Raw genomic sequence first — 55,210 nt, forward strand, 5'->3', positions numbered from 1 at the left:
GCAAACACATCCTGATGGTCATCACCGATAACCACGTGACCACATCGCTAAAAGAGACCGGCGAAATCATCACCGAGCACTACATCGACACGTCTCGCAATTACCAAAAACCATACTGGCGAAAAGGCCAACCTCCACTGGCCTAAACACAAAACCGGTGCCTCGGAAAAATAAAAACCAAGGCACCGGTTTGTCCACCATGTCGCGACTGAGTTGTCAACTATGTCGCGACTGAGGACAATGGCGACCCTGACGGGACTTGAACCCGCGACCTCCGCCGTGACAGGGCGGCGCGCTAACCAACTGCGCCACAGGGCCATATGCTTTTATATTTCAACCTCACGATTGAAGTACCCCCAACGGGATTCGAACCCGTGTTGCCGCCGTGAAAGGGCGGAGTCCTAGGCCTCTAGACGATGGGGGCCCGCTGCGTTAACAGCCCGACCATCATAAGCCGATGCGGAATAACATCACAAATCGCCAGCGCATCGTGAGTTTTCAAGGAGATCGCGGCCTAGATTCCGCAAAGTGTAGTAACAAAAAGCGCCACCGACCGGAGTCGTGTGGCGCTGAATGTGGGCCCTGCGGGGATCGAACCCGCGACCTGCGGATTAAAAGTCCGTAGCTCTACCAACTGAGCTAAAGGCCCGTGCGGAACAACTTAGCACAACTAAAGGGTGTGCAGAAATCGCTCATCTCCTCCGAAAAGAAGCACAGGAATGCTACCCCCATATATGGTCATACCCCCAGCAAGTTGCGGGTTTTCGGCCGCTGCTACTGTAAATATATGACCATAACCTTTATTGGTTGTTCACGTTGAAGGAGTCACAATGCCGCTAGATTTAGTCGATCTGTCAAGATGGCAGTTCGGCATTACGACGGTCTATCACTACCTATTTGTCCCACTGACCATGGGGCTCGCGCCGATGGTTGCAATTATGCAAAGCATTTGGCACAAGACTGGCGACGAGCGCTGGTACCGCGCGACCCGTTTCTTCGGAAACATTTTCCTCATCAACTTCGCGATGGGCGTTGTCACAGGCATCGTCCAGGAGTTCCAGTTCGGTTTGAACTGGTCTGAATACTCTTCGTTCGTTGGAGACGTGTTTGGCGCACCGCTCGCTTTCGAGGGTCTGACGGCGTTCTTCTTTGAATCCGTCTTCCTTGGCGTCTGGATTTTCGGTTGGGGCAGGTTGCCGAAGTGGGCACACCTTGCGTCGATCTGGATTGTTTCGATCGCCGTAAACATTTCGGCGTTCTGGATTATTACTGCAAACTCGTTTATGCAGCACCCGGTGGGCGCTGTATTCAACCCGGAGACGAACCGCGCTGAGCTCGCTTCCTTTAAGGCTCTGATCACGAACCCGACTGTGCTGTGGGCGTTCCCGCACGCGGTGTTCGGCGCTTGGATGCTCGCCGGCACATTGGTGTGTGGCGTCGCTGGTTGGTGGATGATCCGCGAGGCTCGCAAGGGCGACCCGAATGGCGACGCCGCGACGGTGTGGCGTTCCTGCACCCGCTTCGGCGCCTGGGTCATTTTGGCTGCGACAGTGCTGATCACGCTGACTGGTGATGAGCTGGCCAAGCTGATGTTTACGCAGCAGCCGATGAAGATGGCGTCGGCAGAGGCGCTGTGCCACACTGAGCTGGACCCGCACTTCTCTGTTCTCTCTATCTCGACGTACAACGACTGCGAGTCCGCAACGCAGCTGATCGGCCTGCCGTTTGTGTTGCCGTTCCTGGCGCAGGGCAAGCTGTCCGGCGTTGAGTTGAAGGGCGTGCTGGATCTGCAGCAGTACTACGAGTCGCTGTACGGTCCGGGCAACTACACCCCGAACCTGTTCGTGACGTACTGGTCCTTCCGCATGATGATCTTCTTCATCGTGGTTTCGGTTGTCATGGCGATTGTCGGCCTGTGGGTGACCCGCGGCAAGCGCGTTCCTACTGCTAAGTGGCTGGGTACCCTGTGCCTGGTGGCGCTGCCGGCGCCGTGGCTGTCGAATATCTCGGGCTGGATCTTCACTGAGATGGGCCGCCAGCCGTGGATCGTCCATCCGAACCCTGCGTTCCAGGGTGGGGATCACCCGGGGATGGAACAGAACATTCACATGCTGCTTGACTTCGGTGTCTCTGACCACCAGCCGTGGCAGGTGCTGCTCTCTATGGTGCTGTTCACGGTGCTCTACGGCATCGGTGCGGTGCTGTGGGTATGGCTCATTCAGCGTCAGGTCCGCAAGGGCATGGATCAGCCTGGGCTCCACGAGGGCGACTCAAAGCGCCTCAAGGACGTGCTCTACGGCCCAAACGCCGAGACCGAGTTGGAGCCGCTGAGCTTCAAGTCTGAGTCCGGCGCAACTACATCCGCTGCGGACAACAAGGAGCTGTAAATCATGGACTTGCAAGTGCTTTGGTTTGTGATCATCGGAGTCTTCTTCACCGGCTATTTCGTGTTGGAGGGCTTTGACTTCGGCGTTGGTATGTTGCTGCCGTTCATGAAGGGCGATGAGATTGAGAATGATCGTCGTCGCACGGCGGCAATCAGGACGATCGGCCCGATCTGGGACGGTAACGAGGTGTGGCTCATCACGGGTGGTGCTGCGATTTTCGCGGCGTTCCCTGAGTGGTACGCCACGCTGTTCTCTGGTTTCTACCTGCCACTTGTGCTCATTCTTATGGGCTTGATTGTCCGCGGCGTGAGCTTGGAATGGCGCGTCAAGGTGGACACGCTCAAGTGGCGCAGGCTTTGCGACGCCGGCACGGCGTTCGGCTCCTATCTGCCTACGCTGCTGTGGGGTGTTGGGTTCACGAACATCGTGATTGGTGTCCCGTTGAATGAGCAGGGCCGCCTGGACTCCTTCCATGATGGGTTCCTGGGGCTGCTGAACCCGCTCGGCCTGCTGGGCGGTGTGGCGTTCGTACTGCTGTTCATGCTGCACGGTGCAACCTTCCTCGGTTTTAAGTCGCATGACCCGCTGCGTGCTGAAATGCACGAGTTCGCGAAGAAGTTCGTGGCTGGCCCGGCGATCGTGGTCGGCGCGGCCTACCTGCTGTGGGTACAGCTGACCCTGGGCGCTGGCTGGACCTGGATCCCGCTAGTCCTGGCTGCAGTTGGCCTGATCGTCTCCGTGGTTGGCATTGTTGGCAACAAGGACGGCTTGGCGTTTTGGATGACGGCGTTCGCCATCATCTGCTGCGCGATTGTCCTGTTCGGCTCGCTGTTCCCGGACGTGATGCCGTCGACAAGCGACGTGTTCGCTGGTTGGGATATCCGTAACGCGTCCTCCTCGCCATACACCCTGAAGGTGATGACGTGGGCGGCTGTGTGCCTCACCCCGATCGTGCTGGCTGGTCAGATTTGGACCTACTGGGCGTTCCGGAAGAGGGTGTCGGTTTAGGCTATGGCCTCGCCGGTTGACCCCCGGCTACTTCGCCTCGTTCCGCCCGTGCGCCAACTCATTGTGCGCACGGGCGTTGCGCAAGCTGCAGACACGTTGCTGCTGGTGGCCCGGGGTATTTTGATTGGGGTTGTTGCTGCGTCGGCGGTGACGGAGCGCGCGGTTCCGCGTGCCTCGTTGCTGTTGGCGCTTGCTGGCGTTGTTGTGGCCCACGGCGTGTTGTCGTGGGTAGCGCAGCGCTGGTCCGCCGATGCGGTCGGCGGCGTTGTAGAGGACTTGCGGACGAAGGCGCTGCGGGCGTTGGCGAAGCAGGACCCGCGCGCGGTGGAGCAGGATTCGGCGACGTGGCGTCACGTGCTCACGCGCGGCATTACGGACTTCCGCCCTTATCTCACGGAGTTCCTCCCCGCCCTCTTTTCGACGGCCATCGGCACCCCAATCGTGGTCGCGGTGATCTTCTACTTCGACTGGCTCTCGGGCGTCTTTTGCCTGATCACGCTGCCGTTGATCCCCGCGTTTATGGTGCTGATCGGCAAGTTGACGGCGGATCATACGCAGCGCCGACTGGAGGTGACGGCTGGGCTGGGTGCTCAGTTGTCGGATCTGTTGGCCGGTGCCCCAACGTTGCGCGCGCTGCACGCCACGCAGCGCCCTGCACAGCAGATTCGCCAGACGGGGCGCAAGCACGCGGATTCCACCATGGGGGTGCTGCGCCTGGCGTTCCTGTCCTCGTTTGCGTTGGAGTTCATCGCAACGTTGTCGGTGGCGTTGGTCGCAGTGAGCATCGGTTTGCGGCTGGTGACAGGTTCCATCACGCTGCTGGCTGGGCTGACGGTGCTCATCATTGTCCCGGAGGTGTTCGCCCCGATCCGCAGGGTCGGCGCGAGTTACCACGCCGCGGCCGACGGTCTGAGTGCTGCCGAGCGTGTCCTCGAGCTTCTCGACGCCCCCTCCGCCACCACCGGCTCCTACATCTCGGACTCTGACGGTGTGCGGGTGCGCAACCTCAGCGTGCGCGGACGAGACGGAATCCGCCCGGATGGGCTCACCTTCGACGCCCCGCACGGCCAGATCACGGTGCTGACCGGCGCGAACGGCTCCGGTAAGTCAACCACACTGTTGGCGGTGTTGGGCCAGTTGCCGGATGAGATGGTGGGGGGCGAAGTGGGCGTCGAAAAGAAGGTGGCGTATCTGCCTGCGACCCCGGCGATGGAGCCTGGGACCGTGGGATCGAACGTGGCGCTGTTTGGCGCGCACGGGGACGCAGACCTGGTGGGCGTGTCTGAGGCGCACGCTGTCGGCCCATATGGAGACGGCATTTCCGCAGGCCAGCGGCAGCGTGTCGGCATTGCTCGCGCCTTCGCCGCGGATGCGGACGTGTACGTTCTGGACGAGCCGACTGCGCACCTATCACCCGAACTCGTCGAGGAGGTCATCCGAAGGATGCGTGAGCTGGCGCGGCGTGGCGCGGCGGTGCTGGTTGTTTCCCACGACCAGCGGGTTCTCGACGCCGCGGACCAGGTGGTACAGGTATGAGTGACTTGAAGTTTTTGCTGCGCATCGCACAGGTGCGCCCCCGTGACCTGATCAGCCCAATCATCGCCGGGGCGATTACGTTGCTGGCGGCGCTGAGCCTGACGGTGTTGTCTGGCTGGCTGATTACGCGCGCGTGGGAGATGCCGCCGGTGCTGGATCTCTCGGTGGCGGTGACTGCTGTGCGTGCGCTGGGTATTTCGCGGGCGGTGTTCCGCTACCTCGACAGGTTGGTGGCGCACAAGCTGGGCCTGCGGGCGCTGACGACGCTGCGTGCCACCATGTACGACGCCCAGGCTGCGACCGGCCGTGTGGGTCGTGGTGAGGGGCAGGCGCTGCTGGTGGCGGATACGGAGCGCGTGACGGATTTCATCGTGCGCACGCTCATCCCGCGCGGGGTGGCGATCGTGCTCACGGTGGTGGCGGTCGCCGGTGCGGCGTTGCTGCACCCACTGGCAGCGGTAGTGATGGTGGGCGGGTTCGCGCTTACCGGCCTGCTCATACCCTACTTAGCGACGCGCGCTTCGCGCAACACCTTCCTGGTCGAAGCCGAGAATGCTTTTACCCTGCAGCTCGATTCGGTGCTGCACGACAGGGTGGAGTACGCCGTCGCCGGCAAGGGCGACGCGCTGATCGAGCAGGCATCGGTGGCTTCGGCGCAGGCGAGCAGGGCATGGGCGCAGTCCACGCGCCCGGAGGCCACCGCAGCTGCGATCCAGGCGTGGGCCACGGGCATCTGTGCGCTGTTGATTACGTGGTTGGCCGTCGAGACATATACGGGCAACCCGGTGTGGTTGGGCATGCTGGTGATGCTGCCGCTGGCCGCGTTTGAGGCACACGGACCACTCGCGAGCGCCGCGGTGCACGCCGATCAGGCGAAGCGTAGCGCCCACCGCCTGCGCGAGGTCGCGGAACGCGCCGACGAGGTCACGAAGCGCAGCGCCGCTCCCCTGCCCCACCCCGCGGACGGGGTTGCGGTCAGGGCGGAGGCGCTTCGCACCGCCTACGGTGACCAGGAGTGGAACTTCGAGTTGGCCCCTGGGCAGCGGATGCTGGTGCGCGGGCCATCCGGCTGTGGCAAGACCACGATGCTGGAAACGCTCGCCGGCCTGCTGCCTGTGGCCGGCGGGAAAGCTGCTATCGCGGAAGGCGCTCGCCTGTTCGCGGAGGACGCCTGGGTATTCGCAACCACGGTGCGTGAAAACCTGCTGGTTGCCAATGGCGACGCCAGCGACGCCCGCATGGCGGAGGCGCTGGAGACGACCGGCTTCGAGTTCGCCCTGGACTTCATGCTCGATAACGGCGCGGACTCACTGTCCTCCGGGCAACGCCGCCGCCTCCTGCTCGCCCGCGCGCTGGTCAGCGACGCCCCCATCCTGCTGCTGGACGAACCAACCGAGCACCTCTCGATCGACGCCGCGGAGCACCTCCTCGACGTCCTGCTGCACAAGCCGCTGCCTGGCGCACTGCCGCAGCGCACCGTGATTGCGGTCGTACACGTCGACGGGCCCGTCGGCATCGAGGTTGCTGCCTCGCCGACGGGCCCGGACGCGGTGTCGTAGCTGGCGCTACTTCTTCATCGTGCCGGTTTCCATGATGCGGGTGTGGAAATCAAAGGCGTGATGCAGATCGTGTGGCGTCTGCTGGAACTTGCTCTTCGACGCCAGCTCCACGTACTCCTCGAGCAGTGGGCGGTAGTCGGGGTGAGCGATCGCGATCATCTTTGCAACGCGGTCGCGCGGAGCGAGGCCGCGCAGGTCAGCGACGCCGAACTCGGTGATGAAGACCATTGCGTCGTGCTCGGTGTGGTCAACGTGGGAGACCATCGGCACGATGGAGGAAATCGCTCCATCCTTGGCGGTCGCCGGAGAAATGAACGAGGAGATGTAAGCGTTTCGGGTGAAGTCGCCCGAGCCGCCCAGCGCGTTCATGATGCGGGAGCCATTGATGTGCGTGGAGTTGGCGTTGCCGTAGATGTCCGCCTCGATCATGCCGTTGGAGGCGATCAGGCCAGTGCGACGGATGACCTCTGGGTGGTTCGAGATCTGCTGCGGGCGCAGGATGATGGACTCGCGGTAGCGCTTGGCTTCCGCGTTCATCTTGTCCGCGTACTTGGGGGACAGGGAGAAGGACGTTGCAGATGCGACGGACATCTTGCCGGCGTCGATAAGGTCGACCATGCCGTCCTGGATGACTTCGGTGTATGCCTGGATGTTCTCGAACTTCGAGTCCATCAGGCCTGCCATCACGGCGTTCGGGACGTTGCCCACGCCGGACTGCATGACGTAGCCGTCGTAGGTGAGGCGGCCGTGGCGCACCTCGTGCTCGAGAAAGTCGAGGAAGTTGGCGGCGATGCGCTCGGAGGTCTCGTCCGGGGCCTTGAACGGCGCGTTGCGGTCCTCAGCATTGGTCTTGACGACGGCGACGACCTTCTCCGGGTCGATCTCGATGTAGGTGGTACCGATCCGGTCGCCGGCCTTCGTAATCGGGATCGGGATGCGGTTCGGCAGTGGTGGCACGAGCCAGATGTCGTGCATGCCCTCGAGGTCGAGCGACTGCCACTCGTTGACCTCGATGATGATCTTCTTCGCCGCGTTGAGGTACTCAACCGAGTTACCAACGGAGGAGGACGGCACGATGTTGCCATCCTCAGTGATACGGACGGCCTCGACGATCGCGACGTCCACGTCGCCGAAGAAGCCCTGCTCAACCATCATGCCGGAGTGGGACAGGTGGATATCCTGGAACTTCATCTCGCCGGCGTTAATCTTGTTACGCATCTGCGGGTCAGACTGGTACGGCATTCGGTAGCGCAGCGCATTTGCCTCTGCGAGCACGCCGTCGCACTCCGGGGCCGTGGAGGCGCCCGTGAACAGGTCGATTGCGTACTCCCGGCCAGCGTTGTGCTCGTCGGTCGCCTTGGCCGCGATCGCAGCCGGCATCGCCTTGGGGTAGCCGGCGCCGGTAAAACCAGAGATGCCAACCTTATCTCCGTGGTTCACGAACTGGGCAGCTTCCTCTGCAGTCATGACCTTGGCGCGCAGCTTGTCACTCGCGATACGCTCGCTCATTAAAAACCTCACTTCGTGTTGATGGTTCAGATATCACACCACCATAATTGTGACTTAGGTCTAACGGTGTGAATCTACGGAAACATCCAGAAAGGTCACCCTCACCGGATACCCCTGTCGGACAAAGCGGGCGTCGTCAAACAAAGTGGACCTCCGAATTGGACTGCGCAGGCAGTGGCGGGAACAATGGGGGCACTATGAATCCACATCTGAGCGTCGGGGGCCTGGCGCTGAGCTCCCCCGTCCTCCTCGCGCCGATGGCCGGCGTGACCAACATGCCGTTCCGCGTGCTGTGCCGCGAGATCGAGCAGGAGCTCACCGGCACCACTTCAGGCCTCTACGTCTGCGAGATGATCACCGCCCGCGCCATGGTCGAGCGCAACGAGAAGACGCTCAAGATGATCAGCTTCGCCGACGTGGAGCAGCCGCGCTCGATGCAGCTCTACACCGTGGACCCCGCCTACACCTATGAGGCGGTGCGCATGATCGTCGAGGAGGACATCGCCGACCATGTGGACATGAACTTCGGCTGCCCGGTGCCGAAGGTGACTCGGCGCGGCGGCGGCTCCGCTATTCCCTATAAGCGCAGGCTGTACGGCAATATCGTGGCTGCGGCCGTCCGCGCGGCGGAAGGTTCGGGGGTGCCGATTACGGTGAAGTTCCGCGTCGGGATTGACGACGACCACCACACGCACATGGACGCTGGCCGGATCGCCGCCGAGGAAGGTGCGGCAGCCGTGGCGCTGCACGCGCGCACTGCTGCGGAGCGATACTCCGGGGCGGCGCACTGGGACGAGATTGCTCGGCTGGTGGAGCACATGCGGGGCACGGGGCTGCCGGTTATCGGCAACGGGGACATCTTTGCTGCCAAGGATGCGACCGACATGATGGAGCAGACCGGCTGTCACGGTGTGGAGGTCGGCCGCGGGTGCTTGGGTAGGCCATGGCTGTTCGCGCAAATTGGTGCGCAACTGCGCGGGGAGCCGATCCCGCCGGAGCCAACGCTTGGGCACGTCAGTGGCATCATCGCCCGCCACGCGGAGCTGCTCGCGGAGCACGTCGGCGAGCGGCAGGCCTGCCGCGACATCCGCAAGCACACCGGCTGGTACCTGCGCGGATTCCCGGTTGGCGGCGAGTTCCGCAAGGACCTGGCTCGGGTGGAAACGCTTGACCAACTGGGTGCGCTGCTGGCGACCATTGCGGACTCCGAGGAGCTCGCCGAACACGCTGACGACGCCCGCGGCCGCCAGGGTTCCTCCTCCAAAGTGGCCCTGCCAGAGGGATGGCTCGACGACCCGGAAGACGCCACCGTGCCGGAGGGCGCCGAGATCGAAAACAACGGCGGCTAGGCCGCTAGGCCTCTCCCATTTACCTATTACTATGGCGAGCATGCGTACCGCCTACCGTGAACACCTTGAAGCCTTCAACCGCGATCTGCTGCAGATGTGCGATACCGTCCGCGAGGTCATGCAGTTGGCATCCACGGCGCTGCTGGAGCAGTCGCTTGAGGACGCCGAGCATGCCCTCAACGCGTCCGACCCGCTCAAGGAGCTCTCGCTGCGCTGCGAGGAGCGCAGCATGAGCTTGCTCGCCCTGGAGAACCCGGTGGCGGGGGATCTGCGCCAAGTATTGTCCTCGATCTACATCGTGGAGAACTTCTCGCGGATGGGGGCGATGGCGAAGCACATCGCGAAGCTGGCGCGGCTGCGCCACCCCTACCCCGTACTGCCGAACACGGAGCACGCACCGATCGCGGAGATGGCCGCGCGTGTAGACGAAATGGTCAACATCACGCATGACCTGCTGCTCGACCCGGACCCGGACGTCGCCGTGGAGCTCAACGCGATCGACGAAGGGGTCGACGACCTCCACGACTACCTCAACGCTATTACGACCTCCGACTCCTGGGAACACTCTGCGCGGGAGGCCGTCGACGTGGCCCTTGTCTCTCGCTACTACGAGCGCTACGCGGACCGCTGCGTCAACGTCGCCGGGCGCGTCGTCTTCCTGGTCACGGGTTTGAATCCGAAGGAGTACATGAAGCAGCGCGACGAGGACGCGTTCGACCGCCACTCGAAGCTGACAGCAATCGAGCGGCGGTTCCGGTCGAAGAAGTAGCGACTAGCCGAAGCGGCCAGCGATGTAGTCTTCGGTTTCCTGCCGCGACGGGTTTTCGAAGATCGTGGTGGTGTCGTCGAACTCGATGAGCTGGCCTGGCTTACCGGTCGCTTCCAGGGAGAAGAACGCCGTCTTGTCCGACACGCGCGCAGCCTGCTGCATATTGTGCGTGACGATCACGATGGTGTAGTTCTCCTTCAGCTCGTGGATGAGTTCCTCCACTGCCAAGGTCGAGATCGGGTCGAGGGCGGAGCAGGGCTCGTCCATAAGCAAGACCTCGGGGCGCACCGCGATGGCCCTCGCAATGCACAGGCGCTGCTGCTGACCACCTGAAAGGCCACCACCCGGCTTGTCCAGGCGGTCCTTGACCTCGTCCCACAGGTTCGCCGCGCGCAGGGAGCGCTCCGCGACGTCCTTGAGCTCCTTCTTGTTCTTCACCCCTGCCAAGCGCAGGCCCGCCACGACGTTGTCCTCGATGGACATCGTCGGGAACGGGTTGGCCTTCTGGAACACCATGCCGACGGTGCTTCGCACCGACACCGGGTCCACGTCCTTGCCGTAAATATTGTGGCCGTCCAGAATAATCTCGCCCTGCACGGAGGCGCCCGGGATCACCTCGTGCATGCGGTTGAGCGTGCGCAGCACGGTTGACTTGCCACAGCCCGAAGGGCCGATGAACGCAGTGACTGCCTGCGCGGGAATCTCCATGGTGACGTCCTGCACCGCGTGAAAATCACCGTAGTAAATGTTGACGTCACGCATCTGAAGCTTCGACATATTGCACGTAATCCTTATTTCTTCACTGAAAACTTCGCGGCAATCAACCGCGCGAGCGCGTTGAGCACAACAACAATGATGAGCAGTGTGAGGGCCGAGCCCCACAGCCTGTCGGCGGCCGCACCCGTACCGCCTGCCTTCCACATGTCCAGCATGAACAGCGGCAGCGAGGACTGCGGCTGACCAAACATGCCGGCCCAGTTCACGATCGGCGTGGATCCGACGAGGATCAGCACCGGCGCAGACTCGCCCATCACGCGGGCAATCGCCAGCATGATGCCGGTGGTGATGCCGGAGAAGGCCGTCGGCACCACAACGCGCACGATGGTCTTCCACTTCGGCACGCCCAGGGCGTAGGACGCCTCACGCAGATCCATCGGCACCACGCGCAGCATCTCCTCCGTATTGCGCACCACCACGGGCAGCATCAGCAGGATCAGCGACAGCGCGACCGCGAAACCGGAGCGCGCCTGCCCCAGCACCGTGATCCACAGCGCGTAGATGAACAGCGCGGCAACAATCGACGGCACACCTGACAGGATGTCCACCATGAACGTGGTCAGCTTGCCCAGCTTCCCGCCCTTGTCATACTCCACCAGGTAGATCGCTGTGGCCACGCCAATCGGGATCGCAATTATCGACGCCACCAACGTCTGCGCCAGCGTTCCTACAATCGCGTGCAGCGCACCGCCGCCCTCCTTGGTGGCGCGGATACCGACCATGTCGGTGGTCCACCAGGACACGTCGCTGATGGCGTCCCACCCGCGGCCGACCACCGTGACCAGCAGCCACAGCAGCGGCAGCATCGCCAGCACCATCGTGGCAGCCACGAGCGTGCCCATCACAGCGCTTTTGATCGTGCGCGACTTCGCCACGGGGGTAAATGGCGACATAGGCTTTGTTGTCATTTACTTCTCCTCACAATCGCGCGCGCTGCAGCGTTGACCGCGAACGTAATCACGAACAGGACCAAGCCCGCCGCGATGTAGGCGCCAGCGCTAATCGGGTTGTTGAACTCCGCCGATGCATTCGCAATAGCGGTTGCGAAGGTGGTGCCGCCGTCGAAGAGCGAGCCGCGGAACAGCGGTGCCGGGGAAACCACCATGTACAGCGCCATCGTCTCGCCCAGCGCGCGGCCAAGACCCAGCATGGAGCCAGCCACGAAGCCGGACTTGCCGAACGGCAACACCGTCATCCGAACCACGTCCCAGCGCGTCGCGCCCAAGGCCATCGCAGACTCGATGAGACCGCGCGGCGTCTGCGTGAAGATCTCGCGGGCGGTGGCTGCGATGATCGGCAAGATCATGATGGCCAGCACGATGCCACCGGTCAGGATGTTTCGGCCCGTCGCGAACGACGGCGAGTTTTGGTAGTGCGCGAAGAGGAAGAAGTCGCCTCCCCAGGAATGCACCCACTCATAAAATTTGCCCAGTGCAGGTCCCAGCACTTTCGCGCCCCAGATGCCATAGACGATCGACGGCACCGCCGCCAGCAAATCCACCAGCACCGCGAGCGGGCGCACCATGCGCTTCGGCGCGAAGCTCGAGAGGAACAGCGCCACGCCCAGAGCGACCGGCATCGCAATCAGCAGCGCGATGAGCGAGATCATCACCGTGGAGAAGAACAAGTTCGGGATACCGAAACGCATTGCGTCCAGGTTCGCCGTCTCCCACGGGCCCGAATACGTCAGGAACCCGAGGAAGCCACCCTCGTTCCGCAGCAGCGGTGGCAACGCCTCCAGTAGGAGGAATGCGCCAATCGCAGAAATGATGAGCGTGATTAAAACCGAAGAGGACGTCGATACGCCCTCGAAGACGCGGTCCCCGGCTCGGCGCCGGGGGCGCGCCTCAACTTGAGCTGTAGCCATTGTTACTGAATCGCGTTGATAGCCTCACGGAGACGCTCAGCGTGCGCGCCCGACACCGGGATGAAGCCCTCGGACTCCAGCTCGCTGTCCTGCGAATCCAGCGCCACGTTCAGGAAGTCACGCACCATGCCAGCAGTTGCCGCATCGTAGCCAGCCGAGCACACAATCTCGTAGGTGGTCAGGATCAGCGGGTAGGAATCCGCATCCTGCGACGCGAACAGCGCGTCCGAATCCACCACCATGTTGTGGCCCTCCGAGGAGAACTTCATGTGTGCAAGCGCGTTGCCCACCGTTGTGGAGTTCAGCTCCACCGCACCGTGGCCGAAGTCGACCTTGGCGATCTTGTCCGCGAAGCCCGCCTCAACGTAGGTGATCGCGCCTGGGGTGTTTGCCACCTGGTCAGCGACACCGGTGGAGCCGTTCGCGCCGGAGCCAACCTCCGTCGGGAACGCCTTGCCCTTCGACTCCCACTTGCCATCCGAGGCCGCAATCAGGAACTTCTGGAAGTTATCCGAGGTACCCGACTCGTCCGCACGGTACACCACGTTGATCTTCTGGTCCGGCAGCTCTACGCCCGGGTTCGACTCCGCAATCTTCGGGTCGTTCCAGTTCTTGATGACGCCCTGGAAGATCTCCACAATGTTGTCGACGCTCAGCGTCAGCTCATCGACGCCCTCCAGGTTGTACGCAACCGCGACAGGACCAATCACGAACGGCAGGTGCCACGTCTCGTTGCCGCCGCAGCGCTCCGCCGCCTTCGCCACTTCCTCTTCCTTCAGTGGCGAGTCGGAACCAGCGAAGACCACCTGCTTATCCAGGAACTGCTTCACACCAGCGCCGGAACCGGTCGGGTTGTACGCCAGCGTCGCGCCCGGAACCTCCGACTCGTACACGGTGCGGAAGTAGTCCATCGCGTTCTGCTGCGAGGACGCGCCCTCTGCCAGCAGCTGCCCCGTTTCGCCGGAAAGTTCGTACTCCCCTGCGACTGCAGCATCAGAACCGGGGGTATCCGTTGCAGAGGTATCCGCCGCGTTGTCCGCCCCGTTGCCACACGCAACCAATGCGGCGGACGCTACCGCCAGGACGCCGAATACTGCTGCAGAACGCTGATTTTTGAAATTCACGTGGAATTCCTTTCCAAGAAATAGTGACCTTTGATGTTCGAGGAGTAACGCTAAAGCGTGTTGGTGAACACAAAAGGTCCCTATTCGTGAACTTCACATGAATGTTGCGTGACGGTTGGATTTAATCCTCCGTCGCTGCCCCCGGTGCCTTATATACGACGTGGCGCTCCGCGACGGTGAACCCGAGCTCCTCGTAGCGCTTCACGGCCGGGGCGTTGTCTGCCTCGACGTACAGGATTACCGCTGAGCTGCCCTGCTCAGCGAGGTGGGCAAGCCCCAGCTCCATCAGCACACCGCCCAGGCCGTGTCCACGGAAGGCGTCCGCCAAGCCGACCACATAAACCTCGCCGGTGCCGTCCGCGTGGCGCTTCGTCCAGTGAAAGCCCGCGAGCTCTTCTCCGCGGTACAGGAACCACACACCGGCCGGGTCGAACCATTCGGCCTCCATCGCGCGGTGCAGGCGCTCGATATCCCAGCCGCCCTGCTCCGGGTGCCAAGAAAACGCCTGGTTGTTGGCCTCCAGCCACGACTTTTCGACGGCCCCACGGCCCCACTTCGCGCTCGCCTCGGTGAGGTTGAACGCCTCGTATCCCTCGGGCAGCTCGACCGGCCCGGCGTGCACCTCGTCCAGCCGCATCACCAGCAGCTCGCGCACCGGGCGCAGCCCGAGCAGCAGCGCGACCTCGTGGGCGTCAGGCAGGTTGCCGTGGGCCCACAGGCCCGCGGCGGGGTTGTGGGCGAAGGTGGCGTCAACAAGACTGCGACCCATCCCCTGCCCGCGCGACTGCGGATCCACCGCGAGCTCCGCCGAACCGTCCGGGGCGAACCCTACTACTCCTACAACGTCGTCACCTTGGCTGACTACCAGGTGATTATGGCCGAGACGGGCATCGTGAAGCCCGTTGAGGAACTGCTCGGAAAAGGCGGCGATGCCGTCGTAGTCCGCGACGCGCTGCAGCATCGCCTCTACCTGTCGTGCTGTCTCCGGGTGCTCGGGCAGCGTGAGCGGGTGGGGGTGAAAGTGAGTGTTCGTCATGCCCCAAGGCTAGCGCGTGTGTACAACTAGAGACGTGAAGAAACGGTCGATCGCGTTCGGACTCGTTGCGGTGCTGCTTGCTGGTGGTGCCGCCGACACCCTGTTCGCCTCCGGCGTGGAGCGCACACTGTCGAGGCAGGCCGCGCAGCTCAACGGGCTCGAAGTCGCCCCCGAGGCCTACATCTCCGGCTTCCCCGTTGCACTTGCCGCGGTGACTGGCACCATCTCGCGCGTGAGCCTGCACTCCGTGGACGTGCCAGTGGAGGGCGTCGGCGTAGGCAACGCCGGGGTAGAGCTGATCAACCTAGAACTACCCGCGGGCGCTGGGCAGCGACTGCGCCGCGCAGACCTGACCGGCGCGCAGGCCGACGTCGTGCGCCGCACAGTGCGCCTCGACGGCGTCGCATTCGGCCAGCTCCTCGGCATGACCGACCTCGACATCGCGCACCCCTACGACATCTCCCCCTCCGGCGGCACCGCCAGCGAAGCCCGCATGACCGGCACCGTCCCCGGCACCGACACCCCCACCACAGTCATCGTCACCCTGCGCCTCGACGGGCCCACGTTCCGCATGCGGCCCAGCCAGCTTATCGACGTCCCCTCCGAGCTCACCGACCGCGTCCTCGACGCATACACCCTGGACAGGGACACCCGTGACCTGCCGTTAGGCGGCCAGGCCGACAACGTGCAACTCTCCGGCGGCTCCATCGAGTTTTCCCGCGACCGCATCAACACCGTCGTCGAAGCTGCCGACCTCGCACCTCTGGTGTAGGACGCTGTAGCCTGGTACGCATGAGTGAAAAACTAAACGGAAACGAAGCAGTCAACCTCGCCGCTGAGCAGTCGAAGGCGACCGCGCACCGCAACATCCCCGCCCTCGGGTTTGATGAGATGCCCCTTCCAGCGGACACGGCGAACCTGCGTGAAGGCCCCAACCTGCACGACGGACTCTTAGCGCTCCTGCCACTGGTCGGCGTGTGGCACGGCGAAGGCCAAGCCAACGATAACGGCGACGAATACGCCTTCGGCCAGCAGCTGGTCATCTCCCACGACGGCGAGAACTACCTGCGCTTCGAGTCCCGCATCTGGCGCCTGGACAAGGACGGCAAACCAACCGGCGCCGACCAGCGCGAGGTCGGCTTCTGGCGCATTTCCCTGAAGGACGAAATCGAGGTCACCCTCACCAACTCCCGCGGGCTCACCGAGATCATGTACGGCACGCTGCTCAACGAGCGCGCATGGCAGCTGACCAGCGCATCCACCATCGTTACGGAAACCGGCCCGGAGAACCACGGCCCGGGCAAGCGCGTCTACGGCCTGCTGCCGAACAACAACCTCGGCTGGGTTGACGAACGCGCCGTCGACGGCGAGATGGTCCCCTACATGTCCGCCGAGCTCAAGCGCGTCGCCGGCTAAGCGCTAGTTTTACAGGCTTTTACAGGGCGAGCCTCGCGTCGAGCGCCTGCTGCACCAGCTCCTGGATCTCCCGAGCGTTCTCGGGGGCCGGGAGCTTTTTGTCATTCAGGCGCTTCACCCTCGTCGCCATCCTCGTGGAGCTCACCAGCCACACCGACTCCGCCTTGAACAGCTCATTTAAGTAGATATCTTTCTGCTTGCACTTCCAGCCGCGCTCCGAGGCGTACTCGAACAGCGCGGCCTGCGTCGTACCAGGTAGGATGCCCGGCCCCGGCTTCGGTGTGCGGATTCGCCCACCCTTCTTCACCACGATCACCGTCGAGTTCGCGCCCTCCAGCACGCGCTCCGTGGTGGGATCGATGTAGATCACGTCGTCGTGCCCGTGGCTCTTCGCCCAGCGCAGCGCCGCCATGTTCGCCGCATAGTTCAATGTCTTCGCCCCCACCTGCATCCACGGCACCGCGTGCTCTCCGGTATCTAGCGAGTAGCCGCGCGACGTCGTCATCACCGACACCCCGCTCTTGCGCTGCTTCAACGCAGTCTCGTCGATGGGGCGCACCGTCAACCACGCCGTGGGAACGCCGGTGGTTTCGCGGCCGCGCGTCATCGTCCACACGCAGCGCGCGTCGATGTCCTCCGGCTCGCTGCCGCGCTCACGCACATAGTCGGCCACCGCCTCATTCGTCGCCTTCACCCAGTGATCCACCCCCGGGTCCGGCAAGTCGAGCGTGCGGGCGCTGCGCCGGAAGCGCTCAATGTGCGCCTCAAGGTTGGCGGGCACCCCCTTCCGGATCAGGATGGTTTCGAAGATGCCGTCGCCACGTGTGACGGCTGCGTCATCCCAAAACACGTGCGGCATGCTGGCGTTTTGGCGTCGAATAGAACCGCCGAACGGTTCCACGAGATAGATCACTGGAGCTGGTAACAAGTGCGACGAACCCATGCGTTCATAGTATCCCGGTACGATGGTGGATGTGTTGAACTCTTCTCCACTTTTGCAACGCCCCGGCGCCGCAGAGTTTGCAGGCACAACGCCACTCGACGCGAAGGGAGTTGCCTGGCATTACGGGGAGCCACTCGGCGAACAGCGCGCCATGGACGCCCAGCCCGTCATCATCGACCGCTCGCAGCGCCGCGTCGTCGCGGTCGCGGGGCCCGACGCACCAGAGTTCTTAAACAACCTCCTCTCACAAAAACTTGTCGACGCCCCCGCCGGCTTCGCAGCCTCCGCCCTCGACCTCGACGCGCAGGGCAGGCTCCTCCACCACGCTGACGTCTTCTACGACGGCACCACGTTCTACCTCGACATGCCGTCCGCACAGTACGAAACGTTCACCGCGTTCCTGCGCAAGATGGTGTTCTGGTCCGATGTCACCATCACCGATACCGACCTGGCGATACTCACACTGATTGGCCCCGAAGGCGCCACGGAGGCCCTCGCGTCAGTCGAGGGCGCGGCATTTTCCCGGCGGGTGTCCCCGTGGACTGACCACGCGCGCTTCGACATTGCGGTTGAGCGCTCCCGGATCGAAGAGGTTGTCGATACACTGGTGGAACGCGGCGGCGTGCTCGGCGGGCTCATGGCGTTTACCGCCGAGCGCGTGCGGGCCGGCGAGCCCGAACTCAGCGCCGACTGCGACGAAAAAACCATCCCGCACGAAGCCCCGCGACTGATCAACCGGGGCGACCGCATCGCCGCCGTCCACCTGGAGAAAGGCTGCTACCGCGGGCAAGAGACCGTCGCCCGCGTGGAAAACATCGGCCGCTCCCCCCGACTGATGGTCATGCTGCAACTCGACGGCTCCGCACCCGCCGAACCCGAAACTGGCGCAACCATCCGAGTGAGCGGGCGCGCGGTTGGCACGCTGGGCACCGTCGTCCACGACGCCGACTACGGCCCCATCGCACTGGCCCGCCTGAAACGGTCCGCGCTCAACGCGGGCACCGACGTCGACCTTGACATCGATGGCGTCGCCGCCCGCATTGACCCCGATTCCCTCCCCACCGACGAAGGCGAGAAAGCCGGACGCAAAGCACAACAACGGTTGCGCGGCAACTAGGGCCAGATTCGGGCTCAGATTCGGACTCGCCTGGCAAACGCACAGGTCACCCCGCGGAGGGGAATTTTTGGGACGTTCGCGCTATTATGTCCTACAGGACAATTAACGAATCGAAAAGCATGAGGCCGCTCCCTGCCCGGGAGCCGCCCAGAAGAACCACCTCAAGGGGGTCACGCAATGGGTCGCGGACGCGCCAAAGCAAAGCAGACCAAGGTTGCTCGCCAACTGAAGTACAACTCTCCTGAAATGGACCTCGAGTCGCTCCAACGCGAGCTCGCAGGCAAAGCTCCAAAGAAGAGCTGGGAAGAGGACGACGACTACGAGGTAGATGACCAGTACGCCGATTACGCCGACTGGGATGCATACGGCACCTCAGGCCGCTAAACGTCCAACACTGACAAAGAACACCTGCTGCCCACCTGGGCCGCGGGTGTTCTTTTGGTGCTTCTAAGCCGTCACAGGGGGCGCTTGCACCACATTCCGGTTTCCCCAGGTCGAAATCAGGGCGGGTGGGGGTTTGGTGCACACACAGGGACACGAGTGACAAAGGACGCAATTCCCAAACAGTACCCTGACATATCCGCAGGTCATAAAAGGACCAGATATTAAGGGGTGCGTCCTTTGTCACTGGTCCCACTAAGGAGATACCAAATTCCTAAGAGTGCCGGCCGCGAAGCACCGCGCGGGCATCCTCGCCGGCCTCGGCGGCTCGGACCTCTCCGAGCACCCAGCTGTCGATGCCACGATCCTTCAACAACGCCAGCGCCTGGTCACGATCCTCCGGCGCCACGACGGCAACCATGCCGATGCCCATATTGAAGGTCTTCTCCATCTCCTCGACCGGGACGTCGCCGACGGACTGGATGGTCTGGAAGATCGGGCCCGGGGTCCAGGTGGCACGGTCCATGTCGGCAACGAGGCCTTCAGGGATGATGCGCTCCATGTTGCCTGCCAAGCCACCGCCGGTGACGTGGCAGAAGGTGCGCACGTCGCACTCCTTGGCAAGTGCCAGGCAGTCGAGGGCGTAGATCTTGGTTGGTTCGAGGAGCTCCTCGCCGAGGGTGCGGCCGAGGGCGTCGATGTGGCCGTCGAGTGGCAGTCCGGCGCGCTCGAGCAATACGTAGCGGGCCAGGGAGTATCCGTTGGAGTGCAGGCCGGAGGACGCCATGGCGATGATGGTGTCTCCTTCGCGGACTTTGTCTGGGCCGAGGAGCTCGGAGGCTTCGACGACGCCGATGGCGGTGGCGGAGACGTCGTAGTCGTCGACGTTCATCACGCCTGGGTGCTCCGCGGTCTCGCCGCCGAGAAGGGCGCAGCCAGCCTGGACGCAGCCCTCGGCGATGCCGGAAACAATGTCGGCTACCTTCTCGGGGACGACCTTGCCGATCGCGATGTAGTCCTGCAGGAAGAGTGGTTCGGCACCACAGACGACGAGGTCGTCGACGCACATGGCGACCAGGTCGATGCCGATGGTGTCGTGCTTGTCCATCGCCTGAGCGACGGCCAGCTTGGTACCGACGCCGTCGGATCCGGCCGCGAGCAGCGGCTCCTTGTACTTGCCCAAGGCGAACAGGCCGGCGAAACCGCCGATGCCGCCTTGGACCTCGGGGCGGGTGGCGCGCTTCGCCAGTGGAGCAAGCAGCTCGACGGCCTTGTCGCCGGCTTCGATGGAGACACCAGCGGCCTCGTAGGACACGCCTGAGTCTGCTGGGGTGGTGTGGTCGGTCATGATGCGTTTTCACCTTTCTGAAGACGACGGACAAGATCTGCGTTGTGGTTACCCTCCGGGAGGCCGAGTGGGTACTCTCCCGTGAAGCAGGCCGCGCAGAGGTTGGAGGCTGGCTGGTTGGTGGAGGCGATCATGTCCTCGGTGGTGACGAACGCCAGGGAGTCCGCACCCACCATGGTCCTGATGGACTCGGCGACGACTTCTTCGTTGCCGCCGCGCCCGTGGTTGGCGATGAGCTCGCCGGGGCTGGCGAAGTCGATGCCGTAGAAGCACGGCCACTTCACCGGTGGTGAAGCGATGCGCACGTGTACTTCGGCGGCGCCGGCTTCGCGCAGCATCCGGATCAGTTTGCGCTGGGTGTTGCCGCGCACGATGGAGTCGTCGACAACGACGAGCTTCTTGCCCTCGATGACTTCGCGCACCGGGTTCAGCTTCAGGCGCAGGCCGAGTTGGCGCAGCGTGTCGGAGGGTTGGATGAAGGTGCGGCCGACGTAGGCGTTCTTCATCATGCCCTGCTTGAACGGGATGCCGGATTCTTCGGCGTAGCCGATGGCGGCCGGGGTGCCGGACTCTGGGACCGGCATGACCAGGTCGGCGTCGACGGGTGCGACGCGGGCCAGGCGGCGCCCGATGTCGATGCGGGCGCTGTTGACGGATTGGCCGTCGACAACTGAGTCGGGGCGGGCGACGTAGACGTACTCGAACACGCAGTGCGCGTGTGGTGCGTCGGCGAAGCGTTCGGAGTGGACGCCGGTCTCGTCGATGGCGATGAGCTCGCCTGGTTCGATGTCCCGGACGAAGGAGGCACCCACGATGTCGAGGGCGCACGTTTCGGATGCGACGACCCAACCGCGTTCCAGGCGGCCGAGGCACAGCGGGCGCACGCCGTGTGGGTCGCGGGCCGCGTAGAGAGTTTTGCCGTCGGTCACCATGAAGCAGAACGCTCCCTTGACGCGCGGCAGGAGTTGGCGCGCGGAGTCCAGGAGGGTGACGTCGTCGCGGATGGCGTCGGCGAGCAGGGCGGAGACAACTGCCGTGTCGGAGGAGGAGCCTTGGCCCTCTACCCCGTCGGCTGGGATGAGCTTGCGTTCCACGGCCTCGCGCTGCAACTCGACGTAGTTGGTCAGGTTACCGTTGTGCGCCAGCGCGACGTCGGTGCCGTTGGGGCTAACGCGGTACATCGGCTGCACGTTGTCCCACGAGTTGTTGCCCGCCGTGGAGTAACGGGTGTGGCCGATGGCGACGTCGCCTTGCAGCGCGCCGAGCGTCGGCTCGTCAAAGATTTGGCTCACCAGCCCGATGTCTTTGAACACCACCACTTGTTCGTGGTCGCCCACAGCGATACCCGCGCCTTCCTGGCCGCGGTGCTGGAGGGCAAATAGTCCGAAATATGTCAGTTTTGATACGTCTTCACCGGGCGCCCAAACGCCGAACACACCGCACTCTTCGCGCGGCGTGTCATCCCCGATGTATTCCTCTTCGGTTCGCACGTGCTCTACTCTAACCAACGCTTAGGGGCGAAGGGGTAGAACGGGCAGCCCTTTTTGGACTTCGTGGGCTCGGGAGCCGGAGGCGTCGATACGCCCGGCGCGAACTTCTTCCTCGAAAGTGGCACGACCTGTGGCGATTCGCAGCCAGGTGGTCGGGTCCATTTCGACGACGTTGGGCGGGGTGCCGCGGGTGTGGCGGGGGCCTTCGACGCATTGCACGGCAACAAACGGGGGTATTCGCAGCTCTACTGTGTGCCCGGGCATTTCGTGGGCGAGGGTGCGGGCGGTGCGTCGCACGGCGTCGGCAAGCAGGGCCCTGCCGGGCTTGTCGACGCCCTCTTCGCCCAACAGCCAGTCCTTGATAGCCAGGACGGCCGCTCGTGTCGCCGCCGGGTCCACCTCTGTCTTCTTCTGTGCCTTCCTCTGTGCCATGGATTTCATATTATGCTGTGGTGCCATGAAGTCTCCTTCCATCACGCTGCGTTTCATGGCGGCTCCAACAGATGTTCTCCACGCGGGCGCCCAGGGTGTCTCCGGTGGCCGTGTGTTGCAGTGGATCGACAAGGCGGCATATGCGTGTGCCGCGCAGTGGTCATCGACCTACTGTGTGACCGCTTACGTCGGCCACATCCACTTCACCCGACCGATCCCGTCGGGCCACATTGTGGAGGTCCGCTCCCGGATCGCGATGACTGGCCGCACTTCCATGCACATCGTCAACGAAGTGCTCTCGGCAGACCCGCGGGAAGGTGTTTTCACCCGCGCGTGCGACTGCCTGGTGATTTTCGTGGCAAAGGACGCAACTGGGCGCCCGACGCCGGTCCCGACGTTCGTGCCGAGCAACGACGAGGAGCGCCGCGTGGAGGCCGCAGCCGTCTCCCGCATCGACCTACGCAAGGCCATCGAGGCGTCCATGCTGGAACAGACCTACACCGACGACTCGACCGCACCGCGCACCATCCATCGCTTCCTTGCGAAGCCGACGGACATCAACTGGGGCGGCGACGTCCACGGTGGCACCGCCATGGAGTGGATCGACGAGGCGGGCATGGCCTGCACTATGGAGTGGTCCGGGGAGCGCACCGCCGCGGTGTACGCGGGCGGCATCCGCTTCTACAAGCCGGTCCACATCGGCGACCTCATCGAGGTGGAGGCGCGCCTGACCAGGACGGATTCCCGCTCGATGCACACCTCGATCTTCGTGCGATCCGGGGATCCGCGCGGCGGGCGCGAGTCACTGCAGAACGCGATTCACGCCACGGTGACCTATATCGGCATCGACATCGACGGCAACCCGCTTCCCGCCCGCAAGTTCACCCCAGTCACGGACGAGGACAAACGCCTTTGGGAGCACACGCAGACGCTCAAGGACCTGCGTGCGCAGTACGAGCCGGAGCCGCTGGTGCGCCCAGACGATGCGCAGCAGCGCGTCGACTAGTGGCTGTGTCAATGCTGAGGCGAAGCGTCGCGACGCTGGCCGCTGGGGCCTGCCTCGCCGGGTCGATGGCGGGCTGCGCCGCACCCCAGCCGAAAACGTCCACCGTGCTGCAGTTCCGTCAACCCGCCGCAATCACCCTCCCCGGTGATAAAGGCGGGGCGTACCACTTCCGGGCCCGCGTGGAGAACCCCCGCGTCATCTCAGGGCAGGAGGCGCGCAGCCGCGTCAGCAACTACACCAACGCCGATACCGCGCTCGCCGACGTGACCCAGGTGCGATGCTTCGACATCAGCTACGTGTACACCGGCAACACCACAGGCGACAGCCCCGACGAAACCGTGCTCAGCCCCGACATCACCGTCGTCGGCAACAACAACGTGGCGGCGAACCGCGTGCGCAACTTTGCCACCCAGCTCTGCGACACCGTTGAACTCCCCGGCCTGCCGCGAAACCCGCAAGAACTCGTCCCCAACCAGACCTACAACCAGACTTTCGTCAGCTTCTCCGTCGACGACGCCTCCCAGCCCGGCGTTGAGGCGACGGGCCTGCGCATGGAAACGCCGCCAGGCACCGTGATGACCTGGCGGCATAACCTCTAAATCGCGCTAGCTACAGCGCTGCGTTCGGGGCCGTCGCGTTGCCGAAGAGCGCCGGCAACGTGTTCGCCCACGCATCCGCCAACGCGGCGACCGTGACGGAACGCTCACCGAAGGTGATGCGGCCGTCGTCGGTCGTCGTACCCAGCACGTGGGCTGGGACGCCGGTGGCGTTTGCGCGCTCGATGGTGGCGTCGACAAGCGATGGATCCACCGCAACGAGCACACGGGACGCGGACTCGGAGAACAGCGCGGTGAACGCGTCCTCGTGGACCGCCGAAAGATCCAGCTCAGCGCCCTTACCGGAGCCAAGCAGCATCTCGAAGACAGCCTGGGACAAGCCACCCTCCGACAGGTCGTGCGCGGCGAGGATGTCCTTGTTCGCGTGCAGCAACTCGCCGAGGCGCTCCTCGTTCGCGAGGTCCACCTGCGGCGGCAGGCCGCTCAAGCCCTGGCCGGAGATGCCCTGCCACACCGAACCGCCGAACTCAGCCTTCGTGTCACCGAGCACGAGCAGGGTCTGCTGCCCCTCACCCTTCGGCAGGCGGTGCGGGATTGCATCGTTGACGTCCTCGATCACGCCGAGCACACCCACGACTGGGGTCGGCAGGATCGGCGTTTCGCCGGTCTGATTGTAGAAGGAGACGTTGCCGCCGGAGACCGGGATCTCCATCTCGGCGGCGCCATCAGCGAGGCCGTGGATGGCTTCGCGGAACTGCCACATCACGTCTGGGTTCTCAGGGGAACCGAAGTTGAGGCAGTTCGTCACCGCGACCGGCTTCGCGCCGGTGACCACGACGTTGCGGTACGCCTCTGCGAGCGCGAGGCGCACGCCCATGTTCGGGTCCAGGTAGGTGTAGCGCCCAGACGCGTCCGTGGAGATAGCCACGCCGCGCGAGGTCTCCTCATTGATGCGCAACACGCCCGCATCCGAGTACTGGGCCTGCACAGTATTGCCGCGCACGTAGCGGTCGTACTGCTGGGTGATGAAGTCACGCGAGCACAGCGCCGGGGAGGCAACCATCTTCAGCCAGGTGCCCTCCAGGTCCTCCGAGGTATCGACGTCCGTCTTCGCCTGCACGCCGTCAAGCCACTCAGGGCGTGCGTACGGGCGGTCGTAAACCGGCCCTTCGTCGATCGATGACGGCGGCGCGTCCAGCACCAGCTCGCCCTTGTGGTAGACGAGGTAGCGGTCCTTCTCATCGGTGACCTCACCGATCACGGCCGCGCCGACCTCCCACTTCGCGCAGATCTCCATGAAGCGATCCACGTTCTCAGGGGTCACCACGGCGCACATACGCTCCTGGGACTCGGAAGCCAGGATCTCGGCCGCGCTCATGTTTTCAGCGCGCAGTGGCACGTTGTCCAGGTTAACAGTCATGCCTCCGTCGCCTGCCGCCGCCAGCTCGGAGGTCGCGCACGCAAGGCCACCGCCGCCAAGGTCCTGAATACCGACGACAACGCCGGCCTTGTACAGCTCAAGACAGCACTCGATGAGCACCTTCTCCGCGAACGGATCACCCACCTGGACTGCTGGAAGCTTGCGCTCCTCGCCTTCCTCGAAGGTCGCCGAGCCCAGCACCGACACGCCGCCGATGCCGTCGAGGCCCGTGCGGGAGCCGAAGAGCACAACCTTGTTGCCCGTGCCGGACGCAAACGCCAGCTTCAGGTCGTCGACCTTCAGCGTGCCCACGCACAGCGCGTTGACCAGCGGGTTGCCCGCGTACGCCTCATCGAAGACGGTCTCGCCACCGATGTTTGGCAGGCCCAGCGAGTTGCCGTAGCCGCCCACACCGTGCACCACGCCAGGCAGGACACGCTTGGTGTCCGGCGCGTCGGCGGGGCCGAAGCGCAGCTGGTCCATCACCGCGATCGGGCGCGCGCCCATCGCCATGATGTCGCGAACGATGCCGCCCACGCCGGTCGCGGCACCCTGGTAGGGCTCCACGAAGGATGGGTGGTTGTGGCTCTCCACGCGGAAGGTCACCGCGTCGCCATCACCGATGTCGACGACGCCTGCATTCTCGCCGATACCGGCCAGAATTTTCGACGCCATTTCCTCTGTCATCGTCTCCCCGAAGTAGCGCAGGTGCACCTTGGAGGACTTGTACGAGCAGTGCTCGGACCACATGACGGAGTACACCGTCAGCTCCGCATCCGTCGGGCGGCGACCCAGGATGTGCTTGATCTTTTCGTACTCGTCGGTCTTCAGGCCAAGCTCCGCGTAGGGCTGCTCCAGCTCAGGAGTCTGCGCGGCGTGCTCCACCGTATCGTTATGTACAGTCATTGTTTTCCCTACGCTCCGATCGAAGAAATAGCGGACAAGAACAGCCCGAGCCCGTCCGTCGACGGCCCCGTGAGCGCCTCAATCGCGTGTTCCGGGTGCGGCATGAGCCCCACGATGCGACCGTTTTCGCTCGTGACGCCCGCAATGGCGTTGATGGAGCCGTTGAAGTTATCCGTGTAGCGGAACACCACGCGGCCTTCCTTCTCCAGCTGCTCGATGGTCTCTGCGGACGCCTGGAAGCGGCCCTCGCCGTGCTTCGCCGGTACGAGGATCTTGTCCCCCTCGCTGAAGCGGTTGGTCCACGCGGTCTCCGCGTTCGCCACCTCAAGGTAGGTGTCCACGCAGTGGAAGTTCAGGTGCTGGTTACGGGTCAGCGCGCCTGGCAGCAGGCCGGCCTCGGTGAGGATCTGGAAACCGTTGCAGATGCCCAGCACCGGCATGCCCTTCTTCGCAGCCTCCACCACAGCGCCCATCATTGGGGCCTGTGCGGCGATGGCGCCGGAACGCAAATAGTCCCCGTAGGAGAACCCACCGGGGACCACGACGGCGTCAACACCCGTCAAATCTTCATCAGCGTGCCACAGCGACTTCGGCTGTGCGCCAGCCAGGCGGACGGCACGCAACGCGTCGACGTCGTCGAGCGTGCCTGGGAACGTGATTACACCGATGGTTGCCGTCATCGAACAACCTCGAAGTCTTCAATCACCATATTTGCCAGGAGGGTTTCGGCGACGCGCTTGAGCTCATCGTCGGACACGGTGTCGTCAACTTCGATTTCAAAGCGCTTGCCCTGACGTACGTCCTCGACACCGTTCACCCCGATTCTGCCAAGCGCGCGCAGGACAGCTTGGCCCTGCGGATCCAAAATTTCAGCCTTCGGCATGACATTTACCACGACTTTTGCCATGAGAATCCTTTGTGTCTCGGAGGTCATTACGACGAAGACAGTATAACGAACGGATCTCGCCCGCGGGAGTCCTTTCTTTTGGGGCTGTTAGACAGTGCAAGCCCCCGAGTGCACGAGCGTCCAGGCGTACTCGAACGCGGTCTGCTTCCATTTCTCATACCGGCCGGACACACCGCCGTGACCGGCGGACATCTCCGTCTTGAGCAGGATCTCCCCGCCCGTGGCAACCTCACGCAGCTTCGCCACCCACTTCGCGGGCTCCACGTAGAGCACACGCGTGTCGTTCAGGCTGGTCACCGCCAGAATATCCGGGTAGTGCTGAGCGGTGATGTTCTCGTACGGGGCGTAGGAGGCCATGTAGTCGTACACCTCCGGGTCGTGGTACGGGTCGCCCCACTCCTCCCACTCCACCACGGTCAGTGGCAGCTCCGGCATGAGGACTGAGGTCAGCGGGTCCACGAACGGCACGATCGCCTGGATTCCCGCGAACTTCTCCGGCGCCATGTTCGCAATCGCGCCCATCAGCATACCGCCTGCCGAGCCGCCTTCGGCCACGAGCGAGTCGTAGGAACTCACCCCGGCGCGCACGAGTTCGTCGGCGCACGCGATGAAGTCGGTGAACGTGTTCTTCTTCGTCAGCATCTTGCCGTTGTCGTACCAGCCACGGCCCATCTCGCCGCCACCGCGCACGTGCGCGCACGCCCACACCATGCCGCGGTCCAGCAGCGACAGTCGCGCCACGGAAAAGCCCGGGTCCACCGAAGACTCGTAGGAACCATAGGCGTAGAGCAGCGTCGGGTGCGGATGAGCCATATCCAGGTCCGCACGGTGCACCACCGAGATCGGCACCTGGGTGCCGTCGTCGGCGGTGGCCCACATGCGGCTGGCGACGTAGTCGGCGGCATCGTAGCCCCCGAGCACCTCCTGCTGCTTCAGCAGCGTCAGCTCGCGAGTGTCCACCCGGTAGTCGAACAGCTGGGCAGGCTGTGTAAAGGAGGTATACGTCAGCCGCACCACCGGCGCATCCCACTCAGGGTTGCCGCCCAATCCCACGGTGTAGAGCTCCTCGTCGAATTCGAGCTCGCGCAGCGCGCCGAAGCTTCCTCCCTCCACGGGTGCCACCGCAAGCCTGCTGATGCCCCCGGAGCGGTAGGCACAAAAGAGTAAGTCCCGATACGTATCGACGCCCTCTACGCGCACATCCGCACTGTGCTCCACAAGCGTCTCCAGCTCTGTGAGCGGCACCCGCGCAGCCACCGGGCACGAACCCACAGCGAAGTTAGGGCCGGTCGCGTTGTGCGTGACCACCCAGTACCCGCGCCCGGCGAGCTCCGCGTAGTCCAAGTCGTACTCCACGCCTTCCTTGCGCGGCCACAGGACCTCGAAGTCAGCGGTCGGCGTATCCAGAGGCACCGCGCGCCACTCGCTGGTCAGCTTCGAGCTGGCCACGATGTACAGGAACTGCTCCGCACGGTCTCCACCCACGCCAAGGTTGAAGCGCTCATCGTCCTCCTGGTAGACCAGCACGTCTTCCGACGCCGCCGTGCCCACCTCGTGGCGCCACACTTGATGCGGGCGCCACGCGTCGTCAACGCGCAGGTAAAACAGGTACTGCTCCCCCGCCCACGTCGCGCCGTAAAAGGCGCCCTCGATGATATCCGGCAGCAGCTCGCCAGTCTCCAGGTCCTTCATGCGCAGGTCAAAGCGTTCGTCGCCGGAGGTGTCCGTCGAAAAGGCGAGCAAGCGCCCAGACGTAGACACCGCGGACGCACCGAGCGAGAAGAACTCGTGGCCCTCGGCCATCTCGTTGAGGTCAAGCAGCACCTGCTCCCCCGGCAGCGGCGAGCCATCCTCCGGCAGCGTCGGCGGCGTCCACGGGTCGTCGCCGACTCGCACGCGGCAGGACACGCCATAGCTCTTGCCCTCGATGGTGCGGCCGTAGTACCACCAGTCGCCGTTGCGCTGTGGCACGGACATGTCAGTCTCCTTGATGCGAGACTTCATCTCCTGGTAGACCTGCTCCGCGAGCGGGGCAAACGGGGCGGTCACCTCCGCGGTATACGCGTTCTCCGCCTCCAAATAGGCGATGGTCTCCGGGGACTGCTTGTCCCGGAGCCACTCATAATTATCGACGAACTCGCGTCCATGAAACACGCGAGTCGTAGGGTGTTGTGCTGCCACTGGCGGTTGCGCGCTGAAATTCGTCATAGGCGACGAGTCTACGCGCAACCTCACACCTTAGGCACGCGCCCCCGGCCAGTCGCTGAACTTCTCGCCGCTGAGGCGCTCGTAGGCCTCGATGTAGCGATCGCGGGTCGCCTCCACCACGGAACCAGGCAACTCCGGCGGCTGGGTGTTCTCCGCAGGGTCCCAACCGGACTTCGGGCCAGTCAGCCAGTTGCGCACGTACTGCTTATCGAAGCTCGGCTGCACCTTGCCTTCCTCGTACGTATCCGCCGGCCAATAGCGGGACGAATCAGGCGTGAGCACCTCGTCCGCCAGAACCAGGTTGCTCTCCTCATCGAGGCCAAACTCAAGCTTCGTGTCAGCCAGGATGATGCCCTTGGTCTCCGCATACTCGGCGGCCCGCGTGTACACCTCCAAGGTCAGGTCACGCAGCTGGGCAGCGAGCTTCGCGCCCACTTTCTCCTCCACGTACTCGAACGTGACGTTCTCGTCGTGATCACCCTGCGTGGCCTTCGTCGCCGGGGTGAAAATCGGCTCCGGCAGCTTCGAGGCCTCAACCAGACCCTCCGGCAGCTTCACACCACACACCATGCCGGTGCGGTCGTATTCCTTCTTGCCCGAACCGGTCAGGTAACCGCGAGCTACGCACTCGAATGGAATCATCTTCAGCTTCTTCACCACGTACGAGCGGCCGAGGACCTCCTCCGGAATCCGGGGATCATCAATCGGGCCCGCCAGGTGATTTCGCACACCCGAAAGCAGGTCGAAGAAGAACATGGACGTGGCAGTCAGAATCCGGCCCTTGTCCGGGATCGCCGGCTCCAACGAGAAGTCGAACGCCGAAATACGGTCCGACGCCACCATCAATAATGTTTCGTCATCCACCTCGTAAATCTCGCGGACCTTGCCGCCAGCCAGGTGGGTATAGTCAGAAAGCTCTGGACGCATGGACATAAAGGTTACAGAATCTCCCCTGGTTTGTACGCAGCGGCGTCCGGGTGGGCGTCGATAAGCTGTTGGATACGAGCACACACGTTGCTGACCTGCGACTCCGCCGAACCGATGAACGCGTGGCGGTCAGCCAACGCATCCTCCAGCTGCTCTTTGTCGAGCGGAAGACGCTCATCAGCGGCGAGGCGATCGATGAGGTTTTGCTCAGCGCCATTTTCGCGCATATCAAGCGCCATCGCAACCGCGTGCTCCTTGATAATCTCGTGCGCCGTCTCACGGCCCACGCCCGCGCGTACCGACGCCATCAAGATCCTCGTCGTGGCCAAGAACGGCAGGTAACGGTCCAGCTCACGGTTGAGCATCGCCGGGAACGCGCCGAACTCATCCAGCACAGTGAGAAATGTCTCAAACTGGCCGTCGATCGCGAAGAAGGCGTCCGGCAGGGCCACACGACGCACCACGGAGCAGAACACGTCGCCCTCATTCCACTGCTGCCCCGCAAGGTCAGCGACCATGGTGAGGTAGCCTCGCAGGATGACCTGGAAGCCACCGACACGCTCGCAGGAACGCGCGTTCATCTTGTGCGGCATCGCAGAAGAGCCGACCTGGCCCTCCTTGAAGCCCTCCGTGACCGTCTCGTTGCCGGCCATCAGGCGGATCGTGGTCGCAAGCGACGACGGACCCGCTCCCAGCTGCACGATCGCCGAGATAGCGTCGAAGTCCAGGGAGCGCGGGTAGACCTGGCCCACCGAGTCAAAGGTGCGCTCGAAGCCCAGGTGGCGCGCCACCGACTGCTCCAGCTGGCGCAGCTTCGCCTCGTCGCCACCCATCAGGTCGAGCATGTCCTGCGCGGTGCCCATCGGGCCCTTGATGCCGCGCAACGGGTAGGCCCCCAGCAGCGTCTCAATACGCTCAACCGCCACCAGCATCTCATCCGCCGCCGACGCGAAACGCTTGCCCAGCGTGGTGGCCTGCGCCGCAACGTTGTGCGAACGCCCCGCCATCACCAGGGTGGAGTACTGATCCGCCCGGTTCCCGATCGCCTTGAGCACCGCAACGGACTTGTCCCGAATCAGCTCCAGCGAGCGGTAAATCTGCAACTGCTCGACGTTCTCCGTCAGGTCACGGCTGGTCATCCCCTTATGGATGTGCTCGTGACCCGCAAGCGCATTGAACTCCTCGATGCGCGCCTTCACGTCATGTCGCGTGACCTTCTCACGCTCAGCGATAGAGCCCAGGTCCACCTTGTCGACGACCGCTTCGTACGCAGCGATCGCCTCCTCAGGAATCTCGACTCCCAGCTCACGCTGCGCCTTCATCACGGCGATCCAGAGCTGACGCTCCAGAATGATCTTGTGTTCTGCGCTCCACAGCGTCGCCATTTCCGGCGACGCGTAGCGGTTCGACAGGACGTTGCTATTGTTCGGTTTCAACAGTTTCTCAGCCACGACGCTGATTATCGCACAACGTCCCGACACGCGCGCTAGATACGGATTTCTCCCTCAATCGCGCGACGCCCAATGTCCTTGCGGTAGAAGGAACCCTCGAGCGAAATCTGCCCAATCGCCTGGTAGGCAGCGTCCACCGCGTCCTGCAGCGTTACGCCCTTACCCAGCACGTTGAGCACGCGCCCACCAGCAGAGACGTACTCCCCATCCTTGGTCGCGGTACCTGCGTGCAACACCACGTCGGGGTTGTCCAGGTCGGCGCCTGCAATGACGTCCCCGGTCTTGGGGTGCTCCGGGTAGTCCTTCGCCGCCAGCACCACCGTCGCAGCGTAGCCGTCCTCCCACTCCAGCGCCGGCAGCGTGTCTAGGCTGCCCGTTGCTACGGCGTAGAGGACGTCGACAAGCGGGGTACGCAGCAGGCTGAGCACCGGCTGAGTCTCCGGGTCGCCGAAGCGCGCGTTGAACTCCACCACCGACGGGCCCTCCGGACCCCACGCGGCGCCGACGTACAGCAGGCCCTGGTACGGGATGCCGCGGGCGACCATCTCGCGCGCCACCGGCCGCGCAATCTCGTCCACGATGCGGTCTACGCCACCCTCCGGCAGCCACGGAAGCGGCGTGTACGCGCCCATCCCACCAGTGTTCGGGCCCTCGTCATTGTCGTAGGCGCGCTTGTGATCCTGCGCCGGCAGCAACGGCACCACGGTCTCGCCGTCTACGAGGCAGAACAGTGACACCTCCGGGCCCTCCAGGAAGGACTCGAACAGCACCGGGTTGCCGGCCTCAATCACCTCGCGAGCGTGCGCGCGGGCCTCGGCAGCATCGAGCGTAACGACGACCCCCTTGCCGCCAGCCAGCCCATCATCCTTGACCACGTAGTGAGGGCCGAACGCCTCAAGAGCATCGTCGATCTCCTCGATGCGCTCCACGCGCTGCGCGCGGGCCGTCGCCACACCAGCAGCGGCCATGACGTCCTTCGCGAATGCCTTGGACCCCTCCAGCTGCGCCGCGGCCTTCGTCGGGCCAAACGCTGGAATGCCCGCGGCCTGCAGCGCGTCCACCGCACCCGCCACCAACGGCACCTCAGGGCCAATCACGACAAGCTCAGCGTCAACGTCTTTCGCCAGCTCGACGACCGACTCAGGCGAAGCGACGTCGACACTCCTGACCTCAGCAAGTGATGCCATGCCGGCGTTTCCCGGCGCGACAGTGAGCTCGTGTCCTGCAAGACCTTTCAACAGGGCGTGTTCGCGGCCGCCCGAACCGATAACAAGGATGCGCATGCCCACTAACTTACCGGTAACCTAGGCGCTATGAGCACTGTGTTTACAAAGATTATTCAAGGTGAAATTCCAGGCCGCTTCGTGTACAAGGACGAGGACGTCGCCGCGTTCCTCACCATCGAGCCGATCGCGTACGGCCACACGCTGGTCGTTCCCGTCAAAGAGATCGATAAGTGGACCGACATCGAGCCAGCGCTGTGGGCAAAAATGAATGACGTTGCCCAACGAGTAGGCAACGCCATCATCGAAGCATTTGGCAGCGAGCGCGCCGGCTACCTCATCGCCGGCTTCGAAGTGCCGCACGCACACATCCACGTCTTCCCCGCCAACGACATGTCCGGCTACGACCTGTCCACCGTGATGAAGATGGACGAAACCGACCCGGCCAAGATGGACGAAGCCGCGGAGAAGCTGCGCGCAGCACTCGAGGCTTAAACCTTCGGGCTCTTCTCCATCGGGAGGGAAATGGTGAACGTGGAGCCCTCACCCAGCGCGCTTTTTACGGTAATGGTGCCGTCGTGTTGCTCGATGAGGGACTTCGCGATCGCCAACCCCAACCCCGAACCACCGCCGGAGGCGCGGTTCCTGGAGTTGTCCGCGCGGTAGAACCGCTCGAAGATGTGCTCCGCGTCCTTCTCCTCCATGCCGCAGCCGTCGTCGATCACTTCAATGATGATGCGGTCCAGGTTCTCCCGCAACGCCACCGTGACCGACGCGTCCTTGCCCGCGTGCTTGAACGCATTGACAATCAGGTTCAGCAACACCTGGTGCAGCCGCGACGGGTCACCGTTGACCGTCGGCACCGAGGTGGCGTTGTTCTCAATCGTGAGCGAACGCTCCGGGAACGCCGCCTGCGCAGAGCTCACCGCCGAAGTCACCATCTCCAACACATCCACCTGGCGCTTATCCAGGCGAGTGCCCTCCGCGCGGGTCAGCGCGAGGAGGTCCTCGACCAGCAACTGCATGCGGGCAGACTCCTCCTCAATTTTGCCAATGACCATGTCCGCATCCGGCGCCATACCCTTCCGGTAGAGCTCCGCATACCCGCGCACGCTGGTCAGCGGGGTGCGTAACTCATGCGAGGCGTCGCCCACAAAGCGACGCATCTGCTCCTCCTTCAGCTGCGCATCCTCCACGGACTCCTGCAGCTGCTGCACCATCGTGTTCATCGCATACGACAACTTGCCGACTTCAGTCTCCCTCGACCACACCGGCACCCGGCGCTTCGTGTCGCCGTCGGCAATTGCAAGCGCAGTATTCTCCACTTCACGCAACGGGGCCAACGCCTTACGAATATAGGTGCGCCCCGCGAACGCAATCCCCAGCACGGCAATGAGGCCAAACGTCGTCTCGACAAACGCCAACCACCCCAACACGCGCTGCTCAGAATCAAGCTGCTTCGCCACATACTTCACGTTATGGTCAGGCGTCTCGCGTGACATCGCACGCCACTTCACACCCGGCGTCTCACCTATCGACGGCACCGTGTACGCCTTATTCGGCTGCCGCACCCTCGACAGATCCGGTGGGCTATCCTCATACACTGGACTCCACGACGTCTGGAACTGCGGATACCACGTCTCCTGATAAAAATCGCTCGGCGCACCCGACGACGGCACCCACGTCGCCTGCCCAACCCACGTGTCCAACCCCTCGCTGAGCTGGTCGTCGACACGCTGATACAGAATGCTACGCATGAACAAGTACACCGCCGAGAAACTCACCACCAGCGCCAGCGTGGCAATCGCCAACACCAACGCCACCAACTGCTTCTGCAGCGGCTTCGTCCTCGAGTACGCAAGCGCACGAAGCCGACGCCTACTCATCGGTCACCTACGCCTTACTTACGAGGTGTACGCAGCACATAGCCGACGCCACGCACCGTATGAATCAACGGCACCTCACCGTTATCCACCTTGCGCCGCAGATACGAAATGTACGACTCCACCACGTTGCCGTCGCCACCAAAGTCGTAGTGCCACACATTATCCAGAATCTTCGCCTTCGACAGCACCACCTCAGCATTCAGCATCAAGTAGCGCAGCAAGTTGAACTCCGTCGGCGACAACTCAATAATCTCGCCAGCCTTCGTCACCTCATGCGTCTCATCATTCAACGTCAGATCGGCGTAACGCAGCGTCGTATCCTCATCCGCGTCCTCCGTCACCTTCCCGCGACGCAAAATCACACGCAGACGAGTAATAACCTCCTCCAAAGAGAAGGGCTTCGTCACATAATCATCAGCACCAATAGTCAGGCCGTGGATCCGGTCCTCCACCGCGTCCTTCGCAGTCAAGAACAGCACCGGGCCATCAATGCCCTCGCTACGCAGCTTGCCCAACAGCTCAAAACCATCCATCCCCGGCATCATCACGTCAAGAATGAACGCGTCCGGACGGAAGTCCTTCACCTTCTCCAGCGCCTCCTGGCCAGACCCCGCACTCTCAACCTCAAAGCCCTGGAACTTCAAAGAAACCGTCAACAACTCAACGATATTCGGCTCATCATCAACAACGAGCACCTTTACAGGCTTCGTAGCCTCAGACATGTACAGTTCACTCCTTCATAGACCAGGGCATTCCACGCTCCCTCTTGCTGTTCTTTACTGTCTTCGGAAGCGCGGCGGCGCCACGAATGGCTTCCATACCCGCGAACATAACTGCCTCTATCTAACGCCGTTTCTCTGAACGTTTCCTGTACACCCCCTGCACGTGGGTGAGTAAAACCGGGATAGTCCGCCGGGAGGGTGTGGTTCTGCGTGCCGGCCCGGCCGCTGCCAAAATAGTTCCCGACGCGGGGAACTATTTTGCGCTTTGGAGTGGTTCCCGTCGGTCGGCAGCCGCGTTTCACCAGGTCACTACGCCTGCCAATGAAAATAGTTCCGGCGATAGCACTGAGTCGGGGAACTTTTCGGGTCAGTCAGGCACCCCGACGCAAACACCCCCTACCCGGCGTTAGGTACGTCCCAGGTAGGGGGTGTTTCCAGAGCTAGAGACGAGACTTGAACTCGCAACCTACGCATTACAAGTGCGTTGCGCTACCGATTGCGCCACTCTAGCAGCGCTGAAGAGTCTACACTAACGTTCACTCGTTTACCGAAATCCCACTTCCTACCTCCACCAATGCCCTTCAGCGTGCCGACGAGACCGGCCGGGTCAATGGGGATGAAGCCGGAAAGGGTGGTGGCGCCGGCGTCGAAAAGGGCGGGTGTCATGGGGGTTGATGGGCCGACGATGATGGTGTCCAGCCCGGAGGCGAGCTCCAAGAGGCGTGGCATCGTTTTGTTCACGAGGGCCGAGGCGGTGATGAACACTGCGTCCAGGTCTGGGGCGAGGTATTCGAAGGCGGAGTCGGGGTAGTCGCCGGCGCGTTGGACGCGCTCGAAAACGTAGAGGTCGGCGACGTCGCGGAGGGTGCGCTCCAGGCCCGGGAAGTGCCCGACGACGCCCACACGTTTGTCGGCGTAGCGGGAGGCGTAAGCCACGAAGGCATCTGGGGCGTCTGCGAAGTGGGGTGCGTCGCGGTTGACCCAGGCGTTGATGGCGGCGAGGCCGACCCCGGCTTCGGCGAGGTTCCACGATTTGAGCATGGAGGCGGCGTCGAGAAGGGGGCGGCCGATTGGGGATTCGGAGAGGACGGGGCGGCCGTCGCCCGGGTAAACCGCGGCGATGCCGACGTGCCCGTCGGAGGTGCGGAGCCATGCCCAGTGGGGCGCGATGCCGAAGTCGGTGACAGTGATGGCGGACGGGGTGGCGTCGATAAGTTGGTCATAGAGTTGCCAGGTCATGTGGCCATTCTAGGCGTGTCGGGGTGGCTTGCTAGGGTCGAATACGTGAACTTGAATTCGCTGTGGGAGTTTGTCCGCGGGTCGCGCCAACATGTGGCAACGATTGACGCGGCGCGAACGTCGCCGCCGCCGTCCGTGCTTGCCCCGATTGACCTGACGGATACTGCGCAGGTGGCCGGGGTGATGAATATTGCTGCCCGTATCGGGGAGATCCTGATCGCGAATGGCACGACGTCTTCGGACGCGATTGCGCAGATTCACACGGTGACGTCGTCGTATGGTCTGCACTACTGCCATGTGGACATCACAGTGAACACGATCATGATTAACACGATTATTGGGGTGCATAAGCGCACACCGGTCAACGTGTTTCGCGTGGTCACGATGATGAGTGAGAACTACCACAAGTTGCAGGAGGCGGACCGGCTGATTCGGTCGATCCGTTCGGGTGCCACGCCACCGGAACTTGCGGAGAAGATCCTCGACAACATCGATAACTCCCCCATTCCGTGGCGCAATACGCGCTACCTGGCGGGCTGGCTCGTGATGGGTGCGGCCGTCGCGATTCTGCTGGGTGGAGACTTGTTCATGTCGGTGATCGGTGGTCTGACGTCGTTTCTGATCATGGGCTTCAACAAGATTTTGTCCCGCAACTCGCTGCCCTACTTCTTCCACTGTGCCATCGGCGGTTTCTTAACGACGATCCCGGCGGCGTTGTTCTATGAGGTCGCACCGTTGATCGGCAGGACGATTGTGCCGAGCCAGGTGATCGCGGTCGGCATCGTCGTCCTATTAGCTGGTCTGACGCTGGTGCAGTCGCTGCTGGACGGGGTGACGGGTTCGCCGGTGACGGCTTCGGCGCGTTTCTTCCAGACACTGTTGTTTACCGGCGGCATCGTAGCTGGCGTCGCGATCGGCTTGAACGTGTGGGAGATGATGGGCTTAGGCCTACCACCGTTGGAAACTATGCTGGGCACCCCGACGTTTAGTGGTGCGGCGGCGCGTATTGCGGGGAGTACGTTGGCGTCGGCGTCGTTCGCGGTGACGTGTTTCGCGGAGCGCCCAGCGGTGGTGGTCGCGGCGTTTACCGCGGCTGCCGGTTCGAGTATGTATTACCTGTTTTTGATACCGCTCGGTTCCGGCGCGCTGATGGCGACTGCCGCGCTGGCGTTCGTCGTGGGGCTTGCCGGTGGTTTGATTGCCCGCCGTTTCCTGATTAACCCGGTGATCACGGCAGTGGCCGGCGTGACCCCGTTCCTGCCCGGTTCGGGTGTGTACCGCGGCATGTACGCAACGATGAACGAGCAGATCGTGGTGGGGCTGACCAACCTGTTCATGGCGGTCGGGACCTGCATGGCGCTGGCTGGTGGTGTGGTGTTTGGTGAGTGGGTGGCGCGTCGCCTTCGTGCCCCGCAGCACTACATTCCGTACGCCGCGTTCAAGCGGGCTGGGCGCTTTACGTTCCAGCAGATCCGCCGACGGAGGCCCCCTGGCGGGCTTCGTCACTAATATTGGCGTAGAATCGTTGTGCTAGTAATGCGCGTCATACAAGGAGGAACCCGTAGTGCCACCCAAGATCACCGACTCTCGCCCCTCGCCTGAGGCGCTCCACGCCGTTGAGGAGCAGACAGCATCTGGTGCTCGCAGGATTGTTGCTACCTACGCCGAGGACTTTTTTGATGGCGTGACCTTGATGTCCATGCTCGGTGTCGAGCCGCAGGGCTTCGTGTACAAGAAGTACGCGGAGGAAGTCCTCGGCACCGAGGAAGAGGACGAGCCGAAGAAGGCGACCAAGAAGAAGGCTACGAAGAAGAAAGCCACCAAGAAGAAGGCTTCTAAGAAGAAGGCCACGAAGAAAAAGGCCACCAAGAAGAAAGCAACAAAGAAAAAGGCCACGAAAAAGAAGACCGTAAAGAAGAAGTCGTAGTTGTGAATGAGTTCGTAGTGGTGGCTAACCGCCTGCCTGTCGACCGCGTCGAGGGCGGGTGGAAGGCGTCACCCGGCGGGCTCGTGGCCGCGCTCGCCCCGGTGTTGCGGGCGCGCGCTGGTTGCTGGGTGGGGTGGTCCGGCGCGGTCGATGAACCGGTTGAGCCGTTTACTTTCGACGGCATCGACTTACACCCGGTAACGCTGGATGCCCAGGACTACGAGGAGTTCTACGAGGGTTTCTCCAACTCGACGCTGTGGCCGCTCTACCACGACCTGATCGTACCGCCGCAGTACCACGAGCAGTGGTGGCAGCGTTACAGCGACGTCAACGTCCGCTTTGCGCGCGCGACTGCCGAGGTGGCGGCGCACGGGGCGACGGTCTGGGTGCAGGACTACCAGCTGCAGCTAGTGCCGGGGCTACTACGCGAGATGCGCCCGGACCTGACCATCGGGTTCTTCCTGCATATCCCCTTCCCCTCCCCTGACTTGTTCCGCCAGCTTCCGTGGCGCGAGGAACTCATCGATGGCCTGAACGGCTGTGACCTCGTGGGGTTCCAGCGTGAGGCGGATGAGCGGAATTTCCGCGCGCTCGTCGGTGACGACGGCAACAGCCCGCGTAGTGGCACGTTCCCGATCTCGATTGATCCGGCGGCGGTGCAGGTTGGTTCGCCAGAGGCGGTGGCGAAGTTGCGGACGTCGGTAGGGAGTCCGGCGGCGCTGATGCTAGGGGTCGACCGCATGGACTACACGAAAGGCATCTTGCAGCGTTTGCTGGCGTTTGAGCAGCTCCTTGAGGAGGGTGTCGACGCCACCCTGATCCAGCTTGCTACCCCGTCGCGCGAGCGCATCGAGCACTACCGCGAGACCCGCCGCCAGGTCGAAGAGGCGGTGGGCCGGATTAATGGCCGTTTTGGTACGGTGGGCCGCCCGGTGATCCATTATATGCACCGGGGTGTGTCCAAGCAGGAGCTGGGTACCTTCTACGCGGCGGCGGATGTGATGCTGGTGACGCCGTTTAAGGACGGCATGAACCTGGTGGCAAAGGAGTATGTGGCCTGCCACCCGAACGGCGATGGTGCGTTGGTGCTGTCCGAGTTCGCCGGTGCGGCGGTGGAGCTGCACGATGCCTATTTGTGTAATCCGTTCGAGGGGGCGTCGATACTTCGGGCGATGCGGGAGGCACTCGACCCGGATCCGGAGAGGATGCGGCGGATGTACGCGCGGGTGCTGGGGCACGATGTGCACCGGTGGGCCGCGGAGTTTCTGCGGGAGGTTGCGCGATGAAACGGCTGGTCGTTACAGGTGCGGCGCTGGGCTTGGTGGCGTGTTCGCCGACGCCGCCGGTGTGGCAGGTCGTTGCGGTGTATACGTCGCCGGACACGCCGGGTGATTTGCCTGATCGGGCGAATGTGAGCATCGACGGTTCGGAGCTGACCGGTACGACGGGTTGCGGCAAGATTGAAGGCGACGTCACGGTCGCTGAAGACACACTGACTATCAACGCAATCACATTCGCAGACACGGCCGGCTGCGAGGGTGCTGCCCGCTACACGCACGACCAGCTGGCGTCGCTGGTGGTGCCGGAGGCCACGTTCCGCATCAACAATGTCAGTGACACCGAGAAGGTGCTCACACTCGACGGCGACGACGTGAACGAGCCGAGCATGCGGGTGATGATGCTGTGAGCCCCATCGACTACTTGTCGACGGCCCCTTCGCTCCTTGTCTGCCTCGACTTCGACGGCACGATCAGCGAGCTGAACCCGGACCCCTACGCGGTAAAACCGCACCCGGTGGCGCTGGACGCGATTGAGTGCCTGTCGCGCGCCCCGGACACGGAGGTTGCGATGCTGTCAGGCCGTCATCTGGACGGCCTGCGCAGGGTGTTCCCGCTGCGCGACCCGGTGGTGTTGGTGGGCTCGCACGGCGCGGAGCCTGGCCCAGAGCTCACGCCGGAGGATGTCGCGTACCTGGATGCGATTGAGCAGCAGCTGGAGGCGATCGCGGTTCCGCCGGCGTACGTGGAGGTCAAGCCGTATCAGCGGGTGCTGCACGTCGCGCCCGTGGGGGACGCGGCGGAGCGTGAGCGCATGCTGGCGGAGGCGCTGAAGATTCACACGCCTCGCCCTGTCACGCCGGGCAACAACGTGGTGGAGTTTTCCGCGGTGGACGTGTCGAAGGGCTCGTGGCTGCGAGCCCACAAGCAGCGCTTTGCTGCGACGCTGTTCGCGGGCGATGACGTCACCGATGACTCGGCGCTTGCGGTGCTGGGACCTGCGGATGTGGGGATTAAGGTGGGGGTTGACGTCGCCGGTGTTGATGAGATGGCGGCGTTTTTGAAGCAGCTCGCCGATGCACGTTGTTGATATTCATTTTCAATACCGCGTAGAATGGCGCCCATGTTTTCACGACGTTTCATTGGCATCCTTGCAGCATCGACGCTCGCGCTGAGCGCCTGCAGCAGCACCGACAACGCGCCTGAAGCCGACAACGCGCCAGCGTCGAACGACGGCCAGATCGTGGCCACCACGCAGGTGTGGGCGGACGTCGCGAGTTTGGTCACGGGCCAGGACGTCCCCGCGATCATCGCGAACACCTCGGTGGACCCGCACGACTACGAGCCGACGGCCGCCGACCTCGCGCAGGTAGCGAAGGCGGTGCTCGTGGTGGCCAACGGCGGCGCCTACGATGCCCGCATCTACGGGGCGGCCGAGGCCGCGAACGTGGTCTCGGCGCTGCCGCTCGCGGAGGCGCACGAGCACGAGCACGACCACGCCCACGGCGAGCATGGCCACGAGGAGAACGAGCACATCTGGTACTCCACCGAGGCGATCGCGAAGGTGGGCGCGGACCTCGCGCAGCGCACCGACGGCAACACGGATTCCCTCGACGCAAAGGTCTCGCAGCTGCAGAGCAAGCTCGACAGTCTGAAGGCCGCCCGCGTGGCGCAGACGCACCCAATCGCGGACGCCATTATCGAGGAGTCCGCGCTCGAGGACGTCACGCCTGAGTCCTTCCGCCACGCTACGCTGAACCACTCGGAGCCGTCCTCGGCGGCGCTCGCGGAGTTCATCGCGGCCCTGGAGGCCGGCGAGATTGACATCCTGATTAACAACCCGCAGAGCCCGAACGGTGTCTCGGACAAGCTGGTTGAGGTGGCGAAGGCCAACAACGTGAAGGTCGTCGATATCTACGAGACCCCGCCGAACGGCGAGAACTTCTTCGACTACTTTGCAAAGGCGCTTGACAAGCTCTAATGCTGCACCTGACCAACGCCTCCTGCGATCCCCTGTGGCACGACATCAACCTTGATGTCGCCGCGGGGGAATTTGTTGCTGTGCTGGGCCCGAACGGCAGCGGCAAGTCCACGCTGCTCGGCACGATCCTGGGTACGCGGAAGCTCAGCTCGGGCACGATTTCGGCGCCGAAGAACATCGGGTTTATCCCGCAGCAGCGCATGTTCGCGCCCGAGCTACCAGTGCGGGTGCGCGATCTGGTGTCGCTCTCGCTTGAGCACCGGCCGCTGCGTCGTCCGAGGAAGGGGGACGTCGATACGCTGTTGGACAGTGTTGGTGCGCTCCACCTTGCCGACGCCCGCGTGGGCACCCTGTCGGGCGGCCAGCAACAGCTGGTGCGGCAGGCGCAGGCCTTTGCGAAGCAGCCCGACCTCATCCTTGCCGACGAGCCCCTGCTATCCCTGGACGTGGCACGGCAGCGCGACTTCGTTTCCCGGCTGCACGCCGCGAAGGTCGCGGTGGTGATGGTGACGCACTCCATCGACCCGGTAATCGACATCGTGGACAAGGTACTCTACCTGGGGCCGAACGGGCACGTGGTCGGCAGTGCCGACGAGGTGCTGCGCTCCGAGGTCCTCAGCGAACTGTACGGCGCCCCGGTGGAGGTCGTGCGCGTAGGTGGGAAGACGGTGATCCTGTAAATGCTGGAACAGACGCAGTACCTGCTCGGGTTCGATTTCGTGATCATTGCGCTGATCACCTGCGCGATGCTGGGCGTGCTCTCCGGGGTGATTGCGCCGCTGATCGTGATGCGGAAAATGTCATTCGCGGTGCACGCCACCTCTGAGCTGGCGTTGATGGGCGCCGCGATTGCCCTCGTGACGGGGTTGAATCTGAGCCTGGGGGCCGTCGTCGGCTCAATTGTGGCGGCGATCGTGCTCGTCCTGCTGGGGCTTCGCAGCGACACCGACTCCTCCGTCGGCGTGGTGATGAGCTTCGGGATGGGCATTTCCGTGCTGTGCATCCACCTCTACCCCGGCAACTCAACTACCGCGATGGCGCTGCTGACAGGTCAGATCGTTGGGGTGAGCAAGGAAAACCTCGGGGTGCTCACGGCCACCACGCTGCTGGTCGTGGTGGCGGTGATGGTGCTGTGGCGGCCGCTGCTGTTCGCCTCCGTGGACCCAGAGATGGCGGCCGCCAGCGGGGTGCGCGTGAAGGTGCTGGCCACGCTGTTCGCCATCCTGCTCGGTATGGCGGCCGCCCAGACCGTCCAGATCGTGGGCGTGCTGCTGGTGATGGCGCTGCTGATCACGCCCGGCGCGTCCGCGGTGGCCATTACGGCGCGTCCCGCGGCGGCGGTGGCGTGGTCGGTGTGCTTTGCGGAGCTGGCCGCCGTGGGCGGCATGTTGCTCTCCCTGGCGCCCGGCCTGCCGGTGAGTGTGATGGTGGCGTTCGTGTCCTTCGCCATCTACCTCATCTGCCGGGTGGTGGGCTACTTCACGCGGCGCTGACGCGCGAACTCGCTGAGCACCACGCCAGCCGCGACGGAGGCGTTCAGGGACTCAACCCACTCGGTGGTGGGGATGGACATGATCACGTCGCAGTTCTCCCTAACGAGCCTGGAGATGCCCTTGCCCTCCGAGCCGACAACGATGACCACCGGGTCGGTAGCACCCTCGAAGGTGTCCAGGGTGTGCTCGCCGCCCGCGTCGAGGCCTACGACCATGTAGCCGTTGTCCTTGAACTGCTTGACGGTGCGGGTCACGTTCGTCACCCGCGCGACGGGCAGGCGCGCCGCCGTGCCCGCCGAGGTACGCCACGCTACGCCAGTCACCTGCGCGGAGCGACGCTCCGGGATGATTACGCCGTGACCGCCGAACGCGGCCGTCGAGCGGATCACCGCACCAAGGTTGCGCGGGTCGGTGATGTTGTCCAGGATGACGAACATGCCGGTCTCCCCGCGGTCCGCCACACCCGCGATCAGGTCGAAGACGTCGGCGTACTTGTACGGCTGGATCTTCAGACCGATGCCTTGGTGCATGCCGTTGCCGGTCATCGTGTCCAGGTCGTGGCGGTCCACCTCCTGCACCGGGATGTTTCGGGAGTTCGCCAGGGTGACGGCCTCGCTGAGGCGGTCATCGTGCCCGGTGCCGCGCGCCACGAACAGCGCCTCGGCCGGGACCTTCGCGTGCAGGCACTCCACGACGGGGTTGCGCCCCACCACCATGTCCGGCAGCTCGCGCTCGTGGCGGCCCTGGTCGCGGCGCTTGCGCTCCAGCTTGCGCTTGTGCGCCGCGTGGTAGACGCGGTCCTCGGCCTTCGGGGTCGCGCCCTTCCCGCGCAGGCCGCGGCGACGCTGCCCGCCCGAGCCCTTCGTGGCGGTCTTCTTGTTCTTCTTCTGCTTATCGGGGCGGTGGTATGGCTTGGCCATTAGTTCTCCTTCAGTTGCCACTGCGCACCGTCGGCGGTGTCGGTGACCTCGATGCCTGCGGCGGCAAGGCGGTCACGCACGGCATCGGCCGCGGCCCAGTCCTTCTCGGCACGCGCGGTGGCACGGCGCTCAAGCTCGGCGCCGACCAGCACATCAAGTGCCTCAGTTACTCCATTATTTTTCGACGCCCCATCGTCCCACACACCGGGGTCCACACCCAACACCGCGGCCATCGCACGCACCTGGCCAGCCAATTCGCCTGCCTTGGCGGTGTCGTGCGCGGCGAGCGCCTTGTTGCCTTCGCGGACCACGTTGTGGATCTCAGCGAGCGCGCGGGGGACGGAGAAGTCGTCGTCAAGCGCCTCGGCGAAGCCTTCGGTCCAGGCGCTCGGGTCGGGCGTGCCGGCCCGGTGCACGAAGTCCTCGATGCGGCGGTACCCCGCCGCGGCCTCCTGCAGCGCCTCCGGCGAGTACTCCAGCACGCTGCGGTAATGTGCGGAACCCAGGTAGTAGCGCAGCTCCACCGGGCGCACCGCGTCCAGCATGTTGTCGATGCTCAGCACGTTACCCAGCGACTTCGACATCTTCTCACCCGCCATGGTCACCCAGTGGTTGTGCATCCAGTACTGGGCGAAGCCGTCGCCCGCGGCGTGCGACTGCGCCTGCTCGTTCTCGTGGTGCGGGAACTGCAGGTCCAGGCCACCGCCGTGGATGTCGAACTCGGGGCCCAGGTACCAGGTGGACATGGCGGAGCACTCCAAGTGCCAGCCGGGGCGGCCGTCGCCCCACGGGGTCGGCCAGCTCGGCTCACCAGGCTTGGCGGCCTTCCACAACGCGAAGTCGTGGCTGCCACGCTTGCCGTGCACATCGCTCTCGCCCTGGTTCATCTCTTCGACACGGTTGCCAGACAGGGAACCGTAGTCGTCGCTCGCCTTCGTCCAGGCAGCCACGTCGAAGTAGACGGAGCCCTCGGAGGCGTAGGCGAAGCCGGCGTCGATAAGCCGCTGCATGTAGTCGACCATCTGGGTGACGTGCCCCGTGGCGCGCGGCTCGACGGACGGCGGCAACACGCCGAGGGTGTTGTAGGCGCGGGTGAACTCGCGCTCATACATGCTGACCCACTCCCACCAGGGGCGATCGTGCTCGGCGGCCTTGGTCAGGATCTTGTCATCGATGTCGGTGACGTTGCGCACGAACGCGACGTCGTAGCCCTTGGCTGCGAACCAGCGGCGCACAATGTCGAACGCCACCCCCGAGCGCAAGTGCCCGATATGCGGGGCGGACTGTGGCGTGGCCCCGCACAAGTAGATGGAAACGTGGCCCTCACGCAGCGGGCGGAACGGACGCAGCGTGCGCGTCGCGGTGTCAAAAATCTGTTGGGTCTCGGCAGTCACGGCCCTTAGCTTAGTGCAACCAGCGCAGTAGCGACGGCAGCGCGCCCTTCACCCGAACCGGTGAAACCCATGTGGTCCGTCGTGGTCGCCGACACCGACACCGGGGCGCCGAGCGCCTCCGAAAGCACGCGCTGCGCCTCCTCGCGCACCGGGCCCATCTTCGGGGTCTGGCCGATCATCTGCACCGACACGTTGACCACCTGGTGACCGTGCTGTTTGAGCAGCTCCCGCAGCTCCTTGAGCAGCTGCGTGCCCTGTACCCCGTCGTACTCCGGCCTGCCGACGCCGACGAAGGAACCCAGGTCGCCCAGCCCGGTCGCCGAAAGCACGGCGTCCACCACCGCGTGGCTGACAACGTCGCCGTCCGAGTGCCCCTCGCACCCGTCCTGCCCCTCGTGGAGGATGCCCGCGATCCAGCACGGTTTCCCGGCCTCGATCTGGTGCGCATCAAACGCAGTACCGACCCTGAACTGTGGAAAATCTGTGTGCGACGTCATGCGCGCAAGCCTACCGCGTGCTCCCCGACGGCACCTCAAAGATGGTTGGCTCCGCCTCGTCCGTGATGCTCTGCGCCAGGCGCATGTCGATCGGCGTGGTGATCTTAAACGCCATCGGGTCCCCCTGCACCGTGTGCACGTCCACGCCGAACCACTCCATCAGGCTCGCATCATCCGTGGCGACGAAGTCCGGTGCCCCCTCGAAGTAGGCACGGTTCGCGGCAAGCAGCGAACGCAGGTCGAAACCTTGCGGCGTCTGCACCGCCCGCAGCGTGGAGCGGTCCGGGGTGCCGACGACGCGCCCAGCCGTATCGATCTCCTTGATGGTATCGACGACGGGCAGCACCGGCACCACCGCGTCAGCACCCTCGAGCACCGCGCGGGCGACGCGCGCAATCATGCCGGGCGGGGTCAGCGCCCGGGCGGCGTCGTGAATAAGCACGCAGGCATCCTCGTGCTCGATCGCTTTGAGGCCCTCGTAGATAGAATCGGCGCGCTCCGCGCCCCCGTGCACGAAGCGGACGTCGTGGCCTCGCAGCGTAGTGCGCGCAATTTCCTCCATCTCGGGGCTGACCACCACGATGATCGAGTCCACGACCTCGGCGGTCTCCATCGCGGTCACCGAGCGCTCCAGCAGGCTGCGGCCGCGCAGTGGCACAAACGCCTTCGGCACGCTCGCCCCGAGCCGCGTGCCCTTGCCTGCCGCGGCGACGACGGCCACTACCCTGCGAGACATGTTGTGAGTCCCGCTACTTCTCGTCGTCCTCATCGTCGTCGAAGCTGAGGTCATCCAGGTCGATGTCATCCTCGTCCTCAACCACCACGTCAGGCGCGAAGGAAATACCGGCCTTGACCTGCTCCTCGATGATCTTGCGGACGCCCTCTTCCAGCTCCTCGACCTTCTTCTCGTCGACCGGCTCCGCCAGCGCGAGCTCACCGACGAGGATCTGGCGCGCCTTGCCCAGCATGCGCTTCTCACCAGCTGACAGGCCCTTGCCCTGGTCACGGCGCCACAGGTCGCGGACAACCTCCGCCACCTTATTAATGTCGCCGGATGCGAGGCGCTCCTGGTTCGCCTTGTAGCGGCGAGACCAGTTGCCGGCCTCCTCGACGTCGGTCTCACGCAGCACCGAGAAGACCTTCTCCAGGCCCTCCTTACCGACGACGTCACGGACACCGACAAGCTCGGTATTCTTTACCGGAACACGGACCTCAAGGTCCGACTGGAGGATTTGCAGTACGAGAAAGTCGAGCGTTTCTCCGCCAATTTCGCGCTGCTCGATGTCGGCGATGCGTGCCGCACCATGATGCGGATAGACAACCACTTCTCCGACTTTGAATTCCATGAACACTCCTTGAGGACGACAACCGGCTCAGTAACCCCACCACCCTACCATTACGGGCCGTTATGGGGACGCGCACCCGCGATGCGCCGAACTCAACTAAAGTTTAACCCCACCCGTACAGCCTGGGCCTGGTACGTGTGATGAAACTGTGAAAAGTCTAGGTCCAGGCGCTAGGGTTGTGCGGAGAAACATATATGTGAAACAAGAACGATGGAGGACACCCACGTGAAGTCCCTGAAGCCGGTTTTCGCACTCGCAACCGCACTGCTCATGGCCGGATGCTCCGCAGGCCAAATCACTCAGACCTCTGACCAGGTGGCTGCAGTTGACGGCGCCCACGTCGAAACCGAGAACGGCGAGCTGGCTGTACAGGACGTCACCATCGTCCTCGATGAGTCCGGCTCCGCCGCAGTGAAGTTCAGCGCCCTGAACCAGGACACGTCGATGACGTCGCACTCGCTGCGCTCCGTTTCCGTCGACGGCACCCCGGTCAGCATCGAGTCCTCGAAGGAGATCGCGTACAACTGCGTGCTCGTCGGCGATTCCGCTGCAGGCCTCGACCGCATGCCACAGGATGACGGCAAGAACTGCATCGAGTACATCCGCACCGCCCTGCCGAACGACAGCTTCGCATACGGCGGCACCGTGCCTGTGACCTTTACGTTCGATACCGGCACCCTCGAGGTAGACGCCCCGGTCTCCGCGCCGCTGCTGCCTTCCGGCCAGGTCCACCGCGAGCTGAACAAGTAAGGCTCTATGGCGAAGAAGCCTCGGGTAATCCACACCTGTTCTGAGTGTGGATACTCCTCTCCTAAGTGGCTCGGCCGCTGCCCTGAATGCGGCTCTTGGGGGACATTGCAAGAATCCACGCCGGTGGTTTCCGCCACCCGCGCGACGGGGGTCTCAAGCGCGCCGCGTGCTGCTGCGCTCACACCGCAGACGCCTGCGCGCCCAATCACGACTATCGACGCCGCCGCGACCAAGACGGTGCGCTCCGGCATCGGCGAACTCGACCGGGTGCTGGGCAACGGCGTGGTGCCTGGGTCGGTGGTGCTCATGGCTGGCGAGCCAGGCGTCGGTAAGTCGACGCTGCTGCTTGAGGTAGCCTCGCGCTGGGCGGCGATCGACGGACGCAAGGCGCTCTACGTCACCGCCGAGGAGTCGGCTGGGCAGGTCCGCGGGCGTGCGGAGCGTACCGGCGCCCTGCGTGAGCGCCTCTACCTGGCGGCCGAGTCCAACCTGGACATCGTGTTTGGGCACGTGGAGCAGATCAAGCCCTCGCTGCTCATCGTGGACTCGGTGCAGACGATGCACGCCCCCGGTGTGGAGGGCGTGCCGGGAGGCGTCGCACAGTCCCGCGCGGTAACGGCCGCGCTGACCACGCTAGCGAAGACGACCCACCTGCCGATCCTACTGGTAGGACACGTGACCAAGGACGGCAACGTCGCGGGCCCGCGCGTGCTGGAACACCTTGTGGACGTGGTGCTCAACTTCGAGGGCGACCGGCAATCGAGCCTGCGCATGCTGCGCGGCATCAAGAACCGCTTCGGTGCGACCGATGAGGTCGGCTGCTTCGAGCAGACCGCCGAGGGCATCCGGGAGGTGCCGGACCCGTCCGGGCTGTTCCTCTCCCACCGCGGCCGCACCCCGGATGGCTCCGCGGTGACCGTCGCGATGGACGGGGTGCGCCCGATGCTCGCGGAGGTGCAGGCGCTCACCGTGGACCCGGTGAACAAGTCGCCCCGGCGCGTGGTCACGGGCCTGGACGGCAACCGCGTGCCGATGGTGCTGGCGGTCCTGCAGGCGCGCTGTGGGCAGCGCACGAACGATAAGGACGCCTACGTAGCAACCGTGGGCGGGGTGCGCATCACGGAGACCGCCACCGACCTGGCGGTAGCGCTGGCTACGTGGTCGAGCCTGCACGAGACGCCGCTGCCACCGAAGACGGTGGTGATCGGGGAGGTCGGCCTAGCCGGCGAGATCCGGCGGGTGCCGAACCTGGGACGTCGGCTCCAGGAGGCGGCACGCCTGGGGTACGAGCACGCTATCGTGCCCGCTGGCGAGTCCCTGCAGGTCCCGGGCCTGCGCATTGAGCAGGTGTCCACGGTTGGCCAGGCTATCGCTACACTTGCACAGCATGAGTGATGACACGATGCGCGCCGCCCTCGAGCGCCTCGCCCCCGGCACCGCACTTCGCGACGGCCTCGAGCGGATCCAACGCGGCCATACTGGTGGCCTCATCGTCCTCGGCGACGGCACGGAGGTCGTCGAGATTTGCGACGGCGGCATCGCCTTCGACGTCCCCTTCCAGCCACCGCTGCTACGCGAACTGTGCAAGATGGACGGCGCCGTCGTCCTTTCCGCCGACGGCTCCCGTATCACCCGCGCCAACGTGCAGCTCGTGCCCAGCCCTCACTTCCCCACCAGCGAGTCGGGCACCCGCCACCGCTCCGCAGAGCGCACCGCGCTGCAGACGGGGAGGCCGGTGATTTCGGTGTCGGCGTCGATGAATACGGTGACGGTGTACGCGGGTGGGCGTCGTCACCGCCTTGAGGAGCCCGCGGTGCTGATGGGCCGGGCGAACCAGGCACTGTCCACCGTGGAGCGCTACCGCCAGCGCCTCGACATGTCGAACCACCGCCTGTTCGTGGCGGAGATGAACAACTACGCCACCGTCGCCGACGTGCTCAACGTGCTACAGCGCCAGCTGATGCTTGAGCGCGCCGTCACCGACCTGGAGCTGAGCATCGTGGAGTTGGGCGTCGACGCCCGCCAGCTCAGCCTGCAGCTCTCCGAGCTGGAGGGCAACAACGCCCACGACGTAGAGATGCTGGTGCGCGACTACATCGCGACGACCACCGTCCCCACGGACGAGCAGGTCCACCAGGCGCTCGAAGCCCTGGACAACCTGCCGGATTCGGAGCTGCTGAACACGACCGCGCTGGCCCGCCAGCTGGGGCTGCCCGCGAACGAGGAGAACCTGGTGCAGGCGCTTACCCCGCGCGGCTACCGGGCGCTTGCGCGCGTGCCTCGTGTGCAGAAGTTCTTGATGGATCAGATCGTGGCCGTCTTCGGCACGCTGCCCGCCATCTTGGAGGCGCAGCCCGAAGACTTAAGCTCCGCAGACCACGTGACCAGCCTGTGGGCGCGCCACATCTACGAAGGGCTGCGCCGCTTGAGCTAAAGGCCTCACGGCCTCAAAGCTAGGTCAGGTTGAACGGGACCGCGTCGGAGGCGTTATCGCCGATCACGGTGTGCAGGTAGTAGGACCCGGCCGGCACCGGCTGGCGGTCGGTGCACACGTTGGGCTGGGAGCTAGTGCCCGACCAGCGGGCTTCAAATCCGCGCTTGGAGTCGCGCGGGAACGTCTCCTGGCCAGCAAAAACGGGGTCGAAGCAGTCGATGTCGGACCATACCCGCTGATTCGTGGCCATGTCGTAGACCTCAAAGCGCATGATGTTGGCGTCCAAGTCAATGACGCAGTCTGCATCCGTCGGGTTCTGCACCTCCATGTAGAACACCGGCTGCTCCCCCACCGCGTACGACGGCTGGTTTGTCGACGCCACCACACGCAAATCCTTCAGCTCACAGGTGCCGGACGGGGCCGCCTCCGTGTGCTCCGTTTGCTCAGTCGGCGACGTCGGCTCACCGGATGCGCTCTCCTTCGCCGTCTCGGACTCGCTCGGCGTCGCAGCGCCCGGCTCCGGCACCGTCGGCTCCGTGACAGGCGTGGTGGTGGGCGAAGTGGACGTCGATACGTCAGCGTCGCCGCCTGAGCGGGCAAGGGCGCTCAACCCCCACACCAGGAACACCACGATCACCAACAATGCAACGAGCGCCGCGACTCGGCGGCGCCGGTAGATCTCGGGTGGAAGCGGATGCTGGTTAGTCATGCCCCTTACTCTATACCGAAGGTTTCCATGGTCGGGTGAACCTCGCCATCGGCAAGTTGGTAGCGTGCCGCCACCACGCCGAGGGTGCCGTTGGCAAGGCGCTCGGCGAGCACAGGCACCCGCTCGATGAGGTGCTGGGCGCTCAGGTTCGCGTGCGTGACCTCCACATCCTTCGGGTCGCGCGACGGCGCCTCGAGCACCGACGGCACGATCTTCTCAACGAACACGCGGACCAGGCCGTCAGGGATCTCGGCGGTCTCCACCGCGTGCAGCGCCGTGCCGACCGCGCCACAAGACTCATGCGACAGGAACATCACCAGCGGCACGTTCAGCCCTTCCACCGCGTACTCGACGGAGGCAGACACCGCGGCGTCGACGCAACCGCCCGCTGTGCGGATGACGAAAATGTCACCGAAGCCGACGTCGAAAAGCAGCTCAACTGGGACGCGCGAGTCCGAGCAAGCGACGACGGCGGCGATGGGGTGCTGGCCGTCGCGAAGCTGTTCGCGCCAGAGACGGTCCCGGTGCGGGTGCATCTCCTGGCTTGCAACGAATCGTTCATTTCCTGCCTTGAGGAGTTCCCACACCTCACGAGGCGTCTTTGCTGTACTCATAGGCTATATTTTGGCAGAGATGACTGAGGATGTGGCCAAAATTCGAACAAACCTCCAACCCAGCGAAATTATCCCGTGGTACCGCGCCAACGCGCGCGAGCTTCCGTGGCGCGCACCAGGCACAAGCCCGTGGGGCGTGCTGCTCAGCGAAGTGATGAGCCACCAGACGCAGGTGGCGCGCGTCGCCCCCATCTGGGAGGAGTGGATGCGGCGCTGGCCCACTCCGGAGGCCTTCGCCGCCGCCGGCGCCGACGAGGTACTGCGCGCCTGGGGCAGCCTCGGCTACCCGCGTCGCGCGCTGCGCCTACTCGAGTGCGCGCGAGCGATCACCGAGCTTCACAACGGCCACGTCCCCCGCAACGTCGACGACCTGCTGGCGCTGCCCGTCATCGGCGATTACACGGCACGCGCAGTGGCCTGCTTCGCCTACGGGGAAAACGTGCCGGTGGTGGACACGAACGTGCGCCGGGTAGTCGCGCGCGCCGAGCGCGGTAGGCCCGTAGCGCACCCGCGCAAAGCGGAGCTTCAGGAGGTGGCGGCGCTGCTGCCCGCCGATGATTCGGAATGGGACGGCCCGACCTTTTCGGTCGGCCTGATGGAGCTCGGCGCCCTAGTATGCACCGCTACCAACCCGGACTGCGGGGCGTGCCCGGTCAGCCACTGCGCGTGGGTCGCCGCGGGTAAGCCCGAGCCGAACCCGGAGGAGCAGCGCAAGAAGAAGACGCAGCGCTTCGCCGGCACCGACCGGCAGGTGCGCGGCAAGATCATGCGGGTGTTGCGAGGGGCGTCGGCACCCGTACCGCAACGCGACATCGACGTGGTGTGGCCCGATGCGGCGCAACGCTCCCGCGCCCTATTTTCACTGCTTGAGGACGGCCTCGCCGTCCAAGACGACGCCGGTTACTTCCACCTGCCGCGGTAGTTGAACCCACCGGGCAGCTTCACCCACACGCCACCGCGCGAGTTGAACGTGACAGGGCCGACCTTCGTGGAAGCCGAAGCACCAGACTTGGAGAAGTTTAGCCACGAGTTCTTACTCACCTTGTGCTTCTTGCGATAATAAATTCCCATGCGCTCAGACTACACATAGACTGTCCGCATGAGTTCGAGCGTTTTGGTCGCCTTCGCGATGACCCTGCTGGCCGGCATCTCCACCGGCATCGGCGGAATTGTTGTTGCGCTCAAATCCAACATTAGTGACAGGTTCCTCGCCGGTAGCCTGGGGTTCTCCGCGGGCGTGATGGTCTACATCTCGCTTGCGGAACTCCTTCCCGCAGGTATCGAGTCGCTCGACCAGGGGCGCGCGATCCTCGGATTCTTCGGCGGGGTGGCGCTGATCGCGGTAATCGACAAGCTGGTACCGCACGACATCAACCCGCACGAAAGCATCCAGGGCGACGAGGACAAACGCGCCCAAGCCATGCGGCGCGCGGGCGTCATCACCGGCGTGGCGATTGCGCTGCACAACTTCCCCGAAGGCTTCGCCACCTTCATGTCCGCGCTCGCCGACCCGTACCTGGCCATTCCTATCGCCGTCGCCATCGCCCTGCACAACATCCCAGAAGGCGTCGCCGTGGCAGTCCCGCTGCGCGAAGCCACCGGCCGACGTTGGTGGGCCGCCGGGTGGGCCACCCTCTCAGGGCTTGCGGAACCACTCGGAGCGCTCGTCGGGTACCTCATCCTCGCGCCCTTTATGGGGCCGACCACGATGGGATACTCCTTCGCGGTGATCGCCGGAATCATGGTGTTCATCAGCTTCGACAAGCTACTGCCGAACGCGATCGCCACCGGGCACCACCACTACAGCGTCTACGGCGTCATGAGCGGCATGGCGGTCATGGCCGTCAGCCTCATGCTGCTGCCCTAAGCGCTGTGTGCTGCGAAGTGGCGTCGATTAGTATTTTTCATCATGCTGCATCGCCCTGTGATCTCCGCCGTGTGCGCCCTCGCACTCGCCGCCCCACTTGCCCCCTCCGCCGCCGCTAGCTCACTCGACCCGCTGAGCTCCGTCGCCGAGGTGGGCTCCTCCGCCATCAAATCCGCCTTCCGCCCCGCGCCGAAAGTCGTGCGCTACGCAACCACCACCGAGTCCGGCACACGCGCGCCAGTCACCGCCACCCTCTACGACAGGGACAACGCGAAAGGGCTCGTCGTCATCGCGCCCGGCACCCGTGGCATGGCCGACCACTGCGCACCCAGCAAGAACACCTCGCTCATGTCCTCCGACTCTGGGCCCTCCTTCAGCGTCGACTACGAGCGCCCAATGGCCCACATGCTTGTCGACGCCGGCTACCGCGTCATCGTCACCGACTACGTCGGGCTCGGCACCCCAGGTACGCACACGTATCTCAACCGCGTCGACCAAGGCCACGCCGTCATCGACGCCGCCCGCTACGCCGCCCACGACGGTGAAAAAGTCGCCTTCTGGGGCTATTCCCAAGGCGGCGGCGCATCCGCCGCAGCAGCCGAGCTTGTCGCCGACTACGCCCCCGAGCTCAACGTCGTCGCCGCCTTCGTCGGCGCCCCACCCGTCGACCCGCTGGCCGTGCTCGAACAGTCCCGCGGGACCCTGATCACCCCAGTCGCCGGTTTCGCCGCCGTCTCCTACTCCTCCACCTACCCCGACTTCCGCGAAGCGCTCTACGCCGAACTCAACGAAGAAGGCGTCCGCACCCTCGACGCATTGTCGAAAGCCTGCCTTTTCGACGCAATGCGCATCGCCCCCAAAGAGTTCAAGGCCTACACGAAACGCGGCGTTAACCTGGCCGAACTCGCCCACGACAACCCCGTGCTGCGTGCCCGCCTGGAACAGAACAAGCTCGGCCGCGTCCCCACTAAAGTCCCGACCCTGGTGCTCACCAACCCCGATGACGACATGGTCCCCGCCCCACAGGCGACCCAGCTCGCGCGGGACTACTGTGCACTCGGCTCACCCGTCGAGTACCGCAGCGTCGGCATCCCGGGCACCCGGTCCATGCCGCTTGCCTCCGGGTCCTCCGCCACCCCCTTCGCCAACCTCGCCGGGGCCGGCCACGCCCTACCGATCGTCCTCGAGACTTCCAACGTCATCACCTGGCTCGATGAACGGTTCGACCCAAATGGTCCAGCCTTCACCCCGACCTGCAACATCCCCGACGATTCCTCCATCAACACCGCCTCGAACTACCAGTACACCGGGCCAGTGGCGAACGCCATCCTGTTCGGCATCTTCGCTGTGCTCAGCGCTGTAGGTTTGGGCACCTGGCTGGTCGGCTCCGGCCTGCCGAACCCGGCCTTGGTCTGGGCACACCTAATTCCATGATTTCTGGAGCGCGTTTTGCATTTCCCCTGGTCGCCGATCGCCCGTGATGGAATTTGGTGCCTCTGGA

Annotated in this window: 55 protein-coding genes, 4 tRNA genes and 1 pseudogene; 28 read left to right on the forward strand and 32 right to left on the reverse strand. The window is 64.2% G+C overall.

The window, feature by feature from the left end; translation table 11 throughout:
- Positions 1–146, forward strand: a pseudogene (locus BJP08_RS11395) (IS481 family transposase); the annotation flags it as partial.
- 95 nt (positions 147–241) lie between these two features.
- Here the strand turns inward: BJP08_RS11395 and BJP08_RS06015 are convergent.
- The 3 genes from BJP08_RS06015 to BJP08_RS06025 form a co-directional block, all read right to left on the reverse strand.
- Positions 242–318, reverse strand: a tRNA-Asp gene (locus BJP08_RS06015).
- A 33-nt stretch (positions 319–351) separates the two neighbouring features.
- Positions 352–424 (reverse strand) — tRNA-Glu (locus tag BJP08_RS06020).
- A 152-nt stretch (positions 425–576) separates the two neighbouring features.
- Positions 577–649, reverse strand: a tRNA-Lys gene (locus BJP08_RS06025).
- A 181-nt stretch (positions 650–830) separates the two neighbouring features.
- Here BJP08_RS06025 and BJP08_RS06030 point away from each other — a divergent pair.
- From BJP08_RS06030 to cydC, 4 genes are read left to right on the forward strand one after another with little or no spacing between them, the layout of a single operon-like run.
- Positions 831–2,387, forward strand: a complete 1,557-nt coding sequence (locus BJP08_RS06030) for a cytochrome ubiquinol oxidase subunit I (protein WP_071568764.1) — start codon at positions 831–833, stop codon at positions 2,385–2,387.
- Between the two features lie 3 nt (positions 2,388–2,390).
- On the forward strand, positions 2,391–3,395 hold the full coding sequence (cydB, locus tag BJP08_RS06035; RefSeq protein ID WP_071568765.1) for a cytochrome d ubiquinol oxidase subunit II: 1,005 nt from the start codon (positions 2,391–2,393) through the stop codon (positions 3,393–3,395).
- Between the two features lie 3 nt (positions 3,396–3,398).
- A complete protein-coding gene (locus BJP08_RS06040; RefSeq protein WP_071568766.1) occupies positions 3,399–4,931 on the forward strand; it encodes an ABC transporter ATP-binding protein/permease in 1,533 nt (510 codons plus the stop codon).
- Positions 4,928–6,490: a thiol reductant ABC exporter subunit CydC gene (gene cydC, locus BJP08_RS06045; protein ID WP_071568767.1), complete on the forward strand. Its 1,563-nt coding sequence runs from the start codon at positions 4,928–4,930 to the stop codon at positions 6,488–6,490. Before BJP08_RS06040 ends, cydC begins: the two co-directional genes overlap by 4 nt.
- Positions 6,491–6,496: 6 nt before the next feature.
- On the opposite strand, the gene BJP08_RS06050 is transcribed toward cydC, so the two are convergent.
- Positions 6,497–7,999, reverse strand: a complete 1,503-nt coding sequence (locus tag BJP08_RS06050) for an acetyl-CoA hydrolase/transferase family protein (RefSeq protein ID WP_071568768.1) — start codon at positions 7,997–7,999, stop codon at positions 6,497–6,499.
- A gap of 197 nt (positions 8,000–8,196) precedes the next feature.
- Here BJP08_RS06050 and dusB point away from each other — a divergent pair, with 197 nt between their 5' ends.
- Complete coding sequence (gene dusB / locus BJP08_RS06055) at positions 8,197–9,348, forward strand: tRNA dihydrouridine synthase DusB (protein ID WP_071568769.1); 1,152 nt, start codon at positions 8,197–8,199, stop codon at positions 9,346–9,348.
- Between the two features lie 40 nt (positions 9,349–9,388).
- Positions 9,389–10,117, forward strand: coding sequence for a PhoU domain-containing protein (locus tag BJP08_RS06060; protein WP_071568770.1), 729 nt, complete (start codon positions 9,389–9,391; stop codon positions 10,115–10,117).
- 3 nt (positions 10,118–10,120) lie between these two features.
- Here the strand turns inward: BJP08_RS06060 and pstB are convergent, their stop codons facing one another.
- From pstB to mshD, 5 genes are all read right to left on the reverse strand, one after another.
- Entirely contained in the window at positions 10,121–10,894 is a 774-nt protein-coding gene (pstB, locus tag BJP08_RS06065) for a phosphate ABC transporter ATP-binding protein PstB (RefSeq protein ID WP_070361951.1), read from the reverse strand.
- Between the two features lie 14 nt (positions 10,895–10,908).
- The gene (gene pstA / locus BJP08_RS06070; protein ID WP_070361950.1) at positions 10,909–11,802 is read right to left on the reverse strand and encodes a phosphate ABC transporter permease PstA; all 894 of its coding nucleotides are present in this window, start codon (positions 11,800–11,802) and stop codon (positions 10,909–10,911) included.
- Positions 11,799–12,761 (reverse strand): phosphate ABC transporter permease subunit PstC, encoded by a 963-nt coding sequence (pstC, locus tag BJP08_RS06075; RefSeq protein ID WP_070361949.1) that lies wholly within the window; start codon positions 12,759–12,761, stop codon positions 11,799–11,801. The genes pstA and pstC overlap by 4 nt, the downstream gene beginning before the upstream one ends.
- Before the next feature lie 2 nt (positions 12,762–12,763).
- The gene (pstS, locus tag BJP08_RS06080) at positions 12,764–13,885 is read right to left on the reverse strand and encodes a phosphate ABC transporter substrate-binding protein PstS (protein WP_071568771.1); all 1,122 of its coding nucleotides are present in this window, start codon (positions 13,883–13,885) and stop codon (positions 12,764–12,766) included.
- A gap of 121 nt (positions 13,886–14,006) precedes the next feature.
- Positions 14,007–14,921 (reverse strand): mycothiol synthase, encoded by a 915-nt coding sequence (gene mshD / locus BJP08_RS06085; RefSeq protein ID WP_071568772.1) that lies wholly within the window; start codon positions 14,919–14,921, stop codon positions 14,007–14,009.
- Between the two features lie 34 nt (positions 14,922–14,955).
- Between mshD and BJP08_RS06090 the strand changes: the two genes are divergently transcribed.
- Both BJP08_RS06090 and BJP08_RS06095 read left to right on the forward strand, forming a co-directional pair.
- Positions 14,956–15,693, forward strand: a complete 738-nt coding sequence (locus BJP08_RS06090; protein WP_071568773.1) for a DUF2993 domain-containing protein — start codon at positions 14,956–14,958, stop codon at positions 15,691–15,693.
- A gap of 20 nt (positions 15,694–15,713) precedes the next feature.
- On the forward strand, positions 15,714–16,337 hold the full coding sequence (locus BJP08_RS06095) for an FABP family protein (protein WP_071568774.1): 624 nt from the start codon (positions 15,714–15,716) through the stop codon (positions 16,335–16,337).
- Between the two features lie 19 nt (positions 16,338–16,356).
- Here BJP08_RS06095 and BJP08_RS06100 read toward each other — a convergent pair whose 3' ends face one another.
- A complete protein-coding gene (locus BJP08_RS06100) occupies positions 16,357–17,280 on the reverse strand; it encodes an aminodeoxychorismate lyase (protein ID WP_071568775.1) in 924 nt (307 codons plus the stop codon).
- Between the two features lie 22 nt (positions 17,281–17,302).
- On the opposite strand from BJP08_RS06100, the gene BJP08_RS06105 reads away from it, so the two are divergent.
- Together BJP08_RS06105 and BJP08_RS06110 are read left to right on the forward strand one after the other, a co-directional pair.
- Complete coding sequence (locus BJP08_RS06105) at positions 17,303–18,397, forward strand: folate-binding protein YgfZ (RefSeq protein WP_071568776.1); 1,095 nt, start codon at positions 17,303–17,305, stop codon at positions 18,395–18,397.
- Positions 18,398–18,574: 177 nt separating this feature from the next.
- Positions 18,575–18,781, forward strand: a complete 207-nt coding sequence (locus BJP08_RS06110) for a DUF3073 domain-containing protein (protein ID WP_070478076.1) — start codon at positions 18,575–18,577, stop codon at positions 18,779–18,781.
- Positions 18,782–19,052: 271 nt separating this feature from the next.
- Here BJP08_RS06110 and purM read toward each other — a convergent pair whose 3' ends face one another.
- Genes purM through BJP08_RS06125 form a run of 3 tightly spaced genes read right to left on the reverse strand, consistent with a single transcriptional unit; the run spans position 19,053 to position 22,075 of the window.
- Positions 19,053–20,126, reverse strand: a complete 1,074-nt coding sequence (gene purM, locus BJP08_RS06115; RefSeq protein ID WP_071568777.1) for a phosphoribosylformylglycinamidine cyclo-ligase — start codon at positions 20,124–20,126, stop codon at positions 19,053–19,055.
- Positions 20,123–21,634, reverse strand: a complete 1,512-nt coding sequence (gene purF / locus BJP08_RS06120; RefSeq protein WP_071568778.1) for an amidophosphoribosyltransferase — start codon at positions 21,632–21,634, stop codon at positions 20,123–20,125. The genes purM and purF overlap by 4 nt, the downstream gene beginning before the upstream one ends.
- 3 nt (positions 21,635–21,637) lie before the next feature.
- A complete protein-coding gene (locus tag BJP08_RS06125; protein ID WP_177221721.1) occupies positions 21,638–22,075 on the reverse strand; it encodes a sterol carrier family protein in 438 nt (145 codons plus the stop codon).
- On the opposite strand from BJP08_RS06125, the gene BJP08_RS06130 reads away from it, so the two are divergent.
- Complete coding sequence (locus tag BJP08_RS06130) at positions 22,074–23,054, forward strand: acyl-CoA thioesterase (protein ID WP_369816407.1); 981 nt, start codon at positions 22,074–22,076, stop codon at positions 23,052–23,054. The genes BJP08_RS06125 and BJP08_RS06130 overlap by 2 nt on opposite strands.
- A 5-nt stretch (positions 23,055–23,059) precedes the next feature.
- Positions 23,060–23,653 (forward strand): hypothetical protein, encoded by a 594-nt coding sequence (locus tag BJP08_RS06135; protein ID WP_143110029.1) that lies wholly within the window; start codon positions 23,060–23,062, stop codon positions 23,651–23,653.
- Positions 23,654–23,663: 10 nt separating this feature from the next.
- Here BJP08_RS06135 and purL read toward each other — a convergent pair whose 3' ends face one another.
- The 7 genes from purL to purD all read right to left on the reverse strand — a co-directional run bounded on the left by purL (position 23,664) and on the right by purD (position 32,713).
- Positions 23,664–25,937, reverse strand: coding sequence for a phosphoribosylformylglycinamidine synthase subunit PurL (purL, locus tag BJP08_RS06140; protein WP_071568782.1), 2,274 nt, complete (start codon positions 25,935–25,937; stop codon positions 23,664–23,666).
- Between the two features lie 8 nt (positions 25,938–25,945).
- Entirely contained in the window at positions 25,946–26,617 is a 672-nt protein-coding gene (gene purQ / locus BJP08_RS06145) for a phosphoribosylformylglycinamidine synthase subunit PurQ (protein ID WP_071568783.1), read from the reverse strand.
- Entirely contained in the window at positions 26,614–26,844 is a 231-nt protein-coding gene (gene purS, locus BJP08_RS06150; protein WP_070361934.1) for a phosphoribosylformylglycinamidine synthase subunit PurS, read from the reverse strand. The genes purQ and purS overlap by 4 nt, the downstream gene beginning before the upstream one ends.
- Positions 26,845–26,931: 87 nt before the next feature.
- Positions 26,932–29,052 (reverse strand): S9 family peptidase, encoded by a 2,121-nt coding sequence (locus BJP08_RS06155; RefSeq protein ID WP_071568784.1) that lies wholly within the window; start codon positions 29,050–29,052, stop codon positions 26,932–26,934.
- A 30-nt stretch (positions 29,053–29,082) separates the two neighbouring features.
- On the reverse strand, positions 29,083–29,979 hold the full coding sequence (locus BJP08_RS06160; RefSeq protein ID WP_071568882.1) for a phosphoribosylaminoimidazolesuccinocarboxamide synthase: 897 nt from the start codon (positions 29,977–29,979) through the stop codon (positions 29,083–29,085).
- Between the two features lie 11 nt (positions 29,980–29,990).
- Positions 29,991–31,439 (reverse strand): adenylosuccinate lyase, encoded by a 1,449-nt coding sequence (gene purB, locus BJP08_RS06165; RefSeq protein ID WP_071568883.1) that lies wholly within the window; start codon positions 31,437–31,439, stop codon positions 29,991–29,993.
- A gap of 26 nt (positions 31,440–31,465) precedes the next feature.
- Complete coding sequence (gene purD, locus BJP08_RS06170) at positions 31,466–32,713, reverse strand: phosphoribosylamine--glycine ligase (RefSeq protein WP_071568884.1); 1,248 nt, start codon at positions 32,711–32,713, stop codon at positions 31,466–31,468.
- A gap of 30 nt (positions 32,714–32,743) precedes the next feature.
- Between purD and BJP08_RS06175 the strand changes: the two genes are divergently transcribed.
- On the forward strand, positions 32,744–33,148 hold the full coding sequence (locus BJP08_RS06175; RefSeq protein WP_070361932.1) for an HIT family protein: 405 nt from the start codon (positions 32,744–32,746) through the stop codon (positions 33,146–33,148).
- Here the strand turns inward: BJP08_RS06175 and BJP08_RS06180 are convergent.
- From BJP08_RS06180 to BJP08_RS06195, 4 genes are all read right to left on the reverse strand, one after another.
- Positions 33,145–34,539, reverse strand: coding sequence for a cell wall metabolism sensor histidine kinase WalK (locus BJP08_RS06180; protein ID WP_071568785.1), 1,395 nt, complete (start codon positions 34,537–34,539; stop codon positions 33,145–33,147). The genes BJP08_RS06175 and BJP08_RS06180 overlap by 4 nt on opposite strands.
- A gap of 14 nt (positions 34,540–34,553) precedes the next feature.
- Positions 34,554–35,261, reverse strand: a complete 708-nt coding sequence (locus BJP08_RS06185) for a response regulator transcription factor (protein ID WP_071568786.1) — start codon at positions 35,259–35,261, stop codon at positions 34,554–34,556.
- Between the two features lie 438 nt (positions 35,262–35,699).
- Positions 35,700–35,772, reverse strand: a tRNA-Thr gene (locus BJP08_RS06190).
- Positions 35,751–36,500, reverse strand: a complete 750-nt coding sequence (locus tag BJP08_RS06195; RefSeq protein ID WP_071568787.1) for a DUF364 domain-containing protein — start codon at positions 36,498–36,500, stop codon at positions 35,751–35,753. The genes BJP08_RS06190 and BJP08_RS06195 overlap by 22 nt, the downstream gene beginning before the upstream one ends.
- Before the next feature lie 183 nt (positions 36,501–36,683).
- On the opposite strand from BJP08_RS06195, the gene BJP08_RS06200 reads away from it, so the two are divergent.
- From BJP08_RS06200 to BJP08_RS06235, 8 genes are read left to right on the forward strand one after another with little or no spacing between them, the layout of a single operon-like run.
- Positions 36,684–38,009 (forward strand): threonine/serine exporter family protein, encoded by a 1,326-nt coding sequence (locus tag BJP08_RS06200; RefSeq protein WP_143110041.1) that lies wholly within the window; start codon positions 36,684–36,686, stop codon positions 38,007–38,009.
- Positions 38,010–38,064: 55 nt separating this feature from the next.
- Positions 38,065–38,427, forward strand: coding sequence for a hypothetical protein (locus tag BJP08_RS11605; RefSeq protein ID WP_071568788.1), 363 nt, complete (start codon positions 38,065–38,067; stop codon positions 38,425–38,427).
- Between the two features lie 2 nt (positions 38,428–38,429).
- The gene (locus tag BJP08_RS06210) at positions 38,430–39,713 is read left to right on the forward strand and encodes a trehalose-6-phosphate synthase (RefSeq protein WP_071568789.1); all 1,284 of its coding nucleotides are present in this window, start codon (positions 38,430–38,432) and stop codon (positions 39,711–39,713) included.
- Positions 39,710–40,114: an META domain-containing protein gene (locus tag BJP08_RS06215; protein ID WP_071568790.1), complete on the forward strand. Its 405-nt coding sequence runs from the start codon at positions 39,710–39,712 to the stop codon at positions 40,112–40,114. Before BJP08_RS06210 ends, BJP08_RS06215 begins: the two co-directional genes overlap by 4 nt.
- Entirely contained in the window at positions 40,111–40,794 is a 684-nt protein-coding gene (locus BJP08_RS06220; RefSeq protein ID WP_071568791.1) for a trehalose-phosphatase, read from the forward strand. The genes BJP08_RS06215 and BJP08_RS06220 overlap by 4 nt, the downstream gene beginning before the upstream one ends.
- A gap of 33 nt (positions 40,795–40,827) precedes the next feature.
- A complete protein-coding gene (locus BJP08_RS06225; protein WP_255364782.1) occupies positions 40,828–41,685 on the forward strand; it encodes a metal ABC transporter solute-binding protein, Zn/Mn family in 858 nt (285 codons plus the stop codon).
- Complete coding sequence (locus tag BJP08_RS06230; protein ID WP_071568793.1) at positions 41,685–42,365, forward strand: metal ABC transporter ATP-binding protein; 681 nt, start codon at positions 41,685–41,687, stop codon at positions 42,363–42,365. Before BJP08_RS06225 ends, BJP08_RS06230 begins: the two co-directional genes overlap by 1 nt.
- A complete protein-coding gene (locus tag BJP08_RS06235; RefSeq protein WP_071568794.1) occupies positions 42,366–43,178 on the forward strand; it encodes a metal ABC transporter permease in 813 nt (270 codons plus the stop codon).
- Here the strand turns inward: BJP08_RS06235 and rlmB are convergent.
- The 5 genes from rlmB to BJP08_RS06260 are packed head-to-tail and all read right to left on the reverse strand — an operon-like array spanning position 43,160 to position 47,335.
- Complete coding sequence (rlmB, locus tag BJP08_RS06240; protein ID WP_071568795.1) at positions 43,160–44,098, reverse strand: 23S rRNA (guanosine(2251)-2'-O)-methyltransferase RlmB; 939 nt, start codon at positions 44,096–44,098, stop codon at positions 43,160–43,162. The two genes, BJP08_RS06235 and rlmB, sit on opposite strands and share 19 nt — an antisense overlap.
- The gene (cysS, locus tag BJP08_RS06245; RefSeq protein ID WP_071568796.1) at positions 44,098–45,492 is read right to left on the reverse strand and encodes a cysteine--tRNA ligase; all 1,395 of its coding nucleotides are present in this window, start codon (positions 45,490–45,492) and stop codon (positions 44,098–44,100) included. The genes rlmB and cysS overlap by 1 nt, the downstream gene beginning before the upstream one ends.
- Positions 45,493–45,497: 5 nt before the next feature.
- A complete protein-coding gene (gene ispF, locus BJP08_RS06250; RefSeq protein WP_071568797.1) occupies positions 45,498–45,989 on the reverse strand; it encodes a 2-C-methyl-D-erythritol 2,4-cyclodiphosphate synthase in 492 nt (163 codons plus the stop codon).
- 10 nt (positions 45,990–45,999) lie between these two features.
- Positions 46,000–46,725 carry a 2-C-methyl-D-erythritol 4-phosphate cytidylyltransferase gene (ispD, locus tag BJP08_RS06255; protein WP_177221722.1) on the reverse strand — a complete coding sequence of 242 codons (726 nt, stop codon included), beginning with the start codon at positions 46,723–46,725 and terminating at the stop codon, positions 46,000–46,002.
- Positions 46,726–46,738: 13 nt separating this feature from the next.
- The gene (locus BJP08_RS06260) at positions 46,739–47,335 is read right to left on the reverse strand and encodes a CarD family transcriptional regulator (RefSeq protein WP_070361918.1); all 597 of its coding nucleotides are present in this window, start codon (positions 47,333–47,335) and stop codon (positions 46,739–46,741) included.
- A gap of 210 nt (positions 47,336–47,545) precedes the next feature.
- Between BJP08_RS06260 and BJP08_RS06265 the strand changes: the two genes are divergently transcribed.
- The 3 genes from BJP08_RS06265 to disA are packed head-to-tail and all read left to right on the forward strand — an operon-like array spanning position 47,546 to position 50,519.
- Positions 47,546–48,085 (forward strand): hypothetical protein, encoded by a 540-nt coding sequence (locus BJP08_RS06265; protein WP_071568799.1) that lies wholly within the window; start codon positions 47,546–47,548, stop codon positions 48,083–48,085.
- A 6-nt stretch (positions 48,086–48,091) separates the two neighbouring features.
- Entirely contained in the window at positions 48,092–49,480 is a 1,389-nt protein-coding gene (gene radA, locus BJP08_RS06270; protein WP_071568800.1) for a DNA repair protein RadA, read from the forward strand.
- Positions 49,473–50,519, forward strand: a complete 1,047-nt coding sequence (gene disA, locus BJP08_RS06275; RefSeq protein WP_071568801.1) for a DNA integrity scanning diadenylate cyclase DisA — start codon at positions 49,473–49,475, stop codon at positions 50,517–50,519. The genes radA and disA overlap by 8 nt, the downstream gene beginning before the upstream one ends.
- Positions 50,520–50,538: 19 nt before the next feature.
- Here disA and BJP08_RS06280 read toward each other — a convergent pair whose 3' ends face one another.
- Complete coding sequence (locus tag BJP08_RS06280) at positions 50,539–51,228, reverse strand: hypothetical protein (RefSeq protein WP_071568802.1); 690 nt, start codon at positions 51,226–51,228, stop codon at positions 50,539–50,541.
- A gap of 5 nt (positions 51,229–51,233) precedes the next feature.
- Positions 51,234–51,842 carry a carbonic anhydrase gene (locus BJP08_RS06285; protein WP_071568803.1) on the reverse strand — a complete coding sequence of 203 codons (609 nt, stop codon included), beginning with the start codon at positions 51,840–51,842 and terminating at the stop codon, positions 51,234–51,236.
- Between the two features lie 19 nt (positions 51,843–51,861).
- Between BJP08_RS06285 and BJP08_RS06290 the strand changes: the two genes are divergently transcribed.
- A complete protein-coding gene (locus BJP08_RS06290; protein ID WP_071568804.1) occupies positions 51,862–52,764 on the forward strand; it encodes an A/G-specific adenine glycosylase in 903 nt (300 codons plus the stop codon).
- Here the strand turns inward: BJP08_RS06290 and BJP08_RS06295 are convergent.
- The gene (locus tag BJP08_RS06295; RefSeq protein ID WP_071565885.1) at positions 52,743–52,913 is read right to left on the reverse strand and encodes a DUF4236 domain-containing protein; all 171 of its coding nucleotides are present in this window, start codon (positions 52,911–52,913) and stop codon (positions 52,743–52,745) included. The two genes, BJP08_RS06290 and BJP08_RS06295, sit on opposite strands and share 22 nt — an antisense overlap.
- A 28-nt stretch (positions 52,914–52,941) precedes the next feature.
- Here BJP08_RS06295 and zupT point away from each other — a divergent pair, with 28 nt between their 5' ends.
- Both zupT and BJP08_RS06305 read left to right on the forward strand, forming a co-directional pair.
- Complete coding sequence (gene zupT / locus BJP08_RS06300) at positions 52,942–53,709, forward strand: zinc transporter ZupT (protein ID WP_071568805.1); 768 nt, start codon at positions 52,942–52,944, stop codon at positions 53,707–53,709.
- Positions 53,710–53,751: 42 nt separating this feature from the next.
- Entirely contained in the window at positions 53,752–55,143 is a 1,392-nt protein-coding gene (locus BJP08_RS06305; RefSeq protein ID WP_071568806.1) for a lipase family protein, read from the forward strand.
- Positions 55,144–55,210 lie beyond the last annotated feature (67 nt).

The sequence above is a fragment of the Corynebacterium sp. NML140438 genome (assembly GCF_001875725.1).
Lineage (GTDB): Bacteria > Actinomycetota > Actinomycetes > Mycobacteriales > Mycobacteriaceae > Corynebacterium.

What these genes read in the sequence shown, in the direction of transcription:
- BJP08_RS06030 (WP_071568764.1), top strand. Translation starts at nt 831, where the DNA reads ATGCCGCTAGATTTAGTCGATCTGTCAAGATGGCAGTTCGGCATTACG.
- cydB (WP_071568765.1), top strand. Translation starts at nt 2,391, where the DNA reads ATGGACTTGCAAGTGCTTTGGTTTGTGATCATCGGAGTCTTCTTCACC.
- BJP08_RS06040 (WP_071568766.1), top strand. Translation starts at nt 3,399, where the DNA reads ATGGCCTCGCCGGTTGACCCCCGGCTACTTCGCCTCGTTCCGCCCGTG.
- cydC (WP_071568767.1), top strand. Translation starts at nt 4,928, where the DNA reads ATGAGTGACTTGAAGTTTTTGCTGCGCATCGCACAGGTGCGCCCCCGT.
- BJP08_RS06050 (WP_071568768.1), bottom strand. Translation starts at nt 7,999, where the DNA reads ATGAGCGAGCGTATCGCGAGTGACAAGCTGCGCGCCAAGGTCATGACT.
- dusB (WP_071568769.1), top strand. Translation starts at nt 8,197, where the DNA reads ATGAATCCACATCTGAGCGTCGGGGGCCTGGCGCTGAGCTCCCCCGTC.
- BJP08_RS06060 (WP_071568770.1), top strand. Translation starts at nt 9,389, where the DNA reads ATGCGTACCGCCTACCGTGAACACCTTGAAGCCTTCAACCGCGATCTG.
- pstB (WP_070361951.1), bottom strand. Translation starts at nt 10,894, where the DNA reads ATGTCGAAGCTTCAGATGCGTGACGTCAACATTTACTACGGTGATTTT.
- pstA (WP_070361950.1), bottom strand. Translation starts at nt 11,802, where the DNA reads ATGACAACAAAGCCTATGTCGCCATTTACCCCCGTGGCGAAGTCGCGC.
- pstC (WP_070361949.1), bottom strand. Translation starts at nt 12,761, where the DNA reads ATGGCTACAGCTCAAGTTGAGGCGCGCCCCCGGCGCCGAGCCGGGGAC.
- mshD (WP_071568772.1), bottom strand. Translation starts at nt 14,921, where the DNA reads ATGACGAACACTCACTTTCACCCCCACCCGCTCACGCTGCCCGAGCAC.
- BJP08_RS06095 (WP_071568774.1), top strand. Translation starts at nt 15,714, where the DNA reads ATGAGTGAAAAACTAAACGGAAACGAAGCAGTCAACCTCGCCGCTGAG.
- BJP08_RS06100 (WP_071568775.1), bottom strand. Translation starts at nt 17,280, where the DNA reads ATGGGTTCGTCGCACTTGTTACCAGCTCCAGTGATCTATCTCGTGGAA.
- BJP08_RS06105 (WP_071568776.1), top strand. Translation starts at nt 17,303, where the DNA reads ATGGTGGATGTGTTGAACTCTTCTCCACTTTTGCAACGCCCCGGCGCC.
- BJP08_RS06110 (WP_070478076.1), top strand. Translation starts at nt 18,575, where the DNA reads ATGGGTCGCGGACGCGCCAAAGCAAAGCAGACCAAGGTTGCTCGCCAA.
- purM (WP_071568777.1), bottom strand. Translation starts at nt 20,126, where the DNA reads ATGACCGACCACACCACCCCAGCAGACTCAGGCGTGTCCTACGAGGCC.
- BJP08_RS06130 (WP_369816407.1), top strand. Translation starts at nt 22,074, where the DNA reads ATGAAGTCTCCTTCCATCACGCTGCGTTTCATGGCGGCTCCAACAGAT.
- BJP08_RS06125 (WP_177221721.1), bottom strand. Translation starts at nt 22,075, where the DNA reads ATGGCACCACAGCATAATATGAAATCCATGGCACAGAGGAAGGCACAG.
- purL (WP_071568782.1), bottom strand. Translation starts at nt 25,937, where the DNA reads ATGACTGTACATAACGATACGGTGGAGCACGCCGCGCAGACTCCTGAG.
- purQ (WP_071568783.1), bottom strand. Translation starts at nt 26,617, where the DNA reads ATGACGGCAACCATCGGTGTAATCACGTTCCCAGGCACGCTCGACGAC.
- purS (WP_070361934.1), bottom strand. Translation starts at nt 26,844, where the DNA reads ATGGCAAAAGTCGTGGTAAATGTCATGCCGAAGGCTGAAATTTTGGAT.
- BJP08_RS06155 (WP_071568784.1), bottom strand. Translation starts at nt 29,052, where the DNA reads ATGACGAATTTCAGCGCGCAACCGCCAGTGGCAGCACAACACCCTACG.
- BJP08_RS06160 (WP_071568882.1), bottom strand. Translation starts at nt 29,979, where the DNA reads ATGCGTCCAGAGCTTTCTGACTATACCCACCTGGCTGGCGGCAAGGTC.
- purD (WP_071568884.1), bottom strand. Translation starts at nt 32,713, where the DNA reads ATGCGCATCCTTGTTATCGGTTCGGGCGGCCGCGAACACGCCCTGTTG.
- BJP08_RS06175 (WP_070361932.1), top strand. Translation starts at nt 32,744, where the DNA reads ATGAGCACTGTGTTTACAAAGATTATTCAAGGTGAAATTCCAGGCCGC.
- BJP08_RS06180 (WP_071568785.1), bottom strand. Translation starts at nt 34,539, where the DNA reads ATGAGTAGGCGTCGGCTTCGTGCGCTTGCGTACTCGAGGACGAAGCCG.
- BJP08_RS06185 (WP_071568786.1), bottom strand. Translation starts at nt 35,261, where the DNA reads ATGTCTGAGGCTACGAAGCCTGTAAAGGTGCTCGTTGTTGATGATGAG.
- BJP08_RS06195 (WP_071568787.1), bottom strand. Translation starts at nt 36,500, where the DNA reads ATGACCTGGCAACTCTATGACCAACTTATCGACGCCACCCCGTCCGCC.
- BJP08_RS06200 (WP_143110041.1), top strand. Translation starts at nt 36,684, where the DNA reads ATGAATATTGCTGCCCGTATCGGGGAGATCCTGATCGCGAATGGCACG.
- BJP08_RS06215 (WP_071568790.1), top strand. Translation starts at nt 39,710, where the DNA reads ATGAAACGGCTGGTCGTTACAGGTGCGGCGCTGGGCTTGGTGGCGTGT.
- BJP08_RS06225 (WP_255364782.1), top strand. Translation starts at nt 40,828, where the DNA reads ATGTTTTCACGACGTTTCATTGGCATCCTTGCAGCATCGACGCTCGCG.
- BJP08_RS06230 (WP_071568793.1), top strand. Translation starts at nt 41,685, where the DNA reads ATGCTGCACCTGACCAACGCCTCCTGCGATCCCCTGTGGCACGACATC.
- BJP08_RS06235 (WP_071568794.1), top strand. Translation starts at nt 42,366, where the DNA reads ATGCTGGAACAGACGCAGTACCTGCTCGGGTTCGATTTCGTGATCATT.
- rlmB (WP_071568795.1), bottom strand. Translation starts at nt 44,098, where the DNA reads ATGGCCAAGCCATACCACCGCCCCGATAAGCAGAAGAAGAACAAGAAG.
- ispF (WP_071568797.1), bottom strand. Translation starts at nt 45,989, where the DNA reads ATGACGTCGCACACAGATTTTCCACAGTTCAGGGTCGGTACTGCGTTT.
- ispD (WP_177221722.1), bottom strand. Translation starts at nt 46,725, where the DNA reads ATGTCTCGCAGGGTAGTGGCCGTCGTCGCCGCGGCAGGCAAGGGCACG.
- BJP08_RS06260 (WP_070361918.1), bottom strand. Translation starts at nt 47,335, where the DNA reads ATGGAATTCAAAGTCGGAGAAGTGGTTGTCTATCCGCATCATGGTGCG.
- BJP08_RS06265 (WP_071568799.1), top strand. Translation starts at nt 47,546, where the DNA reads ATGGAGGACACCCACGTGAAGTCCCTGAAGCCGGTTTTCGCACTCGCA.
- radA (WP_071568800.1), top strand. Translation starts at nt 48,092, where the DNA reads ATGGCGAAGAAGCCTCGGGTAATCCACACCTGTTCTGAGTGTGGATAC.
- disA (WP_071568801.1), top strand. Translation starts at nt 49,473, where the DNA reads ATGAGTGATGACACGATGCGCGCCGCCCTCGAGCGCCTCGCCCCCGGC.
- BJP08_RS06280 (WP_071568802.1), bottom strand. Translation starts at nt 51,228, where the DNA reads ATGACTAACCAGCATCCGCTTCCACCCGAGATCTACCGGCGCCGCCGA.
- BJP08_RS06285 (WP_071568803.1), bottom strand. Translation starts at nt 51,842, where the DNA reads ATGAGTACAGCAAAGACGCCTCGTGAGGTGTGGGAACTCCTCAAGGCA.
- BJP08_RS06290 (WP_071568804.1), top strand. Translation starts at nt 51,862, where the DNA reads ATGACTGAGGATGTGGCCAAAATTCGAACAAACCTCCAACCCAGCGAA.
- BJP08_RS06295 (WP_071565885.1), bottom strand. Translation starts at nt 52,913, where the DNA reads ATGGGAATTTATTATCGCAAGAAGCACAAGGTGAGTAAGAACTCGTGG.
- zupT (WP_071568805.1), top strand. Translation starts at nt 52,942, where the DNA reads ATGAGTTCGAGCGTTTTGGTCGCCTTCGCGATGACCCTGCTGGCCGGC.
- BJP08_RS06305 (WP_071568806.1), top strand. Translation starts at nt 53,752, where the DNA reads ATGCTGCATCGCCCTGTGATCTCCGCCGTGTGCGCCCTCGCACTCGCC.